We start from the raw sequence: 56571 nt of genomic DNA on the forward strand, positions 1-56571 counted from the left end.
TGTCGCGGCGGATCACCTCGCCCATGCAGTGCAGGTGGCTGCGGTCCTGCAGATTGAGCATCTGACCGCCGACGAGCATGGGCGCCTTGGCGAATCGCGACATGGCCAGTGCACGCAGGATCGAGTCGGGCTCGATCGCGATGTCGTCGTCCATGTACAGCACGTAGGGCGAGTCGGTGAGCCGCAGCGCCTCGTACATGATGCGCGCGTATCCGCCCGATCCGCCGAGGTTGCCCTGGTCGAAGATGTGCAGGCGATCGCCGAGAGCCGCGGCGGCCTCGGTGTATCCGGGCTCGTCGACGACCTTCTTGGTGCCCTGGTCGGGCATCATGACCGCATCGATGACCTCGTCGACCAACGGGTCGGAGGTCAACGCGGCCAACGCGTTCACCGCATCGGTCGGGCGGTTGAACGTCGGGATGCCGACCGTGACGCGCTTGGTCTCCTCGTCGGCCGTCGGTGCGTCGATGGGCGCATACCAACCGGCGGAGACGATTTCGGTGTCGGTGTCGGTGGTGACGTCGAACCAGATCCAGCCACCGTCCTCGAACGGACCGAGGTCGAGTTCGAATTCGACGACGCCGCGGCCGGTTTCGTCGGTGTCGACCAGGTCACCGCCGATGCCGATACGCGACCCGTCGATCTTAGAGCGGTACAGGTCGACGCGGCAGGTGCCGATCACCTCGACGCGCAGCACCACCGAGTCGAGGATGCTCCAGCGCCGCCAGTAGGCCGCAGCGAACGCGTTGAAGTAGGTCTCGAAGCTCACCTCGGATTCGGCGCCGAGAAGCACCGAGGTCCGACTCGGGGCATGCGCCCGGCGGTTGTTGCTCTCGGATTCGACGACGTACAGCGACCGCACGTCGAGCGGCTCACCCGCCCGCGGGAAGATCACCCGCTGCAGAAGGGATTTCGCCTTCGACGGCCCGACGCCTGCGTCGGGGATGTCGGATTGGTTCACGGGAGTCACCGTCATCTATTCGGCTCCTGCGGGGTCGGCCACCAGCGGCGCACCATCACGCAGATGCGGTGCCAGGGTGTTGTCGAACATGGTGAGCGCGCTCGCGATCGCCATGTGCATGTCGAGGTACTGATAGGTACCGAGACGACCACCGAACAGCACTCCGGCACTTGCGGTCTCGGTGCGGGCGAGTTCACGGTAGGCGGTCAGCATCGCCCGGTCCTCCGGGGTGTTGATGGGGTAGTACGGCTCGTCGTCGTTCTCGGCGAACCGGCTGAACTCCCGCATGATGACGGTCTTGTCGTCGGGGTAGGAGTTCCGCTCGGGGTGGAAATGCCGGAACTCGTGGATGCGCGTGAACGGGACGTCGGCGTCGTTGTAGTTCATCACCGGAGTGCCCTGGAAGTCGCCGGTGTCGAGCACCTCGGTCTCGAAATCGAGTGTGCGCCAGCCGAGTCGGCCCGCGGAGTACTCGAAGTACCGGTCCACGGGGCCGGTGTAGACGACGGGGGCGTCGGGGTTGTCGGCGCGCAGCTGCTCGCGCACGTCGAACCAGTCGGTGGACAGCCGCACCTCGATGCGGTCGTCGGCAGCCATGTTCTCCAGCCACGCGGTGTAACCGTCGACCGGCAGACCCTCATGGGTGTCGTTGAAGTACCGGTTGTCGAAGGTGTAGCGCACCGGCAGGCGGGTGATGTTGCCCGCGGGCAACTCCTTGGGGTCGGTCTGCCACTGCTTGGCGGTGTAGTGCTTGATGAACGCCTCGTACAGCGGGCGACCGATCAGGCTGATCGCCTTCTCCTCGAGGTTGCGCGCCTCGGCGGTGTCGATCTCGCTGGCCTGATCGGCGATCAGCTTCCGCGCCTCGTCGGGGCTGAAGTACCTGCCGAAGAACTGGCTGACCAGCCCCAGGCCCATCGGGAACTGGTAGGCCTGGCCGTTGTGCAGCGCGAACACGCGGTGCTGGTAGTTCGTGAAGTCGGTGAACTGGTTGACGTATTCCCACACCCGCTCGTTGGAGGTGTGGAACAGGTGCGCCCCGTACTTGTGGATCTCGATCCCGGTCGTCGGTTCGGGTTCCGAGTACGCATTGCCGCCGAGGTGGTCGCGTCGGTCGAGCACGAGGACCCGTTTGCCCAGCTGCGTCGCGGCCCGTTCGGCGACGGTGAGGCCGAAGAATCCGGAGCCGACGACGATCAGGTCGTAACTGCTACTGGTTGCCACGGGTCCTCAGGGTAACGGACCCTCCCTGAGGAATCTCCGAGCCACGTGGCCTGGCACGGAAGCCGGGTAATGTTTCGATCGTCGGCCTGTAGCCCCCGGGCCCGTGCCTTGTCCGGTGAGTAGTTCGGGGTTTGCGTGACGCCGCTGTTCGTACGACCGCCCGACGACCCCTCCCCGAGTGCCCTTCGTGACGCCCCTCCGCAGGCTCCGGGGCTCCTCAGGGAGCAGACCGGGCCACCTCCGCAGGCTCCGGGGCTCCTCAGGGAGCAGACCGGGCCACCTCCGCAGGCTGCGGGGCTCCTCAGGGAGCAGACCGGGCCACCTCCGCAGGCTCCGGGGCTCCTCAGGGAGCAGACCGGGCCACCTCCGCAGGCTCCGGGGCTCCTCAGGGAGCAGACAGGTCCCCCTCTCGGGGACCGGACGAACCCACCTTCACACCCGTCGGTCGAGCGCGTCGTCGTCGTGGTCCCCGTCCACAACGAGGCCGAACATCTCCCGAGCTGTCTCGACGCTCTCGAGGGCGCAGCAACCGCCGCGGCCATTCCGGTGCAGGTGGTCGTGGTGCTCGACGCCTGCGACGACGACTCCGCAACGCTGCTCACGGCGGATGTCTCGACCGTCGTCGTCGACGCGCGATGCGTCGGGGCGGCGCGTCGAGCGGGGTTCGACGCAGCCGCCATCTCGGCCGCGGAGTCGCACACCACGTGGTTCGCGACCACCGACGCCGATTCGACGGTTCCGCGGGACTGGCTCGTCGAACACGTCGCGGCCGCCGATGCCGGCGCGGACGCTTATGTGGGCACTGTCACCCCCGACGGGTTCGACGGGTGGCCGGCGGGGACCGACGAGAGATATCTGCGCGAGTACGACGCGGGTCCCGGGCACGGCCACGTCCACGGCGCGAACCTCGGCATCCGGGCCTCGACGTACGTCGCCGTCGGCGGGTTCGCCGAGCTCGACGTGGACGAGGACGTCGATCTCGTCGATCGCCTGCGCAGCTCGGGTGCAACGGTCGAACGGGGTGCCCGGGTCCCGGTCCGCACATCGACCCGGCGGGAGGGACGGACCCGGCACGGGTTCGCGAGCTACCTTCGAGATTTGGCCGACGACCAGCCCGAGGAGGCAGCCGGGTGACGCCCGCGCGGGCCCGGGCCATCGTCGACGACCCGTCCTTCCCCCTCCCCCGCCCCGGCCGGGGCCACACCCTCGACCGGTTCGCCGCTCTCGTCCGCGCCTGTTCCGACGACGTGAGCACGGGCCGTCTCGTCGAGGCGCACGCAGATGCCGACGCCATCCTCGCGGAGATCTGTGGCGGCGGGACCGCCTCGGGCGAGTTCTGGGGCGTGTGGGCCGCCGAGGGGCGCGACACCCGCGTCGACGCCCGATCGGCCGCGGGTGGCTGGGAACTGAGCGGCATCAAGGAATGGTGTTCGGGCGCGACGTCGTGCACGCATGCGCTGGTCACCGCGCACACGGACGCCGGCAACCGACTGTTCGCGGTCGATCTCGGTCGCCCGGGGGTCTCCGCGGACAGCTCGGCCTGGACCAACACGGGTATGCGCGACTCCGACACCGGGACCGTCACCTTCGATGCCGTGCCCGCCGACCCGGTCGGCGAACCCGGCGCCTATCTCGACCGGCCGGGCTTCTGGCAGGGCGGGATCGGCGTCGCGGCCTGCTGGTTCGGCGGGGCCCGCAAGGTCGCGGCACCGCTCTACCGCGCGGCCGAGCGCTCCGACGACGCGTTGCTGCGGATGCACGCCGGCGCCGTCGACGCCCACCTCGCCGCCGGATGGGCGCATCTCCGGTCCGCGGCACATGAAATCGACAATGACCCGACCGCGTCGGCGAAACGACTCGCCTTCGCGGTGCGCTGGTCCGTCGAACAGGTCGCCACCGCGGTGATCGATCGGGTCGGGCGTGCGTTGGGCCCCGGCCCGCTCGCCGCCGATCCCGATCACGCCCAGGCTGTCGCCGACCTCACCGTCTACATCCGGCAGTCCCACGCCGACCGTGATCTCGCGGTCCTGGGCGGACTGACCGGGGGTCGGATACCCGGCCCGGGATCGGAGACGTCATGACGACCGGCGACATCTCCTCGACGGACCGCTTCGGGGCGACCCCGACATCGTCGGAGGGAACCCCGGAGTCGGAGTGGCAGCGGTGGTTCGCCGTGCGGGGGCCGTGGCCCGACTTCGAGCCGGACGTCCGGCGGCTGATCGTCCTGGCCGCCCACCCCGACGACGAGATCCTCGGCGTCGGCGGGGTGATGGCGGCCGCCCACCGACGGGGTGTCGACGTCGTCGCGCTCTGCCTCTCCGACGGCTCGGCGTCGCATCCCGGTTCGCCGACGCTGTCCCCGGCCGAGCTGGCCGTCCGGCGCCACGCCGAAGTCGACACCGCGACGTCGACACTGGGCATCGGCCCCACCCGATGGTGCGGGCTCGGCGACGGCACCCTGTCGGCCCATGACGACGAGATCGAGGCCATCGTCGACGCGACGATCTCCGAGAAACCCGACACCCCGACCGCACTGCTGGCGGTCTGGATGCACGACGGTCATCCCGACCACGAGGCCGTCGGGCGGTGTGCACGTCGCGTCGGCGACCGGCGCGGTGTCCCGGTCTGGATGTATCCGATCTGGATGTGGCACTGGGCAACCCCCGACGATCCCGACATCCCCTGGCACAGGCTGCGCACCCTCGTCCTCGACGACGACATCGCCGTGGCCAAACGCGCGGCGACACAGGCCTTCGAGACCCAGATCCGCCCGCTGTCACCGGCACCCGAGGACACCGCCGTTCTCGGACCGCACATTCTCGAGCGGTTGCTCCGCGATCGGGAGTTCGTCTTCGTGTGAACACCGACATCCGGGGCGGGCGCAGAGCAGGGCAGCGCGACCGGTCGAGAACACGACCGGCGAGGACAGGACGGACGAGGCCATGACCGACGACGGCACCACCGGCAGTGATCGAAACTCGCTGCCCGACAGCTACTTTCACGACATGTATCGCAGCAGCGACGACCCGTGGGGTTTCGCGACGCGGTGGTATGAGCGGCGGAAGTACGCTCTGACCCTCGCCGCGCTTCGCTCTCCCCGGTACGGCTCGGTGTTCGAGCCCGGCTGCTCGATCGGCGTGCTGAGCGCCGAGTTGGCCACGCGCGCCGACCATCTGCTGTGTACCGATGTCAGCCCACGTGCGGTGGAACTCGCGCGGAGGCGACTCGACGGCCACGACTCGGTCGACGTGCGCGTCGGTGACATCGTCACCGACTGGCCGTCGGGCCGGTTCGACCTGATCGTGCTCAGCGAGGTCCTCTACTACCTCGACGACGCCGATCTCGACGAGGTCATCGCACGGCTTCCGGGCTCGTTGTCGCCCACGGGCGAGGTGCTGGCGGTGCATTGGAGATGGCGGGTCGAAGAGTATCCGCGAACCGGCGACCAAGTCCATGACGCGTTGCGCTCGTCAGCGCTGCACCCGTCAGCGTCGTACGCGGACACCGACTTCTGCATCGACGTGATGACTTCGACACCCCTCGGGTCGGTTGCGCAACGAGAAGGACTCGTCGACGCCGAGGCCGCACACCGTACGGCATAATGGGTTCTTCGACAACGGGTGTTTCGAGCCAGCGCTTTGCTGTCGGTCCAGCTGAGGCGCGCGCAACGACGTCTCACGAGGAGGCAGGGGTGACCGGATTGGCCGACTTCGGAGCTCAGATGACGCGGATCGCGAGCGAGATGCGCAAAGAGAGTGACGACACCGAAGCAGCGCTGCGTTCCATGACCAAATTCGCGGTCGATGCGATCCCGGGCGCCGAGTACGCGACCGTGACCCTCGTCGCCGACGGCGCAGTCGAGACACCGGTGATGGTGGGCGACCTCGGCGGCGAGGCCGATCGACTGCAGCGAGAGCTGCGCGAGGGTCCGTGCATCCGTGCCGCGGTCTCCGATCTCACCGTGTGGGTCGACGACATGCGCGTCGAGACACGCTGGCCCAACTTCGCAGCGGCAGCGGCCGAACTCGGCATTCGGTCGATGGCCTGTTTCTACCTCTACATCGACGGCGACGACTCGGCCGCATTGAACCTGCACAGCACCGAGCCGGCGGCGTTCACCCCCGAGGCGCGCCAGCTCGGCGAGCTGTTCGCGGCGCACGCCGCGACCGCCTTCGGCGCGGTCCAGGAGAAGCAGCAACTGCGCGCCGCACTCGGCTCACGCGACATCATCGGTCAGGCCAAGGGCATGATCATGGAGCGCTACAAGCTCGACGCAGACGAGGCCTTTTCGCTTCTGGCGCGGTTGTCCCAGGACACCAACACCAAACTCGTCGACGTCGCCGTCCAGATCGTCGAAGCGGGACCGGAGCCCTGAGCGCTCAGCGGAACGCGTCGCGCTTGGGGAAACCCAGCGCGGGGATGCCGCCGCGGTCCTGGTATCGCTCGAGCCCCTTGCCGACCAGCACCCGCGGGCCCGTGGCCGGGGTGAAGAACATCATCCCCTTCTCGAAGAGCTGCGTGACGCCCGCGGCGTCGGGGGTCAGGGTCGGCACGCCGAGCGCCTGGCCGAGCGGTCCCGTGATCCCACCGAGGTCCGCGAACCGCCCGTTCATCGCCGAGGTCGCCATGTCCAGGAACTTCGACGACCCGGGCAAGATCTGCTCGGCGAGCTGATCGAGGCTGCCGAAGTCGATCCCACCGCCGCCGGGCGACGCCGGACCGGTGGGTGGTTTGACGATGCGGGGCGGTGCGGGCTGGCCCTGCACCGCGAACCACGAGGACTTCAGCTGCAGCTTGGTCCGTGCTTCCTCACCGCTCACCTCCGCGGTGCCACCCGAGCCGACCGCGCGGACCTTGATCGCGCGCCCGTGTTCGGCACCCAGGCCGTTGGCCTCGATGACCTCGAAGCTCCGTAGGGCACCGACCCCGAAAGCCGATCCGATGCTGCCCGCACTCACGGTGGCCGTCCAGTTGTGGTTCGGCGAGACCGTGTCCCCTTCGTCGACCACCGCCGGGAAGCGACCACCTGCGGTGAAACCGCCGGTCGACGCGGAGAACTCGGTGAAGGCCGGCTGTCCGTTCTGCAGCAGGATCTGGCCGGCGGTGGCGTCGGCCGCCGCGTTGGTCCGCCGGTCCTCACCGGAGACGCCGCCGTAGACCTGCGAATTCTGGGTGTCGTCGATCTTCTTGCCGCCCGCGATCGCCGCGAGCGCGTAGGTGCGGGCCGCCACCGCCTGCGCCTGCAACGCCGCCGCGCCGCCGGAGTCACCCCAGGCGGGCAGGCTCTCGCGCGGGATGACGCCTTTGACGTAGTCGTCGACGTGGATGCGGTTGACCACGCGCCCACCTTCGAGGCCCATGGCCCCGCGGTAGGCCTTGTTCGAACCGCAGAACTTGAGGAATTCGCCGCCCGGTCGATTGGGCGCCATGCTGAGTGGTTCGACGAACGTGGCGGGTACCGACCGCACCGCCCCACCACCGCATCCGCTGAGGATGGTGGCCGTGCCCCCGGACAGGCTGACCGCCTGCCCGGGAGCCACCGTCTGACCACCGACTCGCATGCCGGCGTCCGCGTGCACATTCACCGAGCCCTGACCCGTGAGGGCCACCAGGATCTCGGGCCTGTCCACCTTCCCCGCGGTGGTGCCACCGTAGTAGTGGCGCAGGATCTGCTGTGCCGTCCAGCCCTTACGGGCGTAGCCGTACGCTCCCCATTGCCCCATTCCGCGGCCGTGGCCATGACCGTGCCCGATCAGCGTCACCGTCGACCCGACCGAGAGCTCGACCTGTTCGGCCGATTCCGATGAACTCGCAACCGCGAGTCCACCGGCCAGCAGTGCGGGCGCCAGCCCGGCCGCGGCCCAGGTCAACGCGCGATTGCGAGCCCGTCCGGGCCGCGCACCGCTCGCCGTCCATCTCGGCAGACGCCGTGTAGGTCGGGCTTTGGTCACTGCAGAACACATCCTTCGGTCGCGACGACACCAGCCGCGGCTGCCGCGGACTCGCGGCCTCCGTAACGCCTGTGACTGATGTGACGATTGGGACTTAAGTGACCCTAGTGAACCAAGGAGCCGATCTCCAACCCGAGGGGATCACAACCGGATCACGAGTTGCCCGGGCTGTCGTGACCTCGCACTGCCCTCGAGGATGAGCTGCCTCTTGATCAACAATCACCACTTGAACCACTTGTGCCTCACAGATAACAAGAACATCACGAGTTACGCGGTTGCGGCGTGTGTCGCCGGCGTCCGGGATCGGCGACCGCGACGATGGCCGCCGTACCGAGCACAGTCGACCGCGTTCGAAGCCTCCGGGCTCCGACGCCGTCGGCCGCGTGGATGCCGACGGCTGACCGGACCCGACCACACCCCCACGACCACCCGTGCCGCGGTCCGACCAACCTGCGAGGAGACCTGAGTGCGTTACCCCAGACCGAAACCCTCGATCGCGCTCGCCGCGATCGCCGCTGCGGTCGTCGCGACACCGTTCGTGGTGATCGCGAGCCAGTCCGAGCCACAACTCGTGGACAACAAGCAGACGGTCTCCGACACCGAGATCGAGCAGGTCCCGCTGCGGGAACTGCCCGCCGCCATCGTCGACGTCGCGTCTTCCGGTCTCGCCGCGGCCGGTGTCGAGCTGCCGCCGATCGATCCGGACGCGTTCCCGCTGCCGGATCTGACGGTTCCGCTGCCGAAGGGACTCGTGCCGGGTACCGGCGGGTCATCGACGAGCACCGGCCCGTCCGGGTCACCGGGTTCGTCGTCACCGGAGTCGACGCCCGGGTCGTCGACGTCGGAATCAGCGTCGGAGACCACAGAATCCGCGACCCCGACGACCGACGCGCCAACCAGCGAACGTCGCGTTCCGTCGACGACCCGGGAGTCCCCGGATGAGGCGGCGACACCCGCTCCGCGAGGCGATCGGACTCCGGGCACAACCCGGTCGACCCCGGGCAGTACGACGCCGGCGACACCCACGATGCGCGACGGCCGCGAGGTCGGGGCCGCGGTGACGCACATCGTGCGCGAGGCGCCCATCAAGATGGTCGCGTTCACGTGGGACCGTCCCGTCGATGTCGACCTCAAGCTGCGCGCGAAGAACCCCGACGGCAAGTGGGGTCCGTGGACAGTCCTGGAACAGATCTCGCGCGGGCAGGCGCCGAGCGTTAAGAACCCGGTCGGCACCGAGCCGGTCTGGGTGGGCGACGCACGTGAGGTGCAGGTCGCCGCGAGCAAGGACGGACTCGCGATCCCGGCTGCGGAAACACAGGGCGGCGATCTCGCCCAACTGGCCGTCGGCACCGCGAGCACGGTGGTGACGGAGTTGGCCACCGTCGCCCTGAACGCGCTGAAGGCGACGCTCATCAGCCCGGAGAGCCTGCTCGGCCTGGGCTCGTCGTTGCTGTCGCCGCTGACCGGCGGGCCGCAGGTCGTCGCCCGCCAGGCGTGGGGCGCCGATGAGTCCATCCGCTGTTCGCAACCGGTCTACTCCCCGCACATGCGCGGCGCGATCGTGCACCACACAGCCGGCAGCAACGACTACACCCCGCAGCAGTCCGTCGAGATCGTCCGCGGCATCTACGCGTACCACGCGCGCAGCCTGAACTGGTGCGACATCGGTTACAACGTGCTGATCGACAAGTACGGCCAGATCTTCGAGGGCGCGTTCGGCGGACTCGACCGCAATGTCGAGGGCACGCACACGGGCGGGTTCAACAAGGAGACCGTCGGGGTGTCGATGATCGGCAATCTCGACGAGGTCCCGCCGACCGCGGCGATGGTGTCGGCGACCGGCAAGTTCCTGCGCTGGCGCCTCGGCAAGGCCGGACTCAATCCCGCCGGGACCGCGACGTTGACCTCAGAAGGCTTCGCCGGCACCAAGTTCGCCGCGGGTACCCAGTCGAATCTGCCGGTGATCTCCGGGCACCGGGACTACAACAGCACCAGCTGCCCGGGGGTACACGGTTACGCGGCGCTCACCGCGATCCGGGCGCTCGCCGGCGGTGCCCCGCCGGCACCCGAACCGACGCCGCCCGCCGATCCGGCCGCCCCGGCTCCCCCGCCGGCCGATCCCGGTGCCCCCGCGCCGCCGCCGGCCGAGCCCGGAGCCCCCGCACCGGTACCGCCTGCGGCCTGAGCCGCGGATCCGCGAGACGATCAGCGCGGGGCGAACCAGCGCTCGAGTACCTTGGCGACGCCGTCGTCGTTGTTGCCGACGGTGACCTCGTCGGCGGCGTCGAGCGCCGCCGGGTGACCGTGGCCCATCGCGACGCCGTGCCCCGCCCAGGTGAGCATCTCGGCGTCGTTGGGCATGTCGCCGAACGCGATCACGGCGTCGGCCGAGAGTCCGGCGAGGTCGGCGAGGCGTGCGAGCCCCGACGCCTTGTGGGTTCCCGGCACCGACAGTTCGATGAGTCCGTTGTCGGTGGAGAAGGTCACCTGGGCGAGGTCGCCGACCACGGGCTGCAGCCGACGGGCCATCTCGTCGGAGGCCATACCCGGTTTGCGGACGAGGAGTTTCACCGCCGGATCACCGAACACCTCGTCGTCGCCGACCTCGACGTGATCGGGGTTGAGCCACGCGTGCTCGTAACCGGCACTCGCCACGAAGGGCGCCGTCGCCGCGTCGTGCGCGGACCGGCCCGCACGTTCGGCCGCGATGCCGCATCCCGGGATCTGTTGGTAGGCAATCTCTCCGAGTTTGACGAGCGCGTCGGGCTCGAGGTTCGCCGACCACAGCACGCGATCGTGCTCGGCGTCGTAGATGATGGCGCCGTTGGCGCACACCGCGTACCGGACGAACGCCTCGGTGCCGGCGAACTGATCGGTGATCTCGGCGATCCATCGCGGGGGCCGGCCGGTGGCCAGCACGAACTCCACTCCGGCGGCGCGGGCGGCGGCCAGCACGGACAACGTGCGCGGGGAGACCCGGTTCTCGTCGTCGATGAGGGTTCCGTCCACATCGCTGGCGATGAGTGTGGGTGGACCGAATGTCATCAGCGTCTGCTTCCTCTCGACCGAGCTCTCTCGGCGGCTCGTCTCGCCCGCGCCTCGGCTTTGCGCAGCGCCTCGTCGGCTTCGATCACGGCGGCCTCCTGGGGTGTCGGTGCCGAGCCGCCGAGTCGTGACGGAACCCAGAACTCACCCGGTGGGTGCGGACCGTAGGAGTCCTGGACCTCGAGGAGCATCGAGTTCATGGTGTCGCGGAGCCTCAGGGTCTCACGCTCCGGGGACTCGTCCGGCCCGGGGGTGAACGGCAGACCGTATCGGACGTGGACGGGGAGCCGGCTGCGCCCGATGTCCCGCACCCCACCTTTCGTCCACTGCCGATGGGCACCCCACACGATCGCCGGGATGATGGGGACGCCGGCTTCGGCTGCCATCCGGGCCGCCCCGCTCTTGAACTCCTTGAGCTCGAAGCTGCGGCTGATCGTCGCTTCCGGGTAGACGGCGACGATGTACCCGTCCCGGAGACGCCCGAGCGCGGCGCGATAGGCCTCCGCGCCGCGCGACCTGTCGACGGGGACCGTTCTGGTGTGGTTGACCAGGAACCGCATGATCCCGATGTCCATGACCTCGGACTTGATGAGGAAGCGGGTTCGGCGGCCGGCGCGCTGGACGCCGAGCGCGAGCGGGAGGAAGTCGACGTAACCGGTGTGGTTGACACACAGGACCGCGCCGCCGGTGTCCGGGACGTTCTCGACACCGGTGAAGTGCAGGTCGAGACCCTGGGCTCGGACGAGTCCGTTGGCGATGAGTTCCAGGGTGCGATACACCGGCTCGCGGTGCCCGTGCCTCCCTGCGCTCATGAGTCCAGGTTAACGACGCCGGACGACACCGCGGGACGACGACAACCGACAGGCAACGTAGGGGCCCGAGGTCTGCTCAGACCACGCCGGGGTCGTCGTTCCGGGGCTCGCGCTTGGCGGCGCGTTCGGCCTGCTCCTGGGCATCCATGCGATTGGCCTCCTCGAGCGTCGGCGCGGAACCGCCGAGCCGTGCGGGAACCCAGAACTCGCCCTTCGGGTGCTCGCCGTAGGCCTCCTGGAGTTCGAGGAGTTTCGCACTCATGACCTCGTGCAGCTTCGCCGTGAGGGCGTCGGGGCTGCCCGTGGCATCGAGGGGCTCACAGACACCGATCGAGATCTTGTACCCGGTTCGACCCAGTTGCTTGGGGTGGCCCTTGGTCCAGACTCGTTGCGCGCCCCAGATGACCGTGGGCACGATCGGCGCACCGGACTCGATCGCCATCCGCGCGGCGCCCGACTTGAAGGCCTTCAGCTCGAAGCTCCGGCTGATCGTCGCCTCGGGGTAGACCCCGACGAGTTCGCCGCGCCTGAGATAGTCGACCGCGTTGCGGTAGCTGTCCGCACCCTGGGCGCGGTCGACGGGGATGTGCTTGAGCGAGCGCATGATCGGGCCGGAGATCTTGTTGTCGAAGACCTCTTTCTTCGCCATGAAGCGGACCTTGCGACGCCCCTGCAGGAAAGCCGGGATGCCGGCGTAGGTGAAGTCGAGATAGCCGGTGTGATTGATCGCGACGACGCCGGGGCCGTCGGCCGGTACGTGTTCGACACCCGACACCGTGAACTTCAGACCTTCGGCCAGCCACAGCAGGCGGGCGGCGGTGATCACGGTGTCGTAGACGGGTTCCATGCGAGAGAGCTTAGCCACTCGCCGCCGACCCCTCGCCGTCGTCGGCGGTGGCGAGCCGGGTGACGGCCGACACGAGGTCGACCGCTGCGTCGGCCAGTTGCGCGGGCGTGAGCGAGAGGCGGCCGTCGATGTAGTCGAGGTACAGCGCGACCAGTGCCCCCGCCAGCGCCGACGACACGACGGCGAGTCGCTCGGGTGAGCTCGCGTGCGCCCCGGTGGTCATCTCCAGCACCGACGCGACGAAGCCGGGCACCGTTGCCGCCCGTCGTGCGCGCAGGACGTCGTCGGCGAGCGGTTCGCGCAGCAGGATGCGCGCTCGTCCGGGATCGGCCTCGAAGAACTCTCGGCAGACCTCGAGCACAGCCCGCACATTCTCCCGACGGTCGGCGACGCGTGGAAGGGCGGCGATCTCCGTCAGGAGCTGGTCGGTGACCCGGTCGTACACGTCCGTCACCAGGTCCTCGCGCGACGCGAAGCTCTCGTAGAAGTACCGGGGGCTGAGATTCGCCTCGCGGACCACTGCGCGCATCGTCACCGCACTCGCGCCGCCCGAACCGAGCAGCTGCTCGGCGACGGCGAGCATCTGCTCGCGACGGTCGGACGACCGGTCGGCGAGGGTTTGGCCGCGCCACAGTTTCTCCGGAGTCATCCGCTCATCGTCGCACTTCGACCGGACCCTCCCATTGACATCGGTCGATTCAACATCAATCATGCGATTCATGTTTACCGAAGGGGCCTTCCAGGAAGCACTCGCCCGTCCCCGTCTGGCCAAGCCTGTCCCGGAATATCTCGACGCCAACCGCGGTGTCCCGATCCGCGCCATCCCCGAAGCCGAGCTCCAACGGACCACCGAGGAATGGTTCGAGGCCTTCGACCGGAAACTCGTGCATCTGAGCAACGCCCACGACACCGACCTGTCGTGGATCATGACCTGGGCCAAGAAGTACTGGTGGAGCTTCCTGGTCCGCGACATGAGCGTTAACGAGGAGCTGTACGCCACGGACCTGCGCTACACCGACGTGACGACCTTCGGCCGCACGATCGTCGGCATCGACGACTTCGTCACCTACAACTTCGCCTTCTTCGACGCCATCCCGGACTGGCGATACGACCCACTGCCCGATCAGGCTTACATCGACATCCAGCCCGACGGCACGGTGCGGACCGTCATCCGGTACATCGGGAGCGGTCACTTCAGCGGGGCGCTGAGGATGTACCCGTACGACCGATCGGCGCCGACCATCTACGGCGACGGGCGGTTCATCCAGGCGCCGGCGGTCGACCGGTACCACTTCGACGCCGACGGCCTGATGGAAGAGGGCGAGACCCTCTATGACTTCATCGACGCCGTCCAGCGGGCCGGGATCATGCCGCGCGACGACAGCAAGCTGGTTCGGAGCCTGTTCGCGGCGTCCAGGCTGCCGGTCCTCGCCCGCGGCGTCCGGGAGCGACTCGGCGTGTAGCGAAGAGCGCCGTGAGCCTGCTCACGCCGCGCACCCGACGGGACTCATGGCCCACGCGTCCGTCCGGCACGGCTCGATACCCTGGATGCCTGTAGTGCCCTGCCGCGCAGCCCCGCGCACACCATGAAAGGCCCCTTCGTGCAGATCACCAGCATCGGTCATGCCGGTTTCCACATCCAGACCACCGCCGGATCGATCCTCTGCGACCCCTGGGTCAACCCGACGTACTTCGCCTCCTGGGTGCCCTTCCCGGACAACTCCGAACTCGATTGGAAGACGCTCGGCGACTGCGACTACCTCTACGTCTCACACCTGCACCGGGACCACTTCGACGAGCGCAACCTGCGCGAGAACGTCAGCAAGGACGCCACGGTCCTGCTGCCCGACTATCCGGTGCCGGACCTGCGCCGCGAACTGGAGAAACTCGGCTTCACCACATTCGTCGAGACCACCGACTCGGTCAAGACGACGGTCACGAACGACAAGGGTTCGCTCGACGTCATGATCATCGCGCTGCGCGCGCCCGCCGACGGGCCGATCGGCGACAGCGGCCTGATCGTCTCCGACGGCGAGACCGTCTGCTTCAACATGAACGACGCCCGCCCGATCGACCTCGACGTCGTCGACGAGGCGTTCGGACACGTCGACGTCCATCTGCTGCAGTACTCGGGCGCCATCTGGTACCCGATGGTCTACGACATCCCGCGGAAGTCCAAGGCCAACTTCGCCTCTCAGAAGCGGCAACGCGGAATGGACCGGGCGCGTTCGTACATCGAGCAGGTCGGCGCGACCTGGGTGGTCCCGTCGGCCGGCCCGCCGATGTTCCTCGACGAGGATCTGTTCTACCTCAACGACTTCGGGTCCGCGGACACCGCCGACGACACCTCGATCTTCCCCGACCAGGAGACCTTCCTGGAGCAGATGCGCATCCACGGCACCGACGACGGTGAGAAGCACCGCGGCCTGATGATGGTGTCGGGTTCCGTCGCAGAGTTCTCCGGTCCGGTCCTCAACGAGGTCACGCATCCCTACGCACCCGCCGACGTCTTCGGCGAGAACAAGCGCGCGTACCTCGAGCGCATGAAGGAGAAGTTCGCGCCGGTCATCGCCGCGGACAAGGCCACGTGGGCACCGGCCGAGGGCGAGCCGTTGCTGCCGGCGCTGCGGGATCTCTTCGAACCGATCATGCGACAGTCGGACCTCATCTGCGACGGCATCGGCTACCCCGTCGGGCTCGTCATGACGCCGGGCGGGGGCGCGGCCAACGACGCCACCGAGACGGTCGTCCTCGACTTCCCGAACCGCATCGTGCGTGAGCCGAAAGAAGGAGAGGGCAAGTACCGCTACGGATTCCGCATCGCCACCGAGCTGGTGCGGACCGTCCTGCGCGACGACGAGCCCGACTGGGTCAACACCATCTTCCTGTCGACGCGCTTCACCACCTGGCGGATCGGCGGGTACAACGAGTTCCTCTACACCTTCTTCAAATGCCTCACCGACGAGCGGATCGCCTACGCGGACGGGTGGTTCGCCGAGGCGCACGACGACTCGGCGTCGATCACCAAGGACGGCTGGGAGATCCAGCGGCGGTGTCCGCACCTCAAGGCCGACCTCGGCAAGTTCGGGGTCATCGAGGGCGAGAAGCTGACCTGCAATCTGCACGGATGGCAGTGGGACCTGCCCACCGGACGCTGCCTGACGTCGAAGGGACACGACCTCCGCGCGTCCAGACTCGACTCATAGCCGGATCGCCACCCCGATGACCTCCGAACGCACGTACGGTGGCCGTTCGGTGAGCGACCGCGCCGCCGAACGGCGGCAGCGTTTCCTCGACGCCGCGCTGGTCGAGTTCACCTGCACCGGCTACGCGAAGTCGTCGGTGACGTCGATCTGCCGGGTGGCCGGACTGTCTCGCCGGCAGTTCTACGCGGAGTTCACCGACCGCGAGGAACTGCTGGTCGCGCTGTACGACACCGTGCAGGGCGCCGCTCGCGTCGCCGTGGCAGAAGCATTGGCCGCCAGCCCTTCTCGGGATCTCCGCGACCTGAGCACGGCGGCGATGCGCGCCTACATGGAATCGGTGGGCACCGATCCCCGGCGCGCGGCGGTGTCGTTCGTCCAGATCGTCGGGGTGAGCCCCCGCGTCGAGCAGCACCGCCTCGACGGCCGTGAGGAATGGGTCGAGTTCTTCGTCGACGCCATGTCGGAGTTCGCCGATCGCCCCGCGACGCCGCGGCAGCGCCACCTCGCGATCGCATTCGTCGGGGCACTCACCGGCCTGGTCCATCGCTGGAGCGAATCGCCCGAACCCGGCACACTCGACGACGTCGTCGCGGTACTCGCCGACATCCTGCTCGCCTTCACCACGCTCTGAGACATTCGCCGCCCACCCCGGACGTTGTGTCCTCGGACACACCGGGTGTATGTTCTGCCGAAGTGTGAGACACCTCCGTCTCACTTTTCGGGAGGGTTGCCATGCGGGGATGGAAACGCCACAGCTCACGGATCGTCGTGCGCCTGACTGTCGGGATCGCACTGGTTGCGCTGGTCGTCGGCGGACCACTGGGTTCGGCTGCCGCGAATGCAACCCCAGCGTCGGTCCCGGTGGCGCCGGTCCTCCCGTTCCCGGTGCCGCCCGCGATCCCGGAGTTCGACACGGACTTCTATCTGCCGCCGCAGGCGGTGGTCGCGGCCAAGAAGCCCGGTGAGCTCATCGCCGCCCGGCGTGTCCATGTCGCCGCCCTGTCGGTGATCCCGATCAACGTCGACGCCTGGCAGATCTCCTACCGCTCGACCAACACCCGCGGCGAGCCGATCCCGGCCGTGGCGACGCTGCTCAAACCCAAGGGGCCGGCGAAGCCCGGACCGTCGAAGCTGGTGTCGTGGCAGTCCGCGGAGGACTCCACCGCGATGTACTGCGCGCCGTCGTATGCCTTGCAGCAGGCCTCCATCCCGGGGCAGCTGACCGGCTCGGCGGACTCGAGCCTCGAGGTCCTACAGATCACCTCGTTGGTCGGCGCCGGCTGGTCGGTCGTCATCCCCGACCATCAGGGCCCCGAATCCGCCTTCGCAGCCGGGCCTCTCGCGGGACGCATCACCCTCGACGGGATCCGGGGCGCGCGGAACTTCGCACCACTGGGGCTCAGAGACGACGTGCGGGTGGGCCTGATGGGCTACTCCGGCGGCGCGATCGCCACCGGGTGGGCAGCGGAGTTGCACTCGCAGTACGCGCCGGAACTCCCGATCGTCGGCGCTGCCGAAGGTGGGGTGCCCGCGAACATCCGAGCGCTGGTCGATCTCGCCGACAAGAACGCGGCGTCGGGTCTGATCATGGCCGGGATCATCGGCGTCAGCCGCGAGTACCCGGAACTCGACCGTTTCCTCCAGCGACACATGAACCCGCTCGGCAGAGCCCTGCTGGCGACCAAGAATCCGCTGTGCCTCACCTACCAGGCCGCACTCGCCCCCTTCGTGAACATCAAGGGCCTGGTGAACCTGCCGGGCGATCCGCTGGACCACCCGACACCGCGAAAGGTGCTGGATCAGCTCAAGATGGGTTACACCACGCCCGACTTCCCGATGTTCATCTATCAGTCGAACCCCGACTGGATCGCCCCGGTGGGCCCGGTCAACGAGTTGGTCCGCACCTACTGCGCCGATGGCGCGAGTGTGCGATACGTGCGCGACCATTTCAGCGAACACATCACCCTTGCTGTCGAGGGGTTCGCGCCGGCCATCGTGTGGATGCGGGATCGCCTGGACGGCAAGCCGGCACAGACCGGTTGCACCACAAGCGATCAGGGATCGATGGCGCTCGACCCGACCACCTGGCGCGCGTTCGTCAACCTCGTGGGCAACAATCTGGCCCTGGTGATCAACCAGCGGTTGGGCAATCCGCCCCGGGTTCCGTGACGCGGTGCTCGGCACATGCGGTCGGGTCACCCCGGCGCGCGGAGCGTCAGCGACGCCGCACCGAGTTTGAAGATCGGCTGCTTCGACGCCGGATCCCAGTCGGTGATCGTCAGCTCGTTGGCCGCGCGGTGGTGCCCGGCGTCGTCGTCGGCGTCCCAGTACCCGTAATGGAAGGGCACGAACAGGACACCGCGGCGGATGCCGGCGATCCGCACCGTTGCGGTGATGGCGCCGCGCGGGCTGGCGATCTCGACGAGGTCGCCGTCGTGCACACCGGTGCGCGCGGCATCCACAGCGTTGACCTCCACCCACACCTCGGGTGCCGCGTGCTCGAGTTCGGGCGCTCGTCCGGTCTTGGTGCGGGTGTGGAAGTGGTAGACCGTGCGTCCGGTGATCAAGGCGAACGGGAACTCCGCACCGGGACTCTCCGGAGGAGGCAAGTAGGGGACTGCCTTGATCAGCGCCCGCGAGCCCGGATTGATGGCCCGGTAGTCATCGGCGTCCAGCGGATCACCGGTGACGAGGTCCTTGCCGAACGACTCGCAGTGATCGGCCGCGCTCCAGAACCGCCCATCGGCGTACAGACGCTCGGTTCCGTCGGGAGCGTCTGCGGTGCAGGGCCATTGGACTCCGCCGCGCGTCCGCAACAACTCGTAGGACATCCCGCTGTAGTCGCATGGCCGCCCCGCGCTGCAGTCCCGCCAGGCGTCGAACGCCGACTCGGCGTCGGTCCACGGCGGCAACGGATCCCCGTCCCGGTCGCGGAAGTCCATCCGCCGCGCGTAGTCGAGGAAGATGTCGAGGTCGGGCCTGGCCTCACCGGGTGGCTCCACCGCCTTCTCGGACAGGTGCACGGTGCGGTCGGCGTTGGTGAAGGTCCCGGTCTTCTCGCCCCAACCGGCGGCCGGCAGTACGACATCGGCGAGTTCGGTGGTCTCGTTGGGAAGCATGTCCTGGGTGATCACGAACAGGTCGTCCCGCTGGAGGATCGCCCGGATCCGCGACAGTTCTGGTAGCGACACAGCAGGATTCGTCGCACTGATCCACAGCATCCGCACCGACCCCGCCTCGGCCAGGCGGAAGATCTCCATGGCATGCGTGGGTGGATTCTCATGCGGGAGATGATCCTTGTCGATGTTCCACAGCTCGGCGAGCTCGGTCACGTGGTCGTCGTTCGCCCAGTTGCGGAATCCGGCGAGGTCGCCGTCCGCGCCGCATTCCCTGGTGTTCTCGGCGGTGGGCTGACCGTTCATCTGCAGCAGACCGCATCCCGGCCGGCCGAGCATGCCGCGCACCAGGTGGATGTTGTTGACCCCTTCGGCGGCGGCGGTCGCCTGGTGGGACTGATAGAAGCCCTGCAGCACCGTGGACGTCAACCGCTCGGCGGTCCCGAGCAGTCGTGCCGCATGGCGAAGGTCCTCGACCGGCACACCGCAGACAGCGGCGACACGGTCGGGAAGGTAGTCCGCCACCACGCGGAGCAGATCGTCGAAACCGACTGTGTACGAATCGATGTAGTCGCGGTCGACCCACTCGTTGGCGATGATCTCGTGCAGCAGCCCGTTCATCAGCGCGACGTTCGTCCCGGGCATCGGCGCGAGATGGACGGTGGCGTGCCGGGCCACCGGCGTGCTCCGCGGATCGACACAGACGATGGCGGGCGGGTTCGGTCCGGCCAGGCGGTCGAGCATGCGCATCCAGGTGACCGTCTGGGTCTCGGCGATGTTGTGACCGAACAGCGCGATGGTGTCGGCATGGTCGATGTCGGTGTAGGTGCCCGGCTGACCGTCGCTCGCGAACGATGCCTTGAGTGCTTCGGCCGCCGTCGCCGTGCACAATCTGGTGTTGCCGTCCACGTGGTCGGTACCGATGGCGCCGTGGGCGATGACCGCCAGTGTGTAGTACTCCTCCAGGAAGAGCTGACCGGATGTGTAGAAGCCGATCGCGGACGGACCCTGTTCCTCGAGCAGCAGCCGGGACCGCTCGACGATCCGGTTCATGGCAGTGTCCCAGTCGACCTCGACGAGGCGGCCGTTCTCGCGTACGAGTGGGCGCGTCAGCCGGTCGGGCGACGAACTGGCCTGCCACCCATAGAGATCCTTCACGTCGACGCGACCGCGGTTGACCCGATCCTTCGCCCGGCCCCGGACCCCGACGATCCGGTCGTCGGTCACCGCGATGTCCAAGGCATCACCGTTCGAATGCAGCACCGATGCGGACCGAACCCACCGCTGTACATCGTCGTCGGTCAACCCGTCGGCGAGGTGCTGGTCGACACGCGTCGGCCACTGTTCCCCGGATGCGTAGGGGGTGCGCCTACCCCACGGATCCACGATCCTGTCGTTCACCGTTCCTCCTGACGACACGACACCGATGTCGTTCCGCGGTGTACCCACCGACACCCGAAGTCACTCGTTCGGCGGCCTCTGACCCCGACGGTCCGTCCTCCGGATTACCTCGCCGCGATTGTGGGTAGACCTCCGGCACGGCAGGAAGGGACCTGCCCGAGTCGATCGTTACCGACCCGTTGCGCGCAGACACGATCCGACGTCGACGCACGCACATCGACCCCACGTCGGCGACCCGATTCATACGATGGCGTCAGGACTTTCGGCCCGACCGGGCCCGGGGACCAGACGTCGCACACATCGACCGTGAGGAGAACATCATGGCCAAGTACCGCGTAGTCGACGCGAACGAGAACGTCGTCGAGGAGAAGGAGTTCGACGACGCCACCGGCGCTTACGACTGGTTCAAGACCGTCGCCGCACCGGACGACAGCCTGGGCACCGTGATGCAGGTCCACGATGACGGCGAGTGGAAGAACTTCGAGGTGTCCGACGGGGGAACCAACGCCAGTCCCTCGGCCGACGCCGACTGAACCCGCGTCCCCTCGGCGGGATCACGTCGGCAGCAGGTCTCGCGCTCCAGGGAGTCCATCCCTGGGGCGCGAGACGCGTTCTACACCCCAAACGCGGCCGGGTAGGCGATGGTCCCGCTCGGCACCGGACGGGCGTCGTCGAGGGGTAGCGCCATCATCGCCTCGTCCGGGACGTCGAACGGAGCACGAATGCCGAAGCGGGACGCAGGGACGAAGCCGAACCTCGGGTAGTACTCGGCGTGACCGAGAACCAGCACCAGGTTCTCGCCGAGTTCTCGCGCCGCGGTGAGACCGGCGACGACGGCCGCCGAGCCGGCCCCGGTCCGTTGATGCGACGGCACCACCGCGCACGGTCCGAGGGTGAGCGCGAGCTCGGCGTCGACCCGGCACCTGGAGTACAGGGCGTACCCGACGATCGAGTCGTCGGCGTCGGTGGCGACGATCGACAACCCGTCGATCCAGGCGTCGCGATCGGCGCGCAGCTCGTCGACGATCCGCGCCTCGTCGGGGGTCGGGAAGGCCGCCGTCACCACCTCGCGGATGGCATCGGCATCTCCGGCGCGCTCGACGCGCGTCGTCCACCTGCTCACGGTTTCCCGCAGGTCGCGGCGACAGAAATGGCGGTCATCGGCCGCACCCGCCGGCGGGTTGCCCGGCGAACCGACGGTCGAGGAATCCGAGCGCGTCGGCGCTCCACGGGATGAACGCCCGGGTGTGATTCGAGCCGCGGTACTCGGTGAACGTGGTCGGTACCCCTCGATTGCAGAACGACCCGGCCAGGCGTGCGACGTCGGCGGTGATCATCACACCGTCGCCGGCGCCGTCGACGTTGCCGACCCCCAGCATCATCGGACTCCGCGGGGTGCCGAGCGTGCCCATCACGTTCTGCGAGATCGCCTGCCGCACGCCGGGGACGTCCAGCAGGCCGCCGACCGTCGGCACGAGGAGCTGGTGATCGGTCAGACCCGGGTACTTGTCGGCGAACGCCTCGATGCACTCCCCCGCCACCCGCCCGAGGACCCGCTTGCCCTTCGGCGAGAGGTACGGCTGCAGGTCGATGTCGTAGGTCTCGCCGTACACCGCCATCAGCGCCGGGATGACGCCGGCCCAGTTCTCGCTGCCGTTGACGTACCCGAGATTGTTGGCCGGATTCACCAGCACGCCGCCCGCGGCCGCACCGACGATGTTCAGCTCCGGTGCATAGCGCGGGGCCAGTTCCGCGCCGAAGCCGGTGGGGATCGACCCCCCCGAGTAGCCGAAGAGGCCGACCGGGGTCCGGGCCGGCGCGCGCAGGTGGGTCAGCGCGGTGCGGACACCGTCGAGTGCGGCGTAGCCCGATTCGCGAGCCATCGTCCACCGCAGTCCGCGACCTTCGTAGTCGGGGGCGGCGACGGTGTACCCGGCGGCGAGGAGACCGGAGATGAGCGTGATGTCGATCGGCGCCTCGGCCGCATTGCCACCGCGCAGCGTGTACGACGGGTCGCACTGCGAGCCCAGCGCGTCGTAGAACGAGTGGTAGGAGACGACGCGCCGCGGGGCCCCGGCGGGCGCACCCGGCGGTGAGATGACCGTGGTGACCGTCGCCGTCGGCCCACCGAACTGGTTCGTCGTCCGATAGAGGATCTGGGTGGCCGAGATCGGGATACTGGTTCCGCGCCAACCCAACTCGACCTGTCGCGTCCTCAGCGCCGCACCCGGCGAACGCGACTCGTACCCCGATGGCGGGTCATAGAACGGATCCTGGGACGGCAACTGCGCCGGCGCCGCCGCGGGTACGGGAACCGGAGCCGCCGACACCGTGGGCGCGAGCACGGACAGGGACGTCGTCAGCCCGAGGATCGCGGTCAGCGTTCCGAGGCTGCGGGAGAGAAGCCGCATGAGTCATGATCATGCCCGATATGCGGCGTCGGCAGCAGGTTTCGTTCCGACTCGGCACGACGCCGCGTACCGCTGTTCACCCGGAAGTGGCGTCCGGCACCGGATTCTCGCCGGCCCGCTCGACCGCCTCGACCACCGGCGACATCGCGACCACCACCGCACCGGCCACGGCGGCGACGAACGCGATCACCGCGACGGCCCCCCAACCGGCCCGTGTGGTGTCGCCGAGCACCAGGATTCCGATGGCTCCTGGGACGACCGTCTCACCGACGACCAGGGCGGCCGATGCGGCGCTCACCGACCCCTTCTGCAGTGCGACGGTGAACATGTAGAAACCGCCCGGACCGCACAAGACGATCGCGTACAGCGCCGGGTCGGTGAGCAGTTCGCCGAGATCGAAGGGGTCGAGGCCGTCGAGGATGCGCACCGCGACCGCGAGGACGCCGAACAGCACGCCCCCCGACAGCCCGGCGAGAACCGAGACCCGACTCTGCATCCGCGGCAGGACCACGAGGCCGACACCGAGAATCGCCACCCCGGCCGCGAGAACCGCCCAGTGCAACCACCATTCGTGTTCGTGTCCCTCGTCCCCGGCCGCGAACCCCAACAGGACCAGCGACACCACCACGACCGCGATCGCCGTCCAGTCGCGGGCCGACAGTCTCGCGTGCAGGAAGATCGTGGCGAGCACGACGGTCACCACCAGATTCGCGCTGACGATCGGTTGTGCCAGGAACAGCGGGATCATGCGGGCGGCGACCATGTTGCCCAGAAACCCGATCCCGTCGAGCGCGATCCCGGCCAGGAACGACACGGTCAGCATCGCGGTGATCGTCGACCGGAGCGACGGTGCCGCACCCGGACCACCGGTGTCCTCGACACTCTGCGCACCGCGCGCCTGCAACACCGACGCGGTGCCGTACGCCAGCGCCGCGAACACCGCCGCGAGGATCCCGATCAGCATGGTCGAACAGTAGCCACCGACGCGCTCCTCGTGCGGGACGATCGCCACTGTTGCCGACCGCGCGTCGACGGAAACCGGTCGGGCCGATCGGGATCACGACGATCCGGATCAGGACGATCGGGATCAGACGGTCGACGCTCCGGGGGCGTACGCGTCCACGAACTCGCCGACCGCCGCGATCGGCTGAATGCAGTCGAGGAGCACCCCGTCGGGACCCTCGACGATGAAGTGCCGCTGACCGAAGTCCTCGTCGCGCAACTCGAGGATCGGACGCAACCCGTGGTCGTCAGTCAGGCGTCGGTGCAGACCGTCGACATCGTCGACCTCGATGTTGACCAACAGTCCGGCGGCGGGTCGGCGATAGCCCTCGGGGATCGTCGGATGTGTCGCGTCCACGAGGGCCAACTCGAACACTCCGGTGCGGAGGCTGACGTACCAGTCTGCGGCGAAAGTGACCTCGAAGCCGAGAACGCGCTGGTAGAAGGACGACGCCGAGGAGACGTCCGTCGACATGAGGACTGGATACACGCTCGTGATGGTCATGGCCGAACCCCTTTACGTACGATGAGTATGTATATCCGACTATACATACGCTACGTACGTAAAGGAACCTCTGTGCCGAGAGCCTCTGCCGCAGCCGCCGCCGAAACGGCCCGCGCCGTACTCGCCGCCGCCACCCGCCAGTTCGCCGAGCGGGGGTTCGCCGATGTGTCCCTCGACGACGTCGCCGAGGCGGCGGGCGTCACCCGCGGCGCGGTCTACCACCACTTCCGCAACAAGGCGGCGTTGTTCACGGCCGTGGCCGCGGCGTGCCACGACCGGGTCGCCGACGCGGTGGTCGCGGCCGCCGAGTCCGCGGGCACCGACCCGGCGCGCCAATTGAGCGCCGGCTCGCACGCCTTCGTCGATGCGATCACCAGCGGGCCCGCCGTGCGGATACTGCTGATCGACGGCCCGGCCGTCGTCGGCTGGGACGAGTGGCGTCGACTCGACGAGGCCGGCTCGGCCGCCCATCTGCGGGAAGCCCTCGAGGCGGTCGGGGTCGACGGCGAGTTGATCGACGTCCTCACGATGCTCCTGTCGGGGGCGATGAACGAGGCCGCACTCTGGCTGGCCCGGCACCCCGACGACGACACCGCCCGCGAACGCACACACCGAGCACTCGACCGATTGCTCGGCGCGATCATGTGAGGGGACCGACGCCCCTACGGCCGTTTCAGCGGCGATCGGCCTCGCGGGGCGGATGCCCGTATCCGCGAGGCGCGTTCGTCGCGTCGGCGGTCTCGACCGCGGTGACCGCGCCCGACGACGCCAGGACCACCCCACCCAGAACGGCGGCGGCGAAGGCCACGATCGCGACGGGGCCCCACCCGGCTCGGGTGACGTCGCCGAGGAACGCGATCCCCACCGCGCCGGGCAAGACCGTCTGACCGACGACCAGTGCAGCCGCCGCCGCGTTGACCGAGCCGGTCTGTAGCGCAACGGTGAACAGGTAGAAACCGCCGATCCCGCTGAGCAGCAACGCATACAGCGCCGGATCGGTGAAGAGCACCGACAGGTCGAGGGGGTCGAGTCCGTCCAGGATGCGCGACGCGACCGCCATGACGCCGAAGACGGCCCCGGCGATGAGACCGGTGACCGCCGCGATGTGCGTGCGCAGCCGGCGCATCATGATCACGCCCAGTGCGATCAGTGCCGGCCCGGCGACGAGCACCGCCCAGTGCATCCATGAGGTGTGCTCCACGCCTTCGCGACCGGCGGAGACCGCGAGCAACACCAGCGACAGCACGATCACCCCGCCGGAGATCCAATCCCGCAGTGTGAGTCCAACTTTCAGGATCACCATCGCGAGCAGCGCGGTTGCCACCAGCCGGGCGGAGATGATCGTCTGCGACAGGAAGAGCGGGATCATCCGCGCGGAGGCGATCGTCGCGACGAATCCGATGATGTCGAAGACGAATCCGACGAGGAACGGCAGCGTGAGCATCGTCGCCGCGGTCGACCGCAGCGACGGGTGCGCGGCAGCGGATCGTCGGCGCTCTTCCCGGATCGCCGCTCGCTGCGCGACCTGCTCGGCGCCCAGCGCCTGCAGAACGGCCGCGGCGGCGAACGCCAGCGAACCGATCACCGCGATGACGATGCCGGCAGTCACGACACGAGCTCAGCTCAGCGCGGGGTGAGCACGTCGGTGCCGACGAACTTCGCGAGCTCGGCGGGCAACCGGACGGAGCCGTCGGGCTGCTGATGGTTTTCCAGGATCGCGACCAGCCAGCGCGTCGTCGCCAGGGTTCCGTTGAGGGTCGCGGCGGTCTGCGGTCTGCCGTTCTCGTCGCGGTACCGGATCGAGAGGCGACGCGCCTGGAACGTCGTGCAGTTCGACGTCGAGGTCAGCTCGCGGTAGGTGCCCTGCGTCGGAACCCAGGCCTCGCAGTCGTACTTGCGCGAGGCCGACGAGCCGAGGTCGCCCCCGGCGACGTCGATCACGCGGTAAGGCACGTCGATGGCGGCGAGCATGTCCTTCTCCCAGCCCAGCAGACGCTGGTGCTCGGCTTCCGCGTCCTCGGGACGGCAGTAGACGAAGCCCTCGACCTTGTCGAACTGGTGGACGCGGATGATGCCGCGGGTGTCCTTGCCGTAGCTGCCGGCTTCGCGACGGAAACAGGTCGACCATCCGGCGTAACGCTTGGGGCCGTCGGACAGGTCGAGGATCTCGTCCATGTGGTACCCCGCGAGCGGCACCTCCGACGTGCCGACCAGGTACAGGTCGTCGTCCTTGTCCAGGTGGTAGACCTCGTCGGCGTGGGCACCGAGAAACCCGGTGCCCTCCATGACCTCCGGACGCACGAGCACCGGCGGGATCATCAGGGTGAACCCATTCGCCGTCGCCTTCTGCGCGGCCATGTTCAGCAATGCGAGCTGCAACTGAGCACCTTGACCGGTGAGGAAGTAGAACCTCGACCCCGACACCTTGGCGCCGCGCTCCATGTCGAGCAGTCCGAGTGACTCACCGAGTTCGAGGTGATCCTTCGGATTCTCGATGTCGCGTGGCTCGCCGACGTGCTCGAGGACCACGTAGTCGTCCTCACCACCGGCCGGTGCTCCGTCGGCCACGATGTTGGAGATCGCCCGGTGAGCCTTCGCGGCTGACGCATCGGCCTCGGACTGACGCGCCACCGCCGCCTTCACCTGCTCGGCGAGTTCCTTGCCCTTCGCCAGGAGCGCCTGCTTCTCCTCGCCCTGAGCCTTGCCGACCTGCTTGCCGAGCGTCTTCTGCTCGGACCGCAACGCGTCCGCTTCGACGATCGCGGCGCGACGCTCGGCGTCGGCGGCGAGCAGTGCGTCCACCAGGCCCGGGTCCTCACCGCGGGTGCGCTGTGAGGTGCGGACGAGGTCGGGGTTGTCGCGAACAGTCTTCAGGTCGATCACGACTTCAAACCCTACTTGAGAGCGTGATGCGAACCCGATCACGCCGCGTCGGCCCGCGCCGACAGGTCAGGTCCACAGTCGACGCAGGTCGTCACGACCGAACATGGACGCGGCGGCGTCGGCGTCCGGGGTTCCGCCGTAGGGATCGGCCCCGGCGTCGACCAGCACGCGCACGACGTCGTCGAAGCCTTTGAAGACTGCACCTGCCAGCGGCGTCTGACCCTTGTCGTTGGCGAGGTCGGCGTCGGCACCGCGGGCGAGAAGGGTCGACACCGTCGACGCGTGCCCGTGATAGGCCGCGAGCATGAGCAACGAGTCACCGGACTGGTTGCGCAGATCGGCCGGGACGCCGGCATCGAGGTAACTGCCCAGCGTCTCGGCGTCGCCGGATCGTGCCATGTCGAACAGCCGGGTGGCCAGTTCGACGACGTCGGGACTGGGGGCACCGGAAGCCGGTCGATCGTCGGGGTGGGCTGCCACTCCCGCGAGTGTAGGCGCGCCGCCCGGCATCTCCGCCCGGATGGAACCGGTGGCACCCCGCCGTGTGCGACACTGACCGCAGTGTCTCCTCCCCCCGAAGCGCAGCACGAATCCGGCGGCCCCAGCGAGAGTTTCCTGACGGTCGTCATCGCCTTCGTGTCGAATCTGCTGATCGCCGTCGCCAAGACGGGTGCGGCGATGATCACCGGGTCCGCATCGCTCGTCGCCGAAGCCGCGCATTCGTGGGCCGACACCGGGAACGAGATCCTCTTGCTCGTCGCGGAACGTCGTGCGCATCGCCCGCGGGACTCCACCCATCCGCAGGGCTATGGGCGCGAAGCATACATCTGGTCGATGTTCGCCGCGTTCGGACTGTTCGCGGTCGGCGCGGCGGTGTCGGTGCAGCACGGGATCTCCGAACTCCTGTCGCCCGAACCGGCCACGGATTATGGCATCGCCTACGCGGTCCTGGCGATCGCCGCGGTGCTCGAGGGAATCTCGTTCGTGCGGTCGTACCAGCAGGCCAAGCGCGGCGCCGTCAAGCGCCGGATCGGCCTGCTCCGGCAGGTGTTCCGCACCTCGGACCCGACGCTGCGTGCGGTCTTCGCCGAGGACGCGGCCGCACTCATCGGTCTCGCGATCGCCTTCGTCGGCGTACTCCTACACCAGGTCACCGGGTCGGCCACCTACGACGCGATCGGTTCCATCCTGGTCGGTGTGCTGCTCGGGATAGTCGCGATCGTCCTGATCAACCAGAACCGCCGCTTCCTGCTCGGACAGGCAGTGGACGACGCCGTTCAGCGCCGAGTCCTCCGAGATTTACTGGCGCACAGCAACATCGATCGGGTGACCTACCTACACGTCGAGTACACCGGGCCCGTTCAGCTGTTCCTGGTCGCCGCAGTCGATTTCGCGGGCGACGACGCAGAATCCTCGGTGGCGGTCGCCCTGCGCGAACTGGAGAACGAGCTGGAGCGCGACCCGCGGATCACCGAAGCGGTGCTGACCCTGTCCGCGCCCGGGGATGTCGACCTCGTGCCCGACGCCCCCTGATCCCACCGGGCGCGCGGGCGGTCATTTCACACTGTGGAGTTGTCAAAGGACCTGTGGCGTCAGGGTCGACGCCGGAGGGTCTGGTGCGCGGGACGGTTAGACGAGGGCGTCGTCGAGCCGCATGGTGCGCCGGTTGTAGGCCGGTCGGGGTAGGCGTTGGGGGTCGATGTCGACGGGTGGGATCAACCACGGGTGCCGGTCCGAGCCCATCACCACCTGCCAGCCATGGTGGTGGACCTGGGTGTGGCAGCGTTGGCAGAGCAGGCATCCGTTGTCCAGGTCGGTCGGACCACCGTCAGCCCAGTGCACGATGTGGTGCACCTGCGTATGTGCTGCTGGGGCACCGCATTTCACGCAGCCCACGTCGCGGACGATGATCGCCTGGCGCAGATGGTGCGGGAACAGTCGTTTGGTGGTCCCCATTCGTAGCGGCACGCCCTCGGCGTCGAGGACGATCTCGGCCACCGCGCCGTCACACGACAACCGCCGGGCCGTCGAAGCCGTGACCGCACCCACCCACGGCAGGCGTGCCGGATCGAGACCATCGGCGGGAATGGTGACCAGCACCTGCGTACGCGGGGCTCCGGCGGTGGTCATAGCCGCACCGATCGCCGCATGATCCAGCAGCAACTCCAGACCGTCCGCGCGACGCTCCCCGACACTGCGCCGATCGTCGGCGCCGTCGGGTTCGGGACGCGGGCCGGATCGTTCGTCGATCATCGACAGGAACTTCTCCCCGATCACCGCCGTCACATCGCCGGTGATGGCGACTCGGCCTTCGTCGGTCATCCGAGTGTGCAGGGTGTTCAGTGATGCGTCATCGGCGGCCGGAACCGTGCCGGGATCAGCCTCGGCGACACGCATGGCGATCGAGCGGGCGTGGGTGTCGATCTCCGCAGGCGTGGCACCGGAGAACGCCTGGGTGAGCAACTCGGTCTCGAACAGCTGCCGCTCGCCATCGGAAAGCGCTGCCGCAGCAACTCTATTGATGAGAGCGATACCGCGGACGACCGCATCGACACACTCGACGGACAGATATCCTTCGGCGGCGCAGTCGGCGAGTTTCGGCAACGACGCCAGCCCGGTGGCGATCCGCACACCACGGTAGGCGACCGCCGGTGGCATCCCCATGTCGATCAGAGCTTTGCGCGTGGTGGTGCCAGCACGCGCCGCCCAGCCAGAAGCGTCGAAAAGGGCTACGTGCACAGCGATCTGGTGATCGAGCACGTTGCGTACCACCCGCAGTTCGTCGAGCCGGTCGAACACCGCGCGACCACTCCCGTCGTCGGGTGGTGGAGTCAGACCGATGAGGGTGTCGCGGAGCTCGGTGATCGAGGGCATGACACCAAGGTACTCGCCAAAACGTTCGACGACGAGATTTATCCACAACCGTCTTGTTCTCGATTTCAACTGTGCCACAGTTGATGTCACTCACGCATCAGCGGTGAACCGGGGTGAACTGCAGTGAACAGAAACCCCATCAGTCACAGGTGGATGGTTCAGAAGAACCCTCGCTCTGGAGCACGTGGCCCGATTGTTGCCCCCCCGATGCGCGAGCGAAGCGAGTCTCCACTGCTCCCTTCAGCATCAGGGTTGTGAAGCCACCTGAGTGGTGATCGGGTGTCGTCCACCGGGCGAGAGGGAAGGGGGGTCGCTGATTTCGGATAGGAAGAGCCGAGGGTGGTCGCTGCTCTCGGATAGGGAGCAGAGGGGGCGCTGCACTCGGGTCAGGGACCAGCGAATCACTCAGACGGCGAACGGAATTGGGCCCGCTTCCAGTCCCCGTTGACCTCGTCGCGCTCGCGGACCGCCTCCCGGAAACCCGCAGTCGCGGCACGTTGCTGGAAGGCGTATCCCTCGCGGGTGTGGCGGGAGATCCCGTCGAAGACCGTGCTGATCATTCCCGAATTGGCGACCCCTTGGGCGAGGAGCGCGCTGTTGAGTGCCAGCTTGGCCATCACGAGCTGATTGACCGGCATCCGCGCGATCCGCTCGAGGAGATCCTCGGTGCGGGCGTCGAGGTCCTCGGCCGGCGGGGCCTCGACGGCCAGTCCCCACTCGTGCGCCTGCCGGCCCGACAGGCAGTCACCGGTGAACAGCAGCCGTTTGGCGCGCTGATCGCCGAGCCGGTGTGCCCACATACCGGCCGCGGGAATTCCCCATACCCGGGTGGGCGGATAGCCGATCTTGGTGTCGTCGGCGCAGATGATCTGGTCGGCGTAGAGCGCGATGTCCGTGCCGCCAGCGACCGCGAATCCGTGCAACTTCGCGACCGTCGGCTTGTTCGCGTGGAGCAGGCTGGCGAAACCGCGGTTGAATCTGCTCATCATCGCGTAGTCGATCATGGGATCCCAGGTGCCGCCCGGGTCGTGATTGCGCGCCTGCACAACGGGATCGAGGACGGTGCCCGACCGGGGATCGACAGCCTGCGACGGGTCGCCACCGTTCTCCGCGAAGATCGACAGGTCGTATCCGCCGCAGAAACCCTTGCCCCGCCCGGATACGACGATCACGTGGACACCGGGGTCGAGGTCGGCGCGTTCCACCGCATGCGACAGTTCGACCGGGGTGTCGACGGTGATCGCGTTGCCCTGGTCGGGCCGATCGAAGGTGATGCGGGCGATCCGGCCGGTGACTTCGTAGGTGAGCGTGCGGTAGTCGATGTCCGGCTCGCGTTCCGCGCGTCCGGCGAACAACGAGTCCTCACCGTGGCGCAGATCGTCGCGCCACGCGGCCGGGCGCGAGCCGCTCGACTCAACCATGTGTGTTCTCCTGCACCGTCTTCGGGATCACGCGTTCGATGATGGACGCCGTGTCGACCCCCGTAGGCAACGTGCCGAACACATCACCCCGGTCGTTGCCGAGGCGGCTCACGACGAACGCATCGGCGACGGCCGGGTGCCCGTTGCGCACCAGCAGGGAGGCCTGTAGGAGCTGGGCCATGCGGCCGACCACCCGGCGGGCTCGGTACTGCATCGCATCGAGGTCATCGAACTCGCGCCGCAGATCGGCCGCAGCGGCGTCGAGGCGGCGGTCGGCCCCTGCCGCGCGGTCGATCTCGTCGAGAAACGCGGTCACCGTGTCCGGTTGTTTGACCATCGCCCGCAGCACGTCCAGGGCGGCGACGTTGCCCGACCCCTCCCAGATCGACATGAGCGGGGCCTCCCGGTAGAGCCTCGGCATCCGAGACTCCTCCACATATCCATTGCCGCCCAGGCACTCCAGCGACTCCGCGGCATGGATCGGCGCCCGCTTGCACACGTGGTACTTGCTGACCGCGAGCGAGATCCGTCGTAGGGCGTCGGCCCGTTGGTCGCCCGCGACGGCCCGGTCGGTCAGCTCCGCGAGCCACAGCGCCACCATCGTCGCGCCTTCCGACTCGATCGCCAGATCGGCGAGGACGTTGCGCATCAACGGCTGATCGACGAGCGCGGCACCGAAGGCCCGACGGTGGGTGGCGTGGTGGGCGGCCTGGGCGACGCCGACCCGCATGCCGGTCGCCGACCCGAGGGTGCAGTCCAGGCGGGTCATGTTGACCATCTCGATGATCGTCGCCACGCCGCGGCCCTCATCACCGACGAGCCATCCGACGGTGTCGTCGTACTCCACTTCACTGCTCGCGTTGGAGTGGTTGCCCAACTTGGCTTTCAGCCGCTGCAGCTGGAAGGTGTTGCGCGTCCCGTCGGGAAGCACCCGCGGGACGAAGAAGCACGACAGACCTCCCGGCGCTTGTGCCAGCACCAAGAACACATCGCACATCGGCGCGGAGGTGAACCACTTGTGCCCGGTGATGCGATACGAGCCATCCGACTGCGCGACTGCGGTCGTCGTGTTCGCGCGGACATCGGACCCGCCCTGCTTCTCCGTCATCGACATCCCGGCCGTCAGTCCCGCCTTCGACAGCGGGCTCCGGAGCCCGGGCTCATACGTCGTCGAGACCAGAAGCGGTTCATAGAGTTCAGCGAGCTCGGCGTTCGCGCGCAGGGCAGGCACCACCCCGTAGGTCATCGACATCGGACATCCGTGTCCGGCGTCCACCTGTCCCCACACGCTCGACTTCACGGCTCGCTCGAAATGCGCTGTCGGGCTCGGGTTCGACCACGCGGTTCCGGCGAGGCCAAGGCCGATGCCCGTCCGCATGAGGTGGTGGTAGGCGGGGTCGTACACGACCTCGTCCACCCGGTTGCCGTACCGGTCATGGGTCCGCAGCTCCGGCGGGCGGGACTCGGCGAGATCGCCCCAACCGAGCGCCTCGGCGCCCCCGGCCAACCGGCCGATCCGGTGCAACTCCTCGAGCATGTGGTCGGCGCCCGCGCGGTGGACCGCCTCGGCGATGGCCGGGGTGTCCGCGGCGTCGAAGTCGACGAGTTCGGGGACCTGATTGGTGACGACATGGGTGGACATGGCCTGACCCACCTTCCTGGTCGGGGTCGCCATCCACCGTATTACACTTCTCACGCGCTCGCTATAGTTCAGTAATATCCGCGTGTGGCGACGTGCGACGAGTCGGCCGATAGCATCGACCGCGTGCCCGGACGCGTGGAGATTCCCAAGCTCACGGCGCGTTCGGTCATTCTCAGTGCGCTGCTCGGACTCGATTCGCCCGATGCGTCGATCGCCGGGATCCTGGCGATGGCCACCGACCTCGGTCTGCGCGAATCGACCGTCCGCGTGGCCCTCACGCGACTGGTCGCCGCGGGAGATCTGGAACGCACGAACGGTCGCTGCCGGCTCTCGCCGCGGCTCCTCGAACGACAGCAACGACAGGACCACGCACTGCATCCGGCGCGGCGCGACTGGGACGGGATGTGGGATCTCGCCGTCGTGACCGTCGGTTCCGAGAGTTCGACCGAACGTGCGCTCCTGCGCGACACACTGCAGAAAGCACGACTCGGCGAGATCCGGGAGGGCGTGTGGGCGCGTCCGGCCAATCTCGACCTCGAGTTCTCCCCGGACCTGCGCCGACGCCTGAACCTCTTCCGTGCAGCTCCCGAGGAGGCGTCGACGGACCTGGCTTCCCGCCTGTTCACACCGTCGGCCTGGGCATCGTCGGCCGACGAGTTGCTCGACGCGCTCGCGGCGGCGCCCGGCATCGCGAACCGCTTCGAGATCGCCGCAGCCATCGTGCGCCACATCCTGCGCGACCCGCTCCTGCCCGGCGAACTACTACCGGAGCCGTGGCCGGGCGATCGTCTCCGCGACGCGTACGAGGAGTTCCGCAACGAGCTCACCGGACTCGCCGCACGACACCTGGCGCCCGACCGCGGGTGACCGAACAGGCACCAGACCGCGCGCCGGCGTCCATCCTGGGCGTGGCTGCGTCGGAGCATCAGAGCACGAGGGTGTGCCCGGTCGGGTCCGTTAGGCATGATGGATCCCGATGAACGCGCCCGACCCCGACCACAGCCGCCCCGCCGATGCCGACGCGCCCACCGCGCCCGCATCCGGCCGGCCGGCCGGTGGAGCCCGCCGACCAGGCAACTTCGCCCGCAATCCGGTCTTCGTGATCCTCGGCGCGATCGTCGTCGGCGCGATCGTGGCGGGCGGGATCGCCTTCGCGACGGGGGTCTTCGACGACAGCGGCAGCGTCGGCGGCAGCAACATCGGCGAAGGCGAACGGCTCATCGAGAACGCCTTCACCAAGTCGGTGGCGGGCGACTGCCTCGATTGGCCGGCCGGGAACCCCGGGCAGCCGGTCGACGTACCGTGCGAGCAGAAGCACCGCTTCGAGGTCGCGGGCGCCATCGACACCGCCTTGATCCCCGGCGCCGAGTTCGGCGAGGACGCTCTCTGGCCGGGTGCCGAGCGGTTCGCCGCGATCCGCGACGAGCAGTGCCCGGTGATGGTGGACCAGTATCTCGACGGGCGCCTCGACCCGCAGGGCCGCTTCGCGGTCGGCATGATGTACCCGTCACAGGCGCAGTGGGACAAGGGCGCGCGTCAGTTGCGCTGCGGGGTCCAGGAGAACGGCGCCGACGGTGCGCCGGTCCAGTTCTCCGGCCGGGTGGCCGATCAGAACCAGTCCTACGTCTGGCCCGAGGGAACGTGCGTCGGTATCGACACCGAGACCCGCGCCCCGACCGGCTTCGCGGTGAACTGCGCTGAGCCCCACGCCTTCCAGACGACCGGGATCGTCGATCTGTCGGTCCGTTTCGGTGACCGGATGTCGAACAAGCCGTGGCCGCCGACCGGTGCACAGAACGGTTACCTCGGGTCGATCTGTCCGGTCCAGGCCGAACGGTTCGCCGGCGGGCGCAAGCCGCTCGACGCGACCACGCTCAATGTCCAGTGGTCGGTACTCAGCGAGCCGAGCTGGCTCGCCGGCAGCCGCAAGGTGGTGTGCTACCTGGGCCTCCCCGACAAGCGCGGCGGGTTCGCGACCCTCGTCGGCGACGCCAAGGGCGGCGCCCTGCTGATCAACGGGCGGGCACCGGTCGCGCCTCCGGAGGCTCCTCCGGGGCGTGCTCTACCCACCCCGGTGCCGCTTCCACCGGGGATCGCGCCCAACCCCGACGAAGCCCCGGCCCCGGCGGGCTGAGCCGATGCCCGTTCCGATGTCCGACGACGAGTTCGACGGGCTGGTCTCCGATGCCCTGGACACCATCCCGACCGATCTGACCGACGCGATGAACAACGTGGTCATCCTCGTCGAGCCGTCCAACCCCGAGGAGCCGGGCATCCTCGGTCTGTATCACGGTGTGGCACTGACGATGCGGACCAGCGACTACGGCGGTTACTTGCCGGACACCATCACCATCTACCGCGATCCCATCCTCGCGATGTGTCACTCGCGGGAGGAGGTCGTGCACGAGGTCGCGGTCACCGTCGTCCACGAGATCGCGCACCACTTCGGCATCGACGACGACTGGCTGCACGCCAACGGCTGGGGGTAGTGGCGCCGCGTCCACCGGGTTCGATGTTTGACCTGCGACGGAACGAGGTACGAGGGGTAGCAGATCGAGCAGCCCTCTATCTCAGGAGTACGTCCATGTCCTCAGACGCCATCGTCATCCTCCGGGATGAGCACAAAGAGATCCGCAAACTGTTCCGCGACTTCAAGTCGCAGGGCGACAACGCCGTCAAGACCAAGGGCAAGATCGTCGACAAGATCATCGAGGCCCTCACCGTGCACACGTACATCGAGAACGAGGTGATGTACCCGGAGATCCGCAAGCGCGTGCCCGACCTCGAGGACGACATCCTCGAGTCCTACGAGGAGCACCACGTCGCCGACGTCCTCGTCGTCGAGCTGGCCGCCCTCTCGCCGGACGCCGAGCGGTTCGACGCCAAGACCACCGTCCTCATCGAGAACGTCGAGCACCACATCGAGGAGGAAGAGGACGAATGGTTCCCGAAGGTCCGAGACGCATTGAGCCGCAAGGAACTGCGCGAGATCGGTGAGGAGATGCTGCGCCGCCGGGAGAAGGCTCCGCGCCGGCCCTCGCAACCCTCGGCCCTGAAGAAGACGGTCGACGCCATCATCAAGTAGCCCTTCGAGACGCTCGCAAGCTCGCTCCTCAGGGAACAGGGTGACGCTCGCAAGCTCGCTCCTCAGGGAACGGGGAGACGCTCGCAAGCTCGCTCCTCAGGGAACGGGGTGACGCCCTCAGCCCATCGGTTCGTCGACGAGCGGCTCGTCGACCACCTCGAACGGGGCCGTCGCGGCACCCCATCGCCGGCACACCCACAGCCCGTCGGAGTACTCCAGTTCGATGGAACCGGTGTTGCCCAGGTGGGTTGCCGCGGCGAACCGGGAGTCGATCCCGGCCAGCCGTGCGGCGACCAGGCGAATGGCCGCACCGTGACTCACCAGGAACACATCGCGCTGGTCCGGTCCGGTGAGGTACATGTCGGCCAGGTCCTCGACCGTCGGCAGGTACCGGTCGTAGACCATCGCCAGGGATTCGCCGCCCGGGATGCGTGCGTCGAGATCGCCGTCGTGCCAGCGGTGCATGATGTCCTGGAAGACCTCATAGGACTCGCGGTCGGTGCGATCCTCCAGATCGCCGGCCTGCACCTCGTGCACACCGTCGATCGGCGCGGTCTCCACGTCCCACACCGAGCCGATGAGTTCGGCGGTCTGGCGTGCGCGGAGTGCACGCGAACTGAGCAACACCGCGTGGTGTTCCGGAGCGTTCTCCAGGCCGAACCGAACGCCCTGCCGCGCACCGAAATCGGTGAGTGCGGCACCGGGCAGGGCGGTGTCGAGGCGCCGCATGACGTTCGAGGTGGTCTCGCCGTGGCGGACCAGGTGCAGGCGCGCCATCAGTTGCCTCCTCGGCGCATCGAGTCGACCCAGGCGAGCGACTCGGTGTGATCGGGCGGCGTGGCGCCGGTGGTGCGCACCGCGGGCCACGACCCGAGGAACACCACGCGCTCACACCGGCGATGCAGGGCGGCAAGCGCTTCGGCGACGGCGGCGTCGTCGATGTGACCGACGGCGTCGAGGAAGAACCGGTACCGTCCGGCGATGCTGCGCCCCTGTGCCTCGTCGCGCTGCGGGCGCGATTCGATACGGGTGAGGTCGATTCCGCGCGAGGCGAATTCGTTCATCGCCGCCATCAGGCTGCCCGGCTCGTTCGACAGGTCGAGGATGACCGACGTCCGGTCGGCGCCGGTGCGTGGCAACGGGACCCCGGGCCGACCGAGCAGAAGGAACCGCGTGGTCGCGTCCCGCGCGTCGGCGACACCGTCGGCGAGCACCACCAGCCCGGACAGGCTCGCCGCGGGTCCGGTCGTGACCGCGGCATCCGCCCTGCCCGCCGCGACGTCCTGCGCGGCAGCGGCATTGGAGCTCGAGATCACGAACTGGGCATTCGGGAAAAGCTCACCCACCCGACGACGCACCTGCGCGGACGCAACGGGATAGGCGGCGATGGTGCGGACCTCGTCCGGGGGCAGCGGCGTTACCGCGGCGATCGCGAACGAGATGTCCAGCACGGTCTCGGCGAAAGCCTGCACGCGACCGATGGCGGCGTCGCTCGTAGACGGCACCAGCGCGTCCATCGTCGCGGGCACCGAACCCTCGAGCGAGCTCTCGATCGGCACGCAGCCGTACTCGGCATCACCGCTGCGGACCATGGCGATGGTCGCGGCGGGACTCGACGCGGCGACACGCTCGATCTCGCCGGACAGGTCGAGGCCGGCGGTGTCGTCGTGATGTGCGGCGAGGACCGCGTCGAGTGCCATTTCGGTGAAGGTTCCGGGCGGGCCGAAGTAGGCGATCACAGGCACCACACGAGACTAGTGGAAGCCGGCCGGTGGGACAGTTCGCCGGCATGTGTCTCGACATCGACGCATCAGTGCCGAAACCATTGACGCATGCGGTCCGGGAATTTAGGTTAGGGTTACCTTTCAACGACCCCGTCACGCGACGCCGACCGGAGAGACTGTCATGACGAGAACGACGACCGACCGCCCGACGGATGCCGAGATGATCCAAACGGCCTGTCGTCGGGTCGGTTCCGCCATCCTGGCCGTCGAAGGTGCCGACGCCACCCCGATCGACGTCGTCCACCTCTTCGAGTCCCAGGCGTTCGTCCTCGTCCCGTCCGCCGGCGACGCCATGCAGGCGGTCGACGAGGCCGAGGGCGTGCCCGCCATGCTCGAAGTGACCGACTGGGCGCCCATCGACCTGCGCGAACGGGTGCGTTCGGTGATCTGGCTGAACGGCACCCTGCACGAGGTCCCCCGGGATCTGGAGCGCGACCTGGCCATCGAGATCGCGACCGAACACCCCGACGACGGACTGCTCGACATCGGACACGGCGCATCGATGCTGCGACTGCAGATCGACACCGCGGTGATCGCCTCGTCGGCCGGTGCGGCCTCGGTGTCGGCCGGCGAACTCGCCGACGCCGACCCCGACCCGTTCTGGGAGCACGAGGGCAGCTGGCTCGAACACCTCGACACCGACCACGCCGACATCGTCGGACAACTGGTCCGAAAGCTACCCGCCGATCTCCGCACCGGGCGCGTGCGGCCACTCGGCCTCGACCGCTTCGGCATCCGCTTCCGGATCGAGGGACTCGAGGGCGACTCCGACGTCCGACTCCCCTTCGCACGTCCCGTCTCCGACGTGTTCGAACTGTCCCGCGCACTGCGCAACCTCGCGGGCTGTCCGTTCCTGAACTCGATTCCCGACTGACCCGCGTCTCGCGAACCACCGCGCTGTTCCGCATCATCGCCACCGGTCGCGGGGCCCTAGGCTGACCTGCATGGCCTTGCGCGAGTACCTGAAGCCGTCCCCGCACGGCATCCCGGTCGTCACCGACCGCATCGAGCGACGCGGCATCATCGTCGAGCTGGTCATCGTCGGGACCCTGACGTTCGCATTCTCGGCCCTGTCGGCCGCCCTCGCTCTGCTCGAGGCACAACTCGCCGGCGGCATCGGCGGGACGACCGTCGCACTCAATCCCAGCCGGTCCGACCTCGGCGTCATCGACGCCATCCGGCAGATCATGAGCGGGCTCCGCCTGTTCGCCATCGCAGCCCTGGGCGTATACCTGTTGTGGCGCAGCGGAATCGGGCTCTCGCGCGTCGGCCTGGGGCGGTGGGCGCCACGCCGCGACGTCCCCGCCGGACTCGTTCTCGCCGCCGTCATCGGTCTGCCCGGGCTGGCGCTGGTCGCCGTGGCGCGCGCCCTCGGTCTGAACGCGAGTCTCGTACCCAGTCAGGCCGACACCTGGTGGGAGTGGCCGGTTCTCGTGCTGATCGCGATCGGCAATGCCGCCGCCGAGGAGATCGTCGTGGTCGCCTACTTCATCACCCGGCTGCGTCAGCTCGGGGCGTCCGACGGCGCGTCGCTCGCCGCCAGCGCGATCCTCCGCGGCGGTTATCACCTGTACCAGGGCTTCGGTGCCGGCGTCGGCAACCTGGTCATGGGCCTCGTCTACGGCCGCTTCTACCAGGTCAGCGGTCGCGTGTGGCCTCTCGTCATCGCCCACGCGGTCATCGACGTGGTCGCCTTCGTCGGATACGGACTGCTCCGGGACCACCTGTCCTGGGTCGGGTGAGCGGGCCCCGACACCCGTCGACCGTGCATCGTTTCCCGTCGACTGTGCGTCGATTTTCGTCGACTGTGCATCCGTTTTCGTCGACCGTGCGTCCACTTCCGTCGACTGTGCGCCCTACCCGAGCACCGTTGAACACGGTGAGATGATCCGCTAGATTCGTCTCATGACTGTCGATGTGCCGCCCGGCCCGGCCACCGAGCCGGCGAGCCTCCCCTTCCCGCGACGGCATCGGGCCGCCGAGTCCCGCGGCCGACGCATCGGCAAACTCCTGAAGGTCTACAACCACCTTCGCGAACCCGATGACGACGAGCTCGCGCAGCTCGGACGCCGGTTGCGCACACGGGACGAACCCGCCGCGACGCTGGTCCGGGCCATGCGCCTGCCCCGAGGTGTGGACGGCCGGGTGACGATGCGCCAGTTCGAGCAGGCGCTCGCCGGCGACATGCCGTCCGACGCCCCGGCCGCGCTTCGTGACTTCTTCGCGCTGGTCGAGAACACGCCCGACTGGGTCGATCCCGACCTCTGCGACCGCGGCGCCGCTGTCTACCGACGCTTCGGCCAGAATGCGAACGACGTCCTGCTGCAGCTCTCCCTGATCGGCGGCTACCGCTTCGGCGGACCCGCCGACCTGCTGGTCGCGACCGGCGGACTCACCGGGAACACCGTCATCCGACGACTCGGTGAGACACAGACCTGGGCCATCGCGGTCGGCGAGCCGGGTGGCATGGCACGCGACGGCGAGGGCTGGCGGCTCACGGTCCACGTGCGCCTGATGCATGCCCTGGTCAACGAGAGGTACGAACACAACGGTCGCTGGGACATCGACCAGTGGGGCCTGCCGATCAACCAGTCCGACCTTGCCGCCACCCTCAACCTGTTCAGCGGCGCCTTGATGATGGGCGTCCGTGCGCTCGGGGTCCCCGTGGGCCGCGACGACTCGCGTGCCCTCATGCACCTGTGGAAGTACGTCGGCTGGCTGATCGGCGTCGACGACGACTGGCTCTTCGACTCCGAACGCGACCAGCATCAGCTGAGTTACGCGGTCCTGCTGACGCAACACGACGTGACCGACGCCGGTGCGGCCCTCACCACCGCGATCGTCGACGCCCAGAACCGCCTGCACTACCGACGCTTCCCCCGCGTGGCCGCGCGCTACACCCGAGCGCGCCTGGTCAGCATGCTGCAGGGCTTCCTGGGGGTACGCGGCATGCGCGACCTCGGTCTGCGGCCGGCCCTGCCCTGGGCCTTCGGTCTCGCCTGGGTGCGCAACACGCTCACCTACCAGGTCATCGCGCGGACGCCGGTCGGCCCGCGCTATCTGGAATGGACCGGCGCTCGCGCACGGCGTCGTGCCCTCTTCCGCCACTTCGGCCCCGACGCACCGGAGATCGGGTCACTCGCGGAGCGCTGATCGCCGCATCAGGGTTGTCGCTGTGCCGTCGTGACGCGGTCCGGGACCCGGGAGCCGATGGCACCGGATCCGGATGATGTTGTGCCCGGATTCCGGGCTCGAGATCACACGGATTCCCCGGTCATGGGCCCGCACCTCTGACCTCCGACCGGAGGTGACGAAACGACCTCCGCGCGAGCAGCATTCGCGTCAGGTGAGGCGCTCGGCGTCATCGCGACGATCCTCGGCGACCGGCCGTCCACCCGACCCGGTGACCCGCGCGAGCAGATAGAGCACGAGTCCGACGACGATCAGGATGCCTGCGCGCAGCCATGTCGACGCGCTCTGCTGTGTCATCAGCACGATGCAGGAGACCACCGCGAGTATCGGAACGATCGTCGGGGTCCGAAAGTGGTCGGTGTCCGTGCGATCGCGGCGCAGCACGAGCACCGCGACGTTGGTGCTGACGAAGACGAACAGCAGCAGGAGCACCACCGTCTCGGCGAGCGCCGCGACCGTGCCCGTCGCCGAGAGGATCATTGCGACCGCGGTCGTGGCCACGATCGCCGTCCACGGCGTGCGACGACCGGGCAGCACCTTTGCCAGTGCACCCGGGAGCAGCCCGTCCCGTGCCATGCCGAAGGTCAGGCGCGACGCCATGATCATCGTGAGCAACGCACCGTTCGCGACAGCGATCAGCGCGATCAGGGAGAACAGCTGGTCGGGTATCCCGACATCGGCGATCGAGACGACCTCCAGCAGCGGCCCCGACGACTCCACCAGCCGCTCGGGTGGTGCGACCACCGACACCGCGAGGCCGACGAGCACGTACACGACGCCGGCCGTGAGCAGTGCACCGAACAGCGCCTTCGGATACACCCGCCGCACGTCACGGACCTCTTCGGCCATGTTGGCCGAGGTCTCGAAGCCGACGAACGAGTAGTAGGCGAGCAAGGCCGCACCGAGAACGGCCAGCGCCGGTGTCGTCTCGTCGGTGAACTCCAGCACCCGCTGCGGCTCTCCGTCACCACGACCGAGGACGATGCCGGCCAGCACGACGACGAGGACGAGCCCGGAGACCTCCACGATGGTCATCACCACGTTCGCGCTCAGGGACTCTCTGATCCCGCGGGCGTTGAGCGCCGCGACCGCGAGGAGGAACACCAGAGCCGCCACGGTGGTCGGTACGTCGAGGAAGACCTGCAGGTAGTCGCCCGCGAAGGCGAGCGCGAGTCCGGCGGCACTCGTCACGCCGGCCGCCAGCATGCAGAAGCCGACCAGGAACGAGACGAGCGGATGGCGGTAGGCATGCCGCGCGAACACCGCGGCGCCGCCGGCCCGCGGGTACTTGGTGACGAGTTCGGCATACGACGCCGCGGTCAGCATCGCCAGCGCCAGGGCCAGCGCCAGCGGGACCCAGATCGCGCCGCCGACCTCACCGGCGACCTCGCCCACGAGCGCGTAGATACCCGCGCCGAGGACATCGCCCAGGATGAACAGGAACAGCAACTTGCCGGTGATGGCCCGCCGCAGCGGGGTGTGCCCACCGTCGGCCCCGGCGCCGGTCCCGGTCTCCTCGGAGTCGCCCGCTTCCGCGACATGTTTGTCGGTCATGGCGAGTCCTGTACCCCGTTCGGGCCGGATCGAGACCTCGGTGACGAATCACTCCCCGGAGGCGTCGACGCCATCTCACACACCAACCGACCGACATCCCTCACGGCCGCCCATGCGTACATTTGATGGGATGAACGAGCAGGACCCGCCGATCCTCCGGCGAGGTCGCCCCGGGCCGCCGATGCCGCCCGGGCGGCCAGCGGGCCCGCCGCTGCGCCCGGGACCACCGCCCGGCCAGGGCCATCGCCCACCTCCCGGCGCCGTCGGCCCGTCCGCTCATCCGCAGGCCATGCCGCGGATCCCCGCGCGCGGACCCGATCCGCGCCGTGCCCCGGCGCCCGGTGCCGGCGGCCGTCCGCATCCCGCCCCGGCCGACCGGCCCTCCCCGTCGGGACAACCCGGCCCGGGCGGGTATGCCCCCACCCAGAAACCCGAGCCGATCCCGGACGATCGCTCCCGCGGCCGTCGGCCGTCACCCGCGGACCGTCGGAGCCGGGACCGATCCGCCGGTCCCCCACCCGGTCCCCCACCCGCGCCCCCGCGCCCGACCACGCCGCCCCGTCCCCGACGCGGCGGCCGTCGCGCGGTCCGCATCGGCAAGGTCCTGCTGATCCTGCTGCTCGTCGTCGTCCTCGGGTCCGTCGGACTGCTGTTCTACTACGACTCCAGACTCGACCGCATCGACGCGCTGCGGGCCTATGCCGGACGCCCGTCGGACACCCCCGGCACCAACTGGCTCATCGTCGGCACCGACTCGCGCTCCGATCTCACCGAGGAACAACGCCGGGCACTCGCGACCGGTGACGCCGACGGATCCCGCACCGACACGATCATGCTCGTCCACAACCCACCCGGCGGCGGCAAAGCGATCGTGGTGAGCATCCCGCGCGACCTGTACGTGGAGGTCCCGGGCCAGGGCAGTCTGAAGATCAACGCCTCGTTCAGCATCGGCGGTCCGGCGCTGCTCGTGCAGACCGTGGAGAACCTCACCGGAATCCACATCGACCACTACGCCGAGATCGGCTTCGGCGGGTTCGACACCCTGGTCGACGCGGTCGGCGGCGTCGACATGTGTATCGACCAGCCGCTCAACGACCCGAAAGCCGGACTGCGGCTTGCGAAGGGCTGCCACCGCCTCGACGGCCGCCAGGCACTGGGCCTGGTGCGGACACGCGCCTTCCCGCGAGCGGACCTCGAGCGAGTGGTCAATCAACGGAAATTCCTCGCCGCACTGGTCTCTCGCGCCACCAGTCCGACGGTGCTGCTGAATCCGTTCCGGCTCTTCGGCTTCGTCGGCGGCGCGATCGACGCGCTCACGGTCGATGAGCGAGATCACATCTGGAATCTCGCGTCGCTCATGTTCGCTCTCCGAGACCCCATCACCACGACGACACCCGCCGGCGAGAGCACCTTCACCGACGAAGGGCTGGCGTTGCCGGTCAACGAGCAGACCGAGGAGTTCTTCGCGCTCCTCCGTGCAGGCCAACCCATCCCCGACGACCTCCTCGTCGACGCCGGCGGGCCGTCGTAGAAGGGTTCCCAAACGCAGGCGAGACTTGCCTTAGTTAGCCTGAACTTGCTGGTGGGAGCCATTTTTCGGCTCTACGATGGGCCGCATGACCGAACACACGAAATTCCACCAACTGCTGCACGACCAGATCAGCAACGAGTTCTACGCTTCTCAGCAGTACATCGCGGTCGCCACCTACTTCGACAACCACGACATGCCGCAGCTCGCGAAGCTCTTCTACCGCCAGGCAGTCGAGGAGCGCAATCACGCGATGATGATCGTGCAGTACTTCCTCGACCGGGACATGGAGGTCGAGATCCCCGGCATCCCGGCGCCCAACAACCGCTTCGAGGACTACCGCGCGCCCATCGATCTCGCTCTCGCACAAGAGAAGACGGTCACCCAGCAGGTCGTCGACCTCGCCAAGTCGGCCCGCGACACCGGCGACTACCTGGGTGAGCAGTTCGTGCAGTGGTTCCTCAAGGAGCAGGTCGAAGAGGTCGCGACCATGACGACCCTGCAGACCATCGCCGAGCGCTGCAACGGCAACCTCTTCGACCTCGAGAACTTCGTCGAGCGAGAGTTCAACGGCGACAAGACCTCCGACGCCACCGCACCCCCTGCGGCCGGCGGGAACATCTGACGCCGAAGCGTTCTGGCTCCCTGAGATGCGAGCGAAGCGAGCCACGAGGGTATGGTGGCTGCCTCGCCATGCCCTTCGTGGCTCGTCGCTATCGCTCCTCGCACCTCAGGGAGCAGAAGTGCGCGGCGATCAGCGCAGGGTCACCTGTCGGCCGCGGATGCCGTCCCGCGAGCTGCGCTGTTCGATGGTCAGCGGCGACGTGTCGGCGAGCGCCTCGCCGAGCCACTGGTCGAACTGATTCAGGCCCGCGTACCACTCCTCGTGGTGCATCTCGTTGTCGAGGTCGAAGACCGGGACGAGCAGCCCATGGGTGCGGAACGACCCGGCGAAGCGCGACCCCTCGCCGATCGTCAACCGTCCGGCGGCGTGGAGCCGCGCCATCGCCGACATCAGATCGTCTTCCGGCTCGGGCCGAATCCAGCGCAGGTGGGCACGCTCTCCGGCGTCGACCCACCAGGGCGCACTCGCGCCGCTGTCGACCACCAGTCGCGCCGTCGGCAGCACGGAGTCGTTGGCGCGCTCTAACATCGCCGTGATCTCGGCGGGGACGTCGGTGCCCTCCACGAACCACCAGCCGAAGTCCTGGTGGACCGTGATGTCCAGGACGGCGTCGGTGTTCACGACCTCGTCGAGCGTCGGGGCCTCGTCGGCGGCGTCGAGGTCGAATTCGCTGCCGGCCTCGGCATGCGCGGACCATGCGATGGCCGCAGCCAGTTCGACGGCCAGCGCCGTCCGGTCCGGGTCGGTCTGCAGACCCACGAATCCCTCTGTGGCACCGTCGACCTCGCGCGCGAGAGCGGGCACCGCGCCGGGCAGGATCGTCACGATGGAGACGTCGTTGCGCGATCCGGCCGGTTCGTTGAGTTCCAGTCGCGCGGTCGCCGAGGCGACGAAGGTCCGCAGCGCGACGAAGTCGCACTCGGACGCGAACCCGGCGAACGGCCGGGGCGGCGGCGCCAGAGCTGCCGCCTGCCGTGCCTTCCGTGCCGCCACGCGCTCGGCTCGATTGCTTCCCGGACGTGGTCCACTGCCCCGTTTGCTCTTCTTGCCCATCGGTCCACTCTCTCACGCCCCCACCGCGACGCCCGACAGCGTCGTACGCGCAGCGGTCAGTCGACGGTGACCAGCCAGTCGCGGACCTTCGCCGGATGGTTGGTGGCCAGCCACCGCACACCGAGGTCGGCGCAGAGCTGGACGTCGACCTGCTCGTCGACGGTCCAGCAATAGGTGACCCGACCGGCTGCCGCGGCGCGGTCGACGATCTCGGGATATTGCCGCAAGGTCATCACCGACGGCCCGATGCCGGTCGCTCCCACCGCTGTGGCGGCACCGCCGCCGAGAACCCGAGCGGTGTCGCCGAGCAGGATCGTCGGCAGCATGGGTGCGTGGCGTCGTATCCGCCAGACCCCCGCCGAGGAGAACGAGATGACCACGGCGCGGCTGTGATCGGCCGACGGCGGAGTCGCCACCCCGAACTCGTGCAGCATCTCGAGGAGTTTCTGCTCGACGAGACTGCCGAAACGAACCGGGTGCTTGGTCTCGATGAACAACCGGACGGGACGACGCCAGTCCAGGGTGAGCGTCAGCAGCTCCCGCAGTGTCAGGATCGATGCCGGCCCACCCGACGCGTGCCAGCTGCCGAAGTCGAGTTCGCGCAGTTCGGCGAGGGTCATCTCGCTGACGATGCCCGAGCCGTCGGACGTGCGGTCGACAGTTCGGTCGTGCACGCAGACGAGTTCGTGGTCGGCGGTCAGCCGGACGTCGCATTCGAGTCCGTCCGCGCCCTGTGCGAGGGCGAGTTCGTAGGCGGCGAGGGTGTGCTCCGGGCAGTCACCCGACGCCCCGCGGTGCGCCACCACCGCCGGCTTTCCCGAACGCGAGACCTTCTCGGCCGCGCCCACGTTCACCCCTGAGTTCATCCGACCGCCACCCACCGTCTCGTCGGGACCGGGGCCGCCGCGGCGGCTCCGAACAGTGTCCGCACCCGGCGCGCCATCCAGAAGGCGAACGCTGCAGAGATCGCCGTGCTGACGATGACCATCGCCAGCGCGTTCGCCCCGGTCTGCAGCGAGTCCGAGCGCCAGGCGATGAGCCGGGCGACGATCGCCGCCCCGGCCGCCACGTTGACCAGAATCCAGGCGACCCACAACTTGCGGAGTCGGCGGCCCACGAGGTCGGCGTCGAGTGACGGGTCCTGGCCGACACGGTGCGCGGCGACCTCCTGCAGCACGAGCGGAGCGCCGATCAGGTTGACCAGAGGCAGCCCGGACAATGCCGCGACCCAACCGGGCCGGCGCGGGTCGAGCAGACCCGCCGACGCATAGGTGTCGGCGCGCAGCTCCAGCACCCACCGCATGAAAGCGAGTGTCGCCAACACGAATCCGAGGAAGGCGACGACCCCGACGAAGACGGTGAGCCAGTCCGAGGCGATGATGAGGAACTCGGGCAGCGGACGGTCGCGGTTGACGACCAGCAGGATGTAGCGGACGAGATGGACGAGCGCGGACGCGGTCAGCGCAGAACCCGCGAGCACCAGCGCGAGCCCCAGTCGGGAGCGGGAATCGTCGAGCTTCTGCTGCGCGGCGTCGGCCGGCGTCGGTTCGTCGTGCAGACCCCACGTGGGTACGTAGACGTAGCGAGGGATGAGTCGCGGACCACGCCGGCCTACGGGGCCGCGGCGGGCCGGTACGGCCTCGGGTGGGCGGCGGGCCACCCATCGTACGTTGCGACTGCGGTACAGACGCCCGGCGGGCGCCGAAGTCGGGCCCGGATGCCGGGGGCCCAGATGTCCGGGGCCCGAGGGACGCACCGAGGACTCTCGTCGCGCCGCCAGGGCACGCGCGGCGTCGTCGACGACGCTCAGCGGACCGCCACACCGGGGACAATGTTCGCGTCCGGGACGATGCGGCGCCTGGATTCGGCACCGCGGGCAGAGGTCGATCATCGGCCGGCGTCGCCCTCGGGTCGCGGGTCGCCGATCTCCACGGGCTTGCCGTGTTCTTGCCAGGCGAGCATGCCGCCGCGGACGCAGATTCCGTCGTAGCCGACCTGGGCGAGATACTGCAGGACACGCATGGACCGGCCGCTGGAATGGCAGACCACGTACAGATCGTGATCGGGGTCGAGTTCGTCGAGTCGGCCCGGGACCTCGGCCAGCGGGATGTGCACCGCTCCCCGGATGTGGCCGGAGGCCCATTCGTCGTCCTCACGGACATCGAGCATGACCGCGTCGGCCCGCCCGGTGAAGTCGTCCGGAAGTTCGGTCACCGGCACCTGAGTGATGTCGCCCATGGTCACGTTTTCCATGGTGGCACAGAGACGGCCGGGCGCGACGTCACCTGTCCACGACGAGGCCTGCGCGGCGCCTCCGTCAGCCTCCGGCAAGCGTCGAACTGCCGTTATGACGACCTGCATAATTTTATCCACATGCATGTTCTGGACGTTTGTCCCCCGCTCACAGACTGACCGTCTAGTTGGGGATGAGACTGTGGAATTGTGGAAAAACGCAGGCCACAGCCGATCTACTTGTGACAGCGGTCACTTGATTGATCGAATGTGCGCGTAGGAAATTCACGTCAGTGAATGGGCCGGGGCGACCTGAAATTCCACTTCAGTGAACAACACCTGTGGATAACTTGGGGACAATGCACAAGAAGAACAGTGCGATGGCCCCCGCCGACGGTTTTCAGTCCCGGTGCATGAGCGACGTCCGCAACGACGGAGCACGGTCGAATGCCGCCAGAACTCCGGTCGTCACACTCTCCGCAAACCCGGCGACCGAGGTCTGACTCCCGACCAGTCGCATCAACAGCGGCTTCGGTGTCTCGACGACGGTGATCTCGGCATCCGGATATCGCTCGGCCACAACCGACCGCATCACGCCGATACCGTCCACGACACCGAGCTCCGCGGCCCGGCTCCCGATCCAGACGTCACCGTTGAACAGTTCGTCGTCGGACGCCGTCAGCTTCTTGCCGCGCCGCTGACGGACCCACGCGATGAACGCCTCGTGCAACTGCCCCTGCAGACCCTTGAGCCATTCGACGTCCTCGGCCTGCTCGGGAGAGAACGTGTCGAGCCGCGCCTTGTTCTCACCCGTCGTGTACAGCCGGCGTTGGACACCGAACCGGTCGAGCAGGGCCGAGAAACCGAACCCCGACGACACGACGCCGATCGAGCCCACGATGGAGGTGTGGGCGGCGAAGATCTCGTCGGCCGCGCACGCGATCCAGTAGCCGCCGGAGGCCGCGACGTCCTCACAGAACGCGAGGACCGGCACCCCCTTCTCCGCGGAGAGCTGGCGGATGCGTTCGGCGATGTACTCCGACTGTGCCGGCGAACCGCCGGGCGAATTGACGACCACCACGACGGCCCGCAGACGCTCCGTGGCGAAGGCCTTCTTGAGGACCGGTTCGACGGACTCGGTGTTGACGCCGTGCTTGCCCATCCCGGTGATGCCGATCGGGCCGTCGAGACGAACCACGGCGACCTGCTCGGTCCGCGCCTTCGAGAACTTCTTCCCCACCGCCCCCAGCGGTCCGACAGTCATCTGCCCGAGTGTAACGACGTGTACGGACAGCGTCCGTCTCCCGTTCGCATGCGCCGGGGCACCCGGCGCCGGCGGACGCACCGTAGAATCTGCCGGGTGCAGGTGCGGTGGCTCAGCGCATTCCTCGATTTCCCCGCCGACGTGTTCGGCAGCGAGGTGACCTTCTGGCGCGCGATCTCGGGCAGTACTGTCTCCCCGCCACGGGGCGAGCATCGTGAGTTCGCGTCGCTGGAACCGTTCTACGGCGACCCGCACCTACGGGTCCAGCGCATCGATGACGGTCCGGGCGGAGTCCACCTCGACATCCACACCGACGACCCGCACACCGCCACCGCGGAGGCACTCGCGCTCGGGGCCATCCTCGTCCACGACGCCGGCACCCACCTCACGCTCCGATCGCCGGCCGGGTTCGTGTTCTGCCTCGTGCCCTGGGAGGGCGAGTCGAAACGATCGCGCCCCATTCGATGGCCCGGTGACGCGATCAGCATCATCGACCAGCTGTGCATCGACATCCCCGCCGACGCCTTCGACGCCGAGGTCGGGTTCTGGACACGGCTCACCGGCTGGGCCACCACACCGCGGAGCCGGCCCGAGCTGATCGCGCTGCATCGCGACCCGGCGGTGACCCTCGGAATCCTGTTGCAACGCAAGCAAGAAGGGTCGTCGGACAGCGGACCGGCGACCGCCCATCTCGACATCGCCACCAACTCGGTCGCCGACGAGGTGGCTCGGCACGAGGACTGGGGCGCCCGCGCGATCGAGAAGTATCCGCAGTGGACGACGATGGCGGATCCGGTCGGCCGCACCTACTGCATCACCTCGCGGAACCCCCGCACCGGAGATTGAGTCGCGAACCGGAACTGCCGGCGCGCACCGCCTCACCCTCAGGTGCCGGTCGTGAACTCGCGGAGCCGGTCGACCTCGGCGTCGACGTCGCGTCGTTCGGCGGCGGACACCGGGCGCAGGAAGTCCACCACCGGGAGCTCGTCGGCGTCGAGAGACCATGTGCCGGCCAAAAATCCGTCGATGAGCACGAATCCGGGCGACCGGCCGTTGGCGGTCACCGTGCGGCGGAACATCTCCGGCTCGGCGATCCGGATCCGGTCGGCCTGCGCGCCGATCACATGATCGAACGGGGCGATCAGCCGGACCGGTGCCGGCGCATCCGCGTCGGCGAGCGCGAGGCCGTCGAGGTCGTAGAGCACGTCGCCGTTCGGCCCGGCGAGTCGGACGAGCTCCCAATCGGCTTCGAGCTTCTCGATGATGGGCCGCAACCTGGTGAGCCCGGACCAGGTCTGGATGGCCTTGACGGTCGCCGGACCGAACCCGCGTAGATACAGCCTGATCAGGTCGGCGCGGGCGTCGTCGTCCACGACGGCCGGTTCGCCGGGACCCACCCACTCGTCGAACAGGCGGTAGGTGGGCCCGCCCCGGCCCCGCCACAGGCCGCGCGGCGGAACCTGGACCAGCGGCAGACCGCACCGGGCGATCGTGGTGAGTGTCGACGGGTTCTCGGCGGGGTGGCGGGCGGCCAGTTCTCTCCCGAGTTCGGCGCCGGCGAGTTCGCGGCCCGCGAGGATCTCCGCGGCCGACGCCAGAACCTGCGCCGGATCGGCCCCGGCCAGTTTCCGCGCGTGGATGTCGGTCAGCTCGCGGCGCAGCGTCGGATCGGCGAGCGGACGAATCCAGCGTGCGTCCTCGGCGTCGATCAGGAAGATCGTCGACCGCAGCAACGCCATCCGCACGACCTCGCGGTCGGTGAGCAGATCTTCCAGCTCGAGCGGGTCGAAATCCTCGATGCGCGACCACAGTCCGAAGAAAGCGGCACGCGGGTCCTGGGACTGCAGCCCGACGCAGCGGTCGAGTACCTCGATCGCATCCTCGGCCACACGAGTGAGCAGGTGCTGGCGCTGCAAGAGGGTGCGGTTCCATTGCCGCAGCGAGATCCGTTCGGTCACCGCAGGTCTCGTCGAGATGAAGGGCGGTCGTCTCGGCCCGGCACCGCGGCGTCAGCCCGGGTAGACGACGCCGGTCGCGGCGTGGCAGCGATACCCGTGCGGATTCTTCGCGAGGTACTGCTGGTGGTGATCCTCGGCGTAGTAGAACCGTCCGTCGCCCGCTTCGGCGAGCGGCTTGATCTCGGTGGCGATCGCACCCTCACCGGCGGCGTCGAGCGCGGTCTGGAAGGTCGCGGCGGTGGCCTGGACGGTGGCCAGATCCGCATCGGTCAGGGCGTACACCGCAGACCGGTACTGGGTTCCGATGTCGTTGCCCTGGCGCATCTTCTGGGTCGGGTCGTGCGACTCCCAGAAGATCTTCAGCAGGCCCTCGAGATCGATCACGGCCGGATCGAAGACCACCAGCGTCGCCTCGGTGTGCCCGGTGCGCGCGGTGCACGTCTCCTCATAGGTCGGGTTCGGCGTGTACCCGCCCGCATAACCGACGGCCGTGGTGTACACGCCGGGAACCTGCCAGAAGATCTCCTCGATTCCCCAGAAACAGCCACCGGCCAGCACGATCGAGGCGAGACCGTCGTCGAACCCGCCGATCCCGTGCTCGTATGTCCCGTCCGATTCGGGCCGGCCGCGCATCGGCGTTCCGAGGATCAGGTGGTCGCCCGGGACCGTGATCTCGGACGTGCGGCCGGGCAGGGCGGCGTCGGCGGCGACGAGGTCCTGCTTGCGTGATCCGGCGGCGAAGAGCTGGTCGAGCCAAGACATGGACCAAGTCTACGCGCGGCAGACGCCGGACCCCGGAGACAACGAGTTGAGGTCATCGCTCGAGTCTGTTTATGATGGCGGTCACATCCACCGCAGTGTGATACCGATCACTTCGATGTCATCTCGGTCTGTTCGACGAGGGGATGTGCAGCCGGTCCACCGACGAAGGGCGACGATGGCGACGCACGCAAGCGGAGATCTCCGACGCGCCCCCGGGGTCGGCCGAACCGCCCCGCGGGCCACCTACGACGTGGCGAGGAGTTGCCGCACAAGCGCCCTCACCATTCTCGCTCTCGTCATCGTGTTCGTTCTGCTCATCGTGATCTGAGCACCACGCACCCGACGCAGCGCTGACGCCGCTGTTCCCACCGCCCGACGCAGAGGTCCGGCGTCGTTGAAAGCTCAACCGCGCTTGATGTTTCTTGCGCGGGATTGTTGCAATCACTAGTGCACTGGGGAAGGCTGGAAGCGTTCGTGTGGCTCCCGACCGAGTGGTCGGCGCCACGCGTGGACAGGGAAAACGAGTAGCACCTCAGAGAGGAACATCGTGGCTGAATACACCTTGCCGGATCTCGATTACGACTACGCGGCACTGGAACCGCACATCTCCGGCAGGATCATGGAGCTCCATCACAGCAAGCACCACGCCACCTACGTCAAGGGCGCCAACGACACCCTGGAGAAGCTGGCCGCGGCCCGCGACGACGACAGCATCGCCGGCAAGGTCTACGGACTCTCCGCCACACTGTCGTTCCACCTGGGCGGTCACACCAACCACTCCATCTTCTGGAAGAACCTGTCGCCCAACGGCGGTGGCGAGCCCGACGGCGACCTCGCGGCCGCCCTCACCGAGCAGTTCGGTGGCTTCGACAAGTTCAAGGCCCACTTCACCGCCGCAGCCACCACCCTTCAGGGGTCAGGCTGGGCGATCCTGGGTTACGACACCATCGGCGGCAAGCTCGTCATCCTGCAGCTGACCGACCAGAGCGGCAACATCCCCGCCGCCATCATCCCGGTCGTCATGCTGGACATGTGGGAGCACGCCTTCTACCTGGACTACCAGAACGTCAAGCCGGACTACGTCAAGGCGTGGTGGAACGTCGTGAACTGGGCCGACGCCAACGAGCGTCTCGCCCGCGCGAAGAGCCAGGGCAGCGGACTGGTCGTCCCGGCCTGACCCCGGTTCGCCGAAACATCAACGGCGCCGGTCACCTTCGGGTGGCCGGCGCCGTGTGTGTCCCCGCCCTCACAGTACGAGCGTGACCGTGATTGCGACTGCGCAGGCCAAGCCGATGACAATGAGCGCCACCACATCTGCGCGACCCGGGCCGGCCTGATGGGCGGTGAGGCGGCCGGTACCGCCGCGGGCGGTGATCGCCTCGGACATCTCGGCGCTGCGCCGGAGCGCCGACGACATCGCCGCGGTGATCAGATCCATGATCCCCATCTCCGCCGACGGGTGGTCGCTACGCCCCTTGGCCGTCGGACGCAGTCGATGTGCCGCCCGCAGCATCCGCAACTCTTCGATCAGCAGCGGAAGACCCCTGAGGCACAACGCGATCGCGACCGCCCACTCGTCGACGGGCAGCCGGAACCACCGCAGTGGGCGCATCAGCCGCGCCAGCGCGGGCGCCACATCCGCCATGGGCGTGGTCCAGATGACGAGGATCGAACTCGCGACGAGGACGAGTGCGAGAGTGATCGCGCGCAGGAACACCAGGGCACCGGGAATGCCGGCGAACGACACGTTGAACGCGACACCGATGCCGATCAGTCCCCAGAACCACCACGGCGGACGAGGTATGGCGCCCAACGGGATTCCCGCGACCAGCGCGGTGATCACGACCACCGCGGCGACCATCCCGAGCGCAGGCCACGACGGCAGCACCCAGGTCATGATCCCGAGGATGAGGACGATCACGAGCTTGGTACCCGCCCACAGGCGGTGCACGAACGAGTCGCCCGGCACCTGCCGCAGCGGGACGGTACGCATCGTCATCGGGTTTCTCCATCCCAGCCGGGAGCCTGGTCGATCATCAGGTGCGAATCGGGCAGCAGACGACCGTCCACGAGTCGGACCCGGCGCGTACACACCGAGTCGAGCGATTCGAAGTCGTGGGAGATGATCACGATGGTCATCCCGTCGGCGCGCAGTCGGGCCAGAAGCGCGACGATCTCCTCGCGAGCGGGTGGATCGAGACCGGCCAGCGGTTCGTCGAGGACGAGCAGGTCGGGGCGGCGCGCGATGAGACCGGCCAGCACGACGCGGCGCATCTGCCCACCCGACAGCGCATCGACCTTGGTCGCCGCCATCTGGCGGGGCAACCCCACGAGTTCGAGGACGCGGGCGACCTCCGCGGTGCCCACCTTTTCGCCACCCGCGGCCATGATCTCGTCGGCGACGGTGACCTTCTGCAATTGCAAGCGCGCATGCTGGAATCCCAGCCCCACCGCACCGACACGGTCGGTCATCGGGGTGCCGGCGTCGAAACCGGCTCCGGGGTTGATCTTCTCGTGGATCTCCAGCAGACGGCACGTTCCGGTCCCGGGCGTGAGCAACCCCGCCATGATCCACGCGAGAGTGGTCTTGCCCGATCCGTTGCCGCCGACGATGAGGAGCCCCTCGCCGCGGTAGACCGTCAGCGAGATGTCATGCAGCGCGACGACCTCCCACGGGGAACCGGGGAGGTGGGCGTAGCCCACCTGGTCGAGAACGAGAAGCGGCCCGCCGATCCGCGAGGTCGGCGCCGAAGGCGTCGAGGGACGTGTCTGCGCCGGCGCCGCCAGGTCGGCGTCGGGACTCGGCATCCAATCCGGCGCGTGCGGCACCAGTCGACCCGCGGCCAGGTGGATCACCCGATCGGCCGCGGCCGCCTCGTTGCCGCGGTGGGTGACCAGCACGACGGCGATTCCCCGGCGCGCCGGTAGAGCCGCGAGCAGGGCCAGCAGTTGTCCCCGACCCTCCGGGTCGACCATCGAGGTCACCTCGTCGGCGATCAGGAGTTGCGGGTCACGGGCGAGCGCCCCGGCGATCGCCAACCGTTGCTGCTGACCGCCCGACAGGTCCGTGGTCTCCCGGTCGCCGAGGCCGTCGAGTCCGACCTCGGCGAGCAGCGCCTCGACGTCCACGTCGACACCGGGCGGCAGACCCCACACGACGTCGTCGGCGACACGCGAGCCCAACATCTGGATCTCCGGCCGCTGCAGGACGAGAGCGGTCCCCCCGCGCGCGCCCAGCCCCGGCAGACCCGGCCGACGGACCGTGCCCGTCGACGGGTGGCGACCGGCCAGGATCTTCGCCAGCGTCGACTTCCCCGAGCCGTTGGCGCCGACGACCGCGACGAATTCACCCGGGTCGATCCGCAGGTCGATCTCGTGGAGTACCGGGCGGGCCTCGGGCGCATAAGCGAATCCGACACGTTCGAAGACCACGGGAAGTGGCGCGATGCCCGCATCACGGGGTACGCCGGCAGCAGTGGCCGCCGCGAATACCGACGTGGCGGCGTCGAGCGTGTCCTCGCTCGGCACATCACGCAACCGGCTGATGACGGAACCGAGAATCCACCACGCGACGAGAAGCGAGATCGCGGTGCCGACGGTCCCGGACACCCAGACCCACACCCACCAGTGGTCGGCGATGCTCCGGCTCATGGCGTCGAGCCCGTCGGCGACGCCCCCGCTCGGGCCCCATCCGTGCAACCATTTCGCGACACCGTGGATGGAGTTGGTCATCGCCTCGATCGTCAGTTCACGAAGGGGCACCAGCACGAGCAGGATCAGCACGGAGATCCCGCCCAGCAGTGGCGACGCGACCAGGGTGGCCACCCCGAGCACGCCGATCCCCCGACCACGACGCTTGATGTCACCGACGAGCCCACCGACCAGCGCGGAACCCAGGACGGTTGCCATCGCGCCGGTTCCCGCCATCGCGAACGCCACGGCTGTGGTGGCCACCGTGGCGGTGAGCAGGGCCCGCGGCCTGGTGCGCGCCGCGATGAGGGCGAGCGGCACCGGGGCGAGCAGTCCGGCCGCCTGGGCCAGCGGGATGACCGACGCGATGACCACCGCCGCGACGGTCAGTCCGCCGAAGATCGCGACGGACGCGAACTCCATGGGTCGCAGCGGGGGCGAGTTCTTCACCGGTCCAGTGTGCCTGGTGTCGCGCTCCCCACCGGCGGGCGCAGCGTCCCCGGACCGCGGCTGTCGGTCGTTCGCATGTTAAAGATCCATCAC

At 68.5% G+C, this 56571-nt stretch carries 55 protein-coding genes (1 of these 55 only partly in view); 25 read left to right on the top strand and 30 right to left on the bottom strand.

Going from position 1 to position 56571, the window contains the following annotated elements; translation table 11 throughout:
• Window positions 1–976, bottom strand: partial view of a glycosyltransferase gene (locus ABIC25_RS12130; protein ID WP_004021373.1) — the 5' portion only. The gene continues 965 nt to the left of window position 1, outside the view; 976 of the gene's 1941 nt are visible here — the first part of the coding sequence; the start codon lies at window positions 974–976; its stop codon lies beyond the left edge, outside the window.
• Window positions 977–2185, bottom strand: a complete 1209-nt coding sequence (glf, locus tag ABIC25_RS12135) for a UDP-galactopyranose mutase (RefSeq protein WP_101822528.1) — start codon at window positions 2183–2185, stop codon at window positions 977–979. It abuts the gene before it with no gap.
• A 462-nt stretch (window positions 2186–2647) separates the two neighbouring features.
• On the opposite strand from glf, the gene ABIC25_RS12140 reads away from it, so the two are divergent.
• The 5 genes from ABIC25_RS12140 (at window position 2648) to ABIC25_RS12160 (ending at window position 6560) form a co-directional block, all read left to right on the top strand.
• On the top strand, window positions 2648–3319 hold the full coding sequence (locus ABIC25_RS12140) for a glycosyltransferase family 2 protein (protein WP_354561591.1): 672 nt from the start codon (window positions 2648–2650) through the stop codon (window positions 3317–3319).
• A complete protein-coding gene (locus tag ABIC25_RS12145) occupies window positions 3316–4266 on the top strand; it encodes an acyl-CoA dehydrogenase family protein (RefSeq protein WP_354561593.1) in 951 nt (316 codons plus the stop codon). Before ABIC25_RS12140 ends, ABIC25_RS12145 begins: the two co-directional genes overlap by 4 nt.
• Entirely contained in the window at window positions 4263–5045 is a 783-nt protein-coding gene (locus tag ABIC25_RS12150; RefSeq protein ID WP_354561595.1) for a PIG-L deacetylase family protein, read from the top strand. The genes ABIC25_RS12145 and ABIC25_RS12150 overlap by 4 nt, the downstream gene beginning before the upstream one ends.
• Window positions 5046–5127: 82 nt before the next feature.
• Window positions 5128–5787: a class I SAM-dependent DNA methyltransferase gene (locus ABIC25_RS12155; protein WP_354561596.1), complete on the top strand. Its 660-nt coding sequence runs from the start codon at window positions 5128–5130 to the stop codon at window positions 5785–5787.
• An 89-nt stretch (window positions 5788–5876) separates the two neighbouring features.
• Window positions 5877–6560: a GAF and ANTAR domain-containing protein gene (locus ABIC25_RS12160; protein WP_354561597.1), complete on the top strand. Its 684-nt coding sequence runs from the start codon at window positions 5877–5879 to the stop codon at window positions 6558–6560.
• Window positions 6561–6564: 4 nt separating this feature from the next.
• Here ABIC25_RS12160 and ABIC25_RS12165 read toward each other — a convergent pair whose 3' ends face one another.
• A complete protein-coding gene (locus ABIC25_RS12165) occupies window positions 6565–8055 on the bottom strand; it encodes a SpoIID/LytB domain-containing protein (RefSeq protein WP_004021380.1) in 1491 nt (496 codons plus the stop codon).
• A gap of 547 nt (window positions 8056–8602) precedes the next feature.
• On the opposite strand from ABIC25_RS12165, the gene ABIC25_RS12170 reads away from it, so the two are divergent.
• Window positions 8603–10321 (top strand): peptidoglycan recognition protein family protein, encoded by a 1719-nt coding sequence (locus ABIC25_RS12170; RefSeq protein ID WP_354561599.1) that lies wholly within the window; start codon window positions 8603–8605, stop codon window positions 10319–10321.
• 20 nt (window positions 10322–10341) lie between these two features.
• Here the strand turns inward: ABIC25_RS12170 and ABIC25_RS12175 are convergent, their stop codons facing one another.
• The 4 genes from ABIC25_RS12175 to ABIC25_RS12190 form a co-directional block, all read right to left on the bottom strand.
• On the bottom strand, window positions 10342–11181 hold the full coding sequence (locus ABIC25_RS12175) for an HAD family hydrolase (protein WP_101822511.1): 840 nt from the start codon (window positions 11179–11181) through the stop codon (window positions 10342–10344).
• Window positions 11181–11993 carry a lysophospholipid acyltransferase family protein gene (locus ABIC25_RS12180; protein ID WP_033204735.1) on the bottom strand — a complete coding sequence of 271 codons (813 nt, stop codon included), beginning with the start codon at window positions 11991–11993 and terminating at the stop codon, window positions 11181–11183. The genes ABIC25_RS12175 and ABIC25_RS12180 overlap by 1 nt, the downstream gene beginning before the upstream one ends.
• 76 nt (window positions 11994–12069) lie before the next feature.
• Window positions 12070–12840, bottom strand: coding sequence for a lysophospholipid acyltransferase family protein (locus tag ABIC25_RS12185; protein WP_033204733.1), 771 nt, complete (start codon window positions 12838–12840; stop codon window positions 12070–12072).
• A gap of 10 nt (window positions 12841–12850) precedes the next feature.
• Window positions 12851–13489 (bottom strand): TetR/AcrR family transcriptional regulator, encoded by a 639-nt coding sequence (locus ABIC25_RS12190; protein ID WP_064569888.1) that lies wholly within the window; start codon window positions 13487–13489, stop codon window positions 12851–12853.
• A 70-nt stretch (window positions 13490–13559) separates the two neighbouring features.
• Between ABIC25_RS12190 and ABIC25_RS12195 the strand changes: the two genes are divergently transcribed.
• The 4 genes from ABIC25_RS12195 to ABIC25_RS12210 all read left to right on the top strand — a co-directional run bounded on the left by ABIC25_RS12195 (window position 13560) and on the right by ABIC25_RS12210 (window position 18215).
• Complete coding sequence (locus ABIC25_RS12195; protein WP_180819492.1) at window positions 13560–14303, top strand: nuclear transport factor 2 family protein; 744 nt, start codon at window positions 13560–13562, stop codon at window positions 14301–14303.
• Between the two features lie 138 nt (window positions 14304–14441).
• Window positions 14442–16046: a Rieske 2Fe-2S domain-containing protein gene (locus tag ABIC25_RS12200; RefSeq protein ID WP_239404056.1), complete on the top strand. Its 1605-nt coding sequence runs from the start codon at window positions 14442–14444 to the stop codon at window positions 16044–16046.
• Between the two features lie 16 nt (window positions 16047–16062).
• Complete coding sequence (locus ABIC25_RS12205) at window positions 16063–16677, top strand: TetR/AcrR family transcriptional regulator (RefSeq protein WP_354561600.1); 615 nt, start codon at window positions 16063–16065, stop codon at window positions 16675–16677.
• A gap of 101 nt (window positions 16678–16778) precedes the next feature.
• The gene (locus ABIC25_RS12210; protein WP_354561601.1) at window positions 16779–18215 is read left to right on the top strand and encodes a lipase family protein; all 1437 of its coding nucleotides are present in this window, start codon (window positions 16779–16781) and stop codon (window positions 18213–18215) included.
• A gap of 26 nt (window positions 18216–18241) precedes the next feature.
• Here the strand turns inward: ABIC25_RS12210 and ABIC25_RS12215 are convergent, their stop codons facing one another.
• Window positions 18242–20563, bottom strand: coding sequence for a molybdopterin oxidoreductase family protein (locus ABIC25_RS12215; RefSeq protein ID WP_354561602.1), 2322 nt, complete (start codon window positions 20561–20563; stop codon window positions 18242–18244).
• 320 nt (window positions 20564–20883) lie between these two features.
• Here ABIC25_RS12215 and ABIC25_RS12220 point away from each other — a divergent pair, with 320 nt between their 5' ends.
• Window positions 20884–21096 (top strand): hypothetical protein, encoded by a 213-nt coding sequence (locus tag ABIC25_RS12220; RefSeq protein ID WP_004021390.1) that lies wholly within the window; start codon window positions 20884–20886, stop codon window positions 21094–21096.
• An 80-nt stretch (window positions 21097–21176) separates the two neighbouring features.
• Here ABIC25_RS12220 and ABIC25_RS12225 read toward each other — a convergent pair whose 3' ends face one another.
• The 4 genes from ABIC25_RS12225 to ABIC25_RS12240 all read right to left on the bottom strand — a co-directional run bounded on the left by ABIC25_RS12225 (window position 21177) and on the right by ABIC25_RS12240 (window position 24481).
• Window positions 21177–21686, bottom strand: a complete 510-nt coding sequence (locus ABIC25_RS12225; protein ID WP_248645700.1) for a GNAT family N-acetyltransferase — start codon at window positions 21684–21686, stop codon at window positions 21177–21179.
• Window positions 21687–21720: 34 nt separating this feature from the next.
• A complete protein-coding gene (locus ABIC25_RS12230) occupies window positions 21721–22974 on the bottom strand; it encodes a lipase family protein (RefSeq protein ID WP_354561604.1) in 1254 nt (417 codons plus the stop codon).
• Between the two features lie 76 nt (window positions 22975–23050).
• On the bottom strand, window positions 23051–23938 hold the full coding sequence (locus ABIC25_RS12235) for a DMT family protein (protein WP_354561606.1): 888 nt from the start codon (window positions 23936–23938) through the stop codon (window positions 23051–23053).
• 123 nt (window positions 23939–24061) lie between these two features.
• Window positions 24062–24481, bottom strand: a complete 420-nt coding sequence (locus tag ABIC25_RS12240; RefSeq protein WP_354561607.1) for a VOC family protein — start codon at window positions 24479–24481, stop codon at window positions 24062–24064.
• A 72-nt stretch (window positions 24482–24553) separates the two neighbouring features.
• Here ABIC25_RS12240 and ABIC25_RS12245 point away from each other — a divergent pair, with 72 nt between their 5' ends.
• The gene (locus ABIC25_RS12245; RefSeq protein ID WP_354561609.1) at window positions 24554–25129 is read left to right on the top strand and encodes a TetR/AcrR family transcriptional regulator; all 576 of its coding nucleotides are present in this window, start codon (window positions 24554–24556) and stop codon (window positions 25127–25129) included.
• 25 nt (window positions 25130–25154) lie between these two features.
• Here the strand turns inward: ABIC25_RS12245 and ABIC25_RS12250 are convergent, their stop codons facing one another.
• The 3 genes from ABIC25_RS12250 to ABIC25_RS12260 form a co-directional block, all read right to left on the bottom strand.
• Window positions 25155–26090 carry a DMT family transporter gene (locus ABIC25_RS12250; protein ID WP_004021396.1) on the bottom strand — a complete coding sequence of 312 codons (936 nt, stop codon included), beginning with the start codon at window positions 26088–26090 and terminating at the stop codon, window positions 25155–25157.
• A 14-nt stretch (window positions 26091–26104) separates the two neighbouring features.
• Entirely contained in the window at window positions 26105–27364 is a 1260-nt protein-coding gene (gene serS, locus ABIC25_RS12255; RefSeq protein WP_354561611.1) for a serine--tRNA ligase, read from the bottom strand.
• A gap of 66 nt (window positions 27365–27430) precedes the next feature.
• The gene (locus ABIC25_RS12260; protein WP_239404048.1) at window positions 27431–27844 is read right to left on the bottom strand and encodes an ankyrin repeat domain-containing protein; all 414 of its coding nucleotides are present in this window, start codon (window positions 27842–27844) and stop codon (window positions 27431–27433) included.
• 81 nt (window positions 27845–27925) lie between these two features.
• Here ABIC25_RS12260 and ABIC25_RS12265 point away from each other — a divergent pair, with 81 nt between their 5' ends.
• Window positions 27926–28897, top strand: coding sequence for a cation diffusion facilitator family transporter (locus tag ABIC25_RS12265; protein ID WP_239404047.1), 972 nt, complete (start codon window positions 27926–27928; stop codon window positions 28895–28897).
• A 96-nt stretch (window positions 28898–28993) separates the two neighbouring features.
• Here the strand turns inward: ABIC25_RS12265 and ABIC25_RS12270 are convergent, their stop codons facing one another.
• The 3 genes from ABIC25_RS12270 to ABIC25_RS12280 all read right to left on the bottom strand — a co-directional run bounded on the left by ABIC25_RS12270 (window position 28994) and on the right by ABIC25_RS12280 (window position 33301).
• Window positions 28994–30238, bottom strand: coding sequence for an HNH endonuclease (locus ABIC25_RS12270; RefSeq protein ID WP_354561613.1), 1245 nt, complete (start codon window positions 30236–30238; stop codon window positions 28994–28996).
• 401 nt (window positions 30239–30639) lie between these two features.
• A complete protein-coding gene (locus ABIC25_RS12275; protein WP_354561615.1) occupies window positions 30640–31659 on the bottom strand; it encodes a crotonase/enoyl-CoA hydratase family protein in 1020 nt (339 codons plus the stop codon).
• On the bottom strand, window positions 31652–33301 hold the full coding sequence (locus ABIC25_RS12280; protein WP_354561617.1) for an acyl-CoA dehydrogenase family protein: 1650 nt from the start codon (window positions 33299–33301) through the stop codon (window positions 31652–31654). Before ABIC25_RS12280 ends, ABIC25_RS12275 begins: the two co-directional genes overlap by 8 nt.
• A 123-nt stretch (window positions 33302–33424) precedes the next feature.
• Here ABIC25_RS12280 and ABIC25_RS12285 point away from each other — a divergent pair, with 123 nt between their 5' ends.
• The 4 genes from ABIC25_RS12285 (at window position 33425) to ABIC25_RS12300 (ending at window position 36386) form a co-directional block, all read left to right on the top strand.
• Window positions 33425–34168, top strand: a complete 744-nt coding sequence (locus ABIC25_RS12285) for a PaaX family transcriptional regulator C-terminal domain-containing protein (RefSeq protein ID WP_219589328.1) — start codon at window positions 33425–33427, stop codon at window positions 34166–34168.
• A 109-nt stretch (window positions 34169–34277) separates the two neighbouring features.
• On the top strand, window positions 34278–35435 hold the full coding sequence (locus tag ABIC25_RS12290; protein WP_101822587.1) for a septum formation family protein: 1158 nt from the start codon (window positions 34278–34280) through the stop codon (window positions 35433–35435).
• A 4-nt stretch (window positions 35436–35439) separates the two neighbouring features.
• Window positions 35440–35790 carry a metallopeptidase family protein gene (locus tag ABIC25_RS12295; protein ID WP_354561619.1) on the top strand — a complete coding sequence of 117 codons (351 nt, stop codon included), beginning with the start codon at window positions 35440–35442 and terminating at the stop codon, window positions 35788–35790.
• Between the two features lie 95 nt (window positions 35791–35885).
• Window positions 35886–36386 (top strand): hemerythrin domain-containing protein, encoded by a 501-nt coding sequence (locus tag ABIC25_RS12300; protein ID WP_004021406.1) that lies wholly within the window; start codon window positions 35886–35888, stop codon window positions 36384–36386.
• Between the two features lie 117 nt (window positions 36387–36503).
• On the opposite strand, the gene ABIC25_RS12305 is transcribed toward ABIC25_RS12300, so the two are convergent.
• Together ABIC25_RS12305 and pheA are read right to left on the bottom strand one after the other, a co-directional pair.
• A complete protein-coding gene (locus tag ABIC25_RS12305) occupies window positions 36504–37163 on the bottom strand; it encodes a histidine phosphatase family protein (RefSeq protein WP_004021407.1) in 660 nt (219 codons plus the stop codon).
• Window positions 37163–38134, bottom strand: a complete 972-nt coding sequence (gene pheA / locus ABIC25_RS12310; protein ID WP_354561620.1) for a prephenate dehydratase — start codon at window positions 38132–38134, stop codon at window positions 37163–37165. Before pheA ends, ABIC25_RS12305 begins: the two co-directional genes overlap by 1 nt.
• Before the next feature lie 157 nt (window positions 38135–38291).
• Here pheA and ABIC25_RS12315 point away from each other — a divergent pair, with 157 nt between their 5' ends.
• The 3 genes from ABIC25_RS12315 (at window position 38292) to ABIC25_RS12325 (ending at window position 41323) form a co-directional block, all read left to right on the top strand.
• Complete coding sequence (locus tag ABIC25_RS12315; RefSeq protein ID WP_101821835.1) at window positions 38292–39044, top strand: DUF2470 domain-containing protein; 753 nt, start codon at window positions 38292–38294, stop codon at window positions 39042–39044.
• Between the two features lie 70 nt (window positions 39045–39114).
• Window positions 39115–39912, top strand: a complete 798-nt coding sequence (locus ABIC25_RS12320; RefSeq protein ID WP_239403046.1) for a CPBP family intramembrane glutamic endopeptidase — start codon at window positions 39115–39117, stop codon at window positions 39910–39912.
• A 163-nt stretch (window positions 39913–40075) separates the two neighbouring features.
• The gene (locus ABIC25_RS12325) at window positions 40076–41323 is read left to right on the top strand and encodes an oxygenase MpaB family protein (protein WP_354561622.1); all 1248 of its coding nucleotides are present in this window, start codon (window positions 40076–40078) and stop codon (window positions 41321–41323) included.
• Window positions 41324–41512: 189 nt separating this feature from the next.
• Here ABIC25_RS12325 and ABIC25_RS12330 read toward each other — a convergent pair whose 3' ends face one another.
• Complete coding sequence (locus ABIC25_RS12330) at window positions 41513–42916, bottom strand: APC family permease (protein WP_354561623.1); 1404 nt, start codon at window positions 42914–42916, stop codon at window positions 41513–41515.
• Between the two features lie 289 nt (window positions 42917–43205).
• On the opposite strand from ABIC25_RS12330, the gene ABIC25_RS12335 reads away from it, so the two are divergent.
• A complete protein-coding gene (locus ABIC25_RS12335) occupies window positions 43206–44447 on the top strand; it encodes an LCP family protein (RefSeq protein WP_354561683.1) in 1242 nt (413 codons plus the stop codon).
• A gap of 85 nt (window positions 44448–44532) precedes the next feature.
• Complete coding sequence (locus tag ABIC25_RS12340) at window positions 44533–45069, top strand: ferritin (protein WP_033204722.1); 537 nt, start codon at window positions 44533–44535, stop codon at window positions 45067–45069.
• 129 nt (window positions 45070–45198) lie between these two features.
• Here ABIC25_RS12340 and ABIC25_RS12345 read toward each other — a convergent pair whose 3' ends face one another.
• The 5 genes from ABIC25_RS12345 to ABIC25_RS12365 form a co-directional block, all read right to left on the bottom strand.
• Window positions 45199–46122 (bottom strand): DUF5926 family protein, encoded by a 924-nt coding sequence (locus tag ABIC25_RS12345; RefSeq protein WP_354561624.1) that lies wholly within the window; start codon window positions 46120–46122, stop codon window positions 45199–45201.
• A 56-nt stretch (window positions 46123–46178) separates the two neighbouring features.
• Window positions 46179–46988, bottom strand: coding sequence for a glycerophosphodiester phosphodiesterase family protein (locus ABIC25_RS12350; RefSeq protein ID WP_064569901.1), 810 nt, complete (start codon window positions 46986–46988; stop codon window positions 46179–46181).
• A complete protein-coding gene (locus ABIC25_RS12355) occupies window positions 46985–47782 on the bottom strand; it encodes a DUF4328 domain-containing protein (protein ID WP_354561625.1) in 798 nt (265 codons plus the stop codon). Before ABIC25_RS12355 ends, ABIC25_RS12350 begins: the two co-directional genes overlap by 4 nt.
• A gap of 227 nt (window positions 47783–48009) precedes the next feature.
• Window positions 48010–48360: a rhodanese-like domain-containing protein gene (locus ABIC25_RS12360; protein WP_033204771.1), complete on the bottom strand. Its 351-nt coding sequence runs from the start codon at window positions 48358–48360 to the stop codon at window positions 48010–48012.
• Window positions 48361–48754: 394 nt separating this feature from the next.
• Window positions 48755–49618 carry a S49 family peptidase gene (locus ABIC25_RS12365; protein ID WP_354561627.1) on the bottom strand — a complete coding sequence of 288 codons (864 nt, stop codon included), beginning with the start codon at window positions 49616–49618 and terminating at the stop codon, window positions 48755–48757.
• A 96-nt stretch (window positions 49619–49714) separates the two neighbouring features.
• Here ABIC25_RS12365 and ABIC25_RS12370 point away from each other — a divergent pair, with 96 nt between their 5' ends.
• Window positions 49715–50464, top strand: a complete 750-nt coding sequence (locus ABIC25_RS12370; protein WP_354561628.1) for a VOC family protein — start codon at window positions 49715–49717, stop codon at window positions 50462–50464.
• 38 nt (window positions 50465–50502) lie between these two features.
• Here ABIC25_RS12370 and ABIC25_RS12375 read toward each other — a convergent pair whose 3' ends face one another.
• Together ABIC25_RS12375 and msrA are read right to left on the bottom strand one after the other, a co-directional pair.
• On the bottom strand, window positions 50503–51576 hold the full coding sequence (locus ABIC25_RS12375) for a winged helix DNA-binding domain-containing protein (protein ID WP_354561630.1): 1074 nt from the start codon (window positions 51574–51576) through the stop codon (window positions 50503–50505).
• Between the two features lie 51 nt (window positions 51577–51627).
• Window positions 51628–52338, bottom strand: a complete 711-nt coding sequence (msrA, locus tag ABIC25_RS12380) for a peptide-methionine (S)-S-oxide reductase MsrA (protein WP_101821819.1) — start codon at window positions 52336–52338, stop codon at window positions 51628–51630.
• A 175-nt stretch (window positions 52339–52513) separates the two neighbouring features.
• Between msrA and ABIC25_RS12385 the strand changes: the two genes are divergently transcribed.
• On the top strand, window positions 52514–52666 hold the full coding sequence (locus tag ABIC25_RS12385) for a hypothetical protein (RefSeq protein WP_231895856.1): 153 nt from the start codon (window positions 52514–52516) through the stop codon (window positions 52664–52666).
• A gap of 219 nt (window positions 52667–52885) precedes the next feature.
• Window positions 52886–53515: a superoxide dismutase gene (locus ABIC25_RS12390; protein WP_004021423.1), complete on the top strand. Its 630-nt coding sequence runs from the start codon at window positions 52886–52888 to the stop codon at window positions 53513–53515.
• Between the two features lie 69 nt (window positions 53516–53584).
• Here ABIC25_RS12390 and ABIC25_RS12395 read toward each other — a convergent pair whose 3' ends face one another.
• Both ABIC25_RS12395 and ABIC25_RS12400 read right to left on the bottom strand, forming a co-directional pair.
• On the bottom strand, window positions 53585–54337 hold the full coding sequence (locus ABIC25_RS12395) for an energy-coupling factor transporter transmembrane component T family protein (protein ID WP_004021424.1): 753 nt from the start codon (window positions 54335–54337) through the stop codon (window positions 53585–53587).
• A complete protein-coding gene (locus ABIC25_RS12400) occupies window positions 54334–56478 on the bottom strand; it encodes an ABC transporter ATP-binding protein (RefSeq protein ID WP_354561632.1) in 2145 nt (714 codons plus the stop codon). Before ABIC25_RS12400 ends, ABIC25_RS12395 begins: the two co-directional genes overlap by 4 nt.
• Window positions 56479–56571 lie beyond the last annotated feature (93 nt).

The sequence above is a fragment of the Gordonia sp. PvP123 genome (genome assembly GCF_040547295.1).
GTDB classification, from domain to species: Bacteria; Actinomycetota; Actinomycetes; order Mycobacteriales; family Mycobacteriaceae; genus Gordonia; species Gordonia terrae.

What these genes read in the sequence shown, in the direction of transcription:
- ABIC25_RS12150 (WP_354561595.1), top strand. Translation starts at nt 4,263, where the DNA reads ATGACGACCGGCGACATCTCCTCGACGGACCGCTTCGGGGCGACCCCG.
- ABIC25_RS12155 (WP_354561596.1), top strand. Translation starts at nt 5,128, where the DNA reads ATGACCGACGACGGCACCACCGGCAGTGATCGAAACTCGCTGCCCGAC.
- ABIC25_RS12175 (WP_101822511.1), bottom strand. Translation starts at nt 11,181, where the DNA reads ATGACATTCGGTCCACCCACACTCATCGCCAGCGATGTGGACGGAACC.
- ABIC25_RS12180 (WP_033204735.1), bottom strand. Translation starts at nt 11,993, where the DNA reads ATGAGCGCAGGGAGGCACGGGCACCGCGAGCCGGTGTATCGCACCCTG.
- ABIC25_RS12185 (WP_033204733.1), bottom strand. Translation starts at nt 12,840, where the DNA reads ATGGAACCCGTCTACGACACCGTGATCACCGCCGCCCGCCTGCTGTGG.
- ABIC25_RS12190 (WP_064569888.1), bottom strand. Translation starts at nt 13,489, where the DNA reads ATGACTCCGGAGAAACTGTGGCGCGGCCAAACCCTCGCCGACCGGTCG.
- ABIC25_RS12195 (WP_180819492.1), top strand. Translation starts at nt 13,560, where the DNA reads ATGTTTACCGAAGGGGCCTTCCAGGAAGCACTCGCCCGTCCCCGTCTG.
- ABIC25_RS12205 (WP_354561600.1), top strand. Translation starts at nt 16,063, where the DNA reads ATGACCTCCGAACGCACGTACGGTGGCCGTTCGGTGAGCGACCGCGCC.
- ABIC25_RS12210 (WP_354561601.1), top strand. Translation starts at nt 16,779, where the DNA reads ATGCGGGGATGGAAACGCCACAGCTCACGGATCGTCGTGCGCCTGACT.
- ABIC25_RS12220 (WP_004021390.1), top strand. Translation starts at nt 20,884, where the DNA reads ATGGCCAAGTACCGCGTAGTCGACGCGAACGAGAACGTCGTCGAGGAG.
- ABIC25_RS12230 (WP_354561604.1), bottom strand. Translation starts at nt 22,974, where the DNA reads ATGCGGCTTCTCTCCCGCAGCCTCGGAACGCTGACCGCGATCCTCGGG.
- ABIC25_RS12235 (WP_354561606.1), bottom strand. Translation starts at nt 23,938, where the DNA reads ATGCTGATCGGGATCCTCGCGGCGGTGTTCGCGGCGCTGGCGTACGGC.
- ABIC25_RS12240 (WP_354561607.1), bottom strand. Translation starts at nt 24,481, where the DNA reads ATGACCATCACGAGCGTGTATCCAGTCCTCATGTCGACGGACGTCTCC.
- ABIC25_RS12270 (WP_354561613.1), bottom strand. Translation starts at nt 30,238, where the DNA reads ATGCCCTCGATCACCGAGCTCCGCGACACCCTCATCGGTCTGACTCCA.
- ABIC25_RS12275 (WP_354561615.1), bottom strand. Translation starts at nt 31,659, where the DNA reads ATGGTTGAGTCGAGCGGCTCGCGCCCGGCCGCGTGGCGCGACGATCTG.
- ABIC25_RS12280 (WP_354561617.1), bottom strand. Translation starts at nt 33,301, where the DNA reads ATGTCCACCCATGTCGTCACCAATCAGGTCCCCGAACTCGTCGACTTC.
- ABIC25_RS12290 (WP_101822587.1), top strand. Translation starts at nt 34,278, where the DNA reads ATGAACGCGCCCGACCCCGACCACAGCCGCCCCGCCGATGCCGACGCG.
- ABIC25_RS12295 (WP_354561619.1), top strand. Translation starts at nt 35,440, where the DNA reads ATGCCCGTTCCGATGTCCGACGACGAGTTCGACGGGCTGGTCTCCGAT.
- ABIC25_RS12300 (WP_004021406.1), top strand. Translation starts at nt 35,886, where the DNA reads ATGTCCTCAGACGCCATCGTCATCCTCCGGGATGAGCACAAAGAGATC.
- ABIC25_RS12305 (WP_004021407.1), bottom strand. Translation starts at nt 37,163, where the DNA reads ATGGCGCGCCTGCACCTGGTCCGCCACGGCGAGACCACCTCGAACGTC.
- ABIC25_RS12315 (WP_101821835.1), top strand. Translation starts at nt 38,292, where the DNA reads ATGACGAGAACGACGACCGACCGCCCGACGGATGCCGAGATGATCCAA.
- ABIC25_RS12320 (WP_239403046.1), top strand. Translation starts at nt 39,115, where the DNA reads ATGGCCTTGCGCGAGTACCTGAAGCCGTCCCCGCACGGCATCCCGGTC.
- ABIC25_RS12325 (WP_354561622.1), top strand. Translation starts at nt 40,076, where the DNA reads ATGACTGTCGATGTGCCGCCCGGCCCGGCCACCGAGCCGGCGAGCCTC.
- ABIC25_RS12330 (WP_354561623.1), bottom strand. Translation starts at nt 42,916, where the DNA reads ATGACCGACAAACATGTCGCGGAAGCGGGCGACTCCGAGGAGACCGGG.
- ABIC25_RS12335 (WP_354561683.1), top strand. Translation starts at nt 43,206, where the DNA reads ATGCCGCGGATCCCCGCGCGCGGACCCGATCCGCGCCGTGCCCCGGCG.
- ABIC25_RS12340 (WP_033204722.1), top strand. Translation starts at nt 44,533, where the DNA reads ATGACCGAACACACGAAATTCCACCAACTGCTGCACGACCAGATCAGC.
- ABIC25_RS12345 (WP_354561624.1), bottom strand. Translation starts at nt 46,122, where the DNA reads ATGGGCAAGAAGAGCAAACGGGGCAGTGGACCACGTCCGGGAAGCAAT.
- ABIC25_RS12350 (WP_064569901.1), bottom strand. Translation starts at nt 46,988, where the DNA reads ATGAACTCAGGGGTGAACGTGGGCGCGGCCGAGAAGGTCTCGCGTTCG.
- ABIC25_RS12360 (WP_033204771.1), bottom strand. Translation starts at nt 48,360, where the DNA reads ATGGGCGACATCACTCAGGTGCCGGTGACCGAACTTCCGGACGACTTC.
- ABIC25_RS12365 (WP_354561627.1), bottom strand. Translation starts at nt 49,618, where the DNA reads ATGACTGTCGGACCGCTGGGGGCGGTGGGGAAGAAGTTCTCGAAGGCG.
- msrA (WP_101821819.1), bottom strand. Translation starts at nt 52,338, where the DNA reads ATGTCTTGGCTCGACCAGCTCTTCGCCGCCGGATCACGCAAGCAGGAC.
- ABIC25_RS12385 (WP_231895856.1), top strand. Translation starts at nt 52,514, where the DNA reads ATGGCGACGCACGCAAGCGGAGATCTCCGACGCGCCCCCGGGGTCGGC.
- ABIC25_RS12395 (WP_004021424.1), bottom strand. Translation starts at nt 54,337, where the DNA reads ATGACGATGCGTACCGTCCCGCTGCGGCAGGTGCCGGGCGACTCGTTC.